Source organism: Pseudogemmobacter sonorensis (assembly GCF_042762395.1).
Classification (GTDB): domain Bacteria; phylum Pseudomonadota; class Alphaproteobacteria; order Rhodobacterales; family Rhodobacteraceae; genus Pseudogemmobacter; species Pseudogemmobacter sonorensis.
Genome location: NZ_JBEFZE010000025.1, coordinates 1 through 53,725 on the forward strand (window position 1 = coordinate 1; position 53,725 = coordinate 53,725).

Sequence of the window (53,725 nt, forward strand, 5' to 3'; positions counted from 1 at the left end):
GTGTTCATCCCGCCCTTCGTGCGCCCGATCAGCCTGCCGCGCCCCCCTTTTTTACCCGCAGGCTTGAAGCCGTGCGATGGGCTTTCAGGTAAGTCGCATCGATCATGATGGTCTTCTCGTCAGCCGCTTCGGCAGCCAGACCGTCCATCATCCGAGCGAAGACGCCCTTGTCGCTCCATCGTTTCCAACGGTTGTAAAGGGTCTTGGGCGGGCCATACTCCTTGGGCGCATCGCACCACCGCAACCCATTGCGATTGATGAAGATTATGCCGCTCAGAACGCGACGATCATCGACGCGCGGCATGCCATGGCTCCTCGGAAAAAAGGGCTGGAGCCGGGCCATCTGCGCGTCTGTAAGCCAGAATAGATTGCTCATCCACCAGTCTCCTTGCGGAGGCTGAATCACGCCGAAAGCGGAAGATCAATGGGTCCTGACCCTAGGAGACCCTTCTGATGAGCAATCTATTCTGGCTTACAGACGCGCAGATGGCCCGGCTCCAGCCCTTTTTTCCGAGGAGCCATGGCATGCCGCGCGTCGATGATCGTCGCGTTCTGAGCGGCATAATCTTCATCAATCGCAATGGGTTGCGGTGGTGCGATGCGCCCAAGGAGTATGGCCCGCCCAAGACCCTTTACAACCGTTGGAAACGATGGAGCGACAAGGGCGTCTTCGCTCGGATGATGGACGGTCTGGCTGCCGAAGCAGCTGTTCCGAAGACGGTGATGATCGATGTGAGCAGGCGAACGCCATGCGTTCGAGTGAGCCTGCGCAAGTACCTGAAAGCCCATCGCACGGCGACCAGCCTGCGGTCGAAAAAGGGGGGGCAGGCGACCAAAGGGGCCGTCTGATCGGCCGCACGAAAGGCGGCATGAACACCAAGCTGCACGCCGTCACCGACGCCGAGGGTCGCCCGATCCGCGTTTTCGGGGGAATTGGTCCCCCGGACCAATTCCTGATCCCTCAAACTCATGACCGCAGGTCAGGTCGGCGACTACACGGGAGCGGCTGCGCTCCTGAGCAGCCTGCCTTCGGCGGACTGGCTGCTTGCAGACCGGGGTTATGATGCCGACTGGTTCAGGGAAGCGTTGAAAGACAAAGGGATAAAGCCCTGCATTCCTGGGCGGAAGTCGCGTGGCAAGCCCATCAGGCACGACAAGCGCCGCTACAAACGCCGCAACAGGATCGAGATCATGTTCGGGCGCCTGAAGGATTGGCGAAGGGTTGCCACCCGCTACGACCGGTCACCGAAGGTCTTTCTGTCCGCTATCGCCCTCGCCGCTATCGTCATGTTCTGGCTATGACCCGAGAACGAGTCCTGACCCTAGCACCTCCTGAATCATGCTAAAGATCCACAATCAATAGGTCCTGACCCTAACTCAAACCGGATTAGGCAGAGGGGGAAACGTCAAAAGCCATCGAAGCGTCCAGTATAGCGGTGATGTATCTGGGAGAGATCGCCGAGTTGCAGGAAAGCGCCGCGCTGTTCGAAGCGCCGCTGCATCCCTGTATCCTCTACATGATGACCCAGGGCAAAGGCATTTGCGAAGACAATCCGACCGTTTTCCCCGAGATCGGCAGGCTCTTTTTAAAGCGGCTGCTTTCCTGATCTCTCCTGATCTCTCCTGCTTTCGTGCTGCAGCGATTGCTGGCAGCAGTTGATCTCTGTGAAGCCTGCTTCGGCAGCGGGCCTGACGCTTGCCGGTCTGCGGGTCTTTCAGGAAGGTCTGACGGTTCCAGATCAACTAGCCGATATAGAGTTCTTTGTTCCGCATCCCGGTGCCGCGCTTCGGATCGTCGTGGAAGGGGGAATGTATTCCATTTCGCCCTACCATGAGGACCGGGAACGCCCTCGCGGTTCAGCAGGCCGACGATCCTGGTCTGGGATTATCCATCGGGATGGGCGCCCCTTTCCTGCGCAAGCGGCGCCCAAGCCGGTAGGTCAGTAGTCGATGCGGTGCAGCCAGTTCCGCGCGAATACCTTGTCCTCGCCCTCGAAGGCCTCGTATTGCGAGGCCAGAACCATCTTGCCGTCTTCCCACCAGACCTCGGAGCTGGTTTCAAGCCGCACCTTCCAATTCAGGTTATCGCGGGCATAGTGCTGGACCGAGAAAAAACGGGCTCGCGCCGAGGCGCCGTCATGCGGCATCACCGAATAACTGTGGCCGCCGTTGCCGCCCATGACCTGACCATCCAGCTCCCATATCGCACGTTGCGAGGTCGAGATCAGTTCGACTTTGCCCCCGGCAAGATCCTGATGGATCGTTCTGCTGATCGCGCCGGGAACCAGAACGTTTGAGGGAACCGGGCAGGCGTGGATGGCCGGGCCGAACTCCGGTTGGTCATGGCTTGCTTCGGGGGGCATTCCGGGCAGCGAGAACCGCATCGAGCCGGGCTCCAGCGTGATTGCATTCAGCTTCGGTTCCGGCCAGACTAGCGGCCAGTAGCTGGTCGAGAGTGCCAGCCTGATCCGACGGCCAGGGCCGAACTCATGCGCCACGCCCTTCATCGGGATGGTGACTTGGTGCATCTCGCCCGCAGCGATGCCTGCGGGACGGGCCAGTCGGCGTATCGCATAGGTCACGCGGCCCGAGAGCCCGTCTTCCCAGACCTCGTTCAGGCGCAGGACGATCAGCGCATGGTCGCCCTCGAAGGCCAGCCGCATCGTCAGGGCCGGAATGCCGACCAGATGGAAGGGCGCGGTCAACGGCGTGGTCTCGAAACACAATGACAGCCCGTCATCAAGCCGCGCGTCGCCGGCAAATTCCGGGCCGTTGCCGCCGCCGTCCAGCGGGCACCATTCGCCCCCCTGGGTGCCAAGAAACAGCGGGCTGTCGATCACGATCCGGTCCTCGACCGGGCCGGGGGCGGCGGCAAGGCGGCGGTCATCGGCGTAGAGCACCTGTTCCGGCGCGGCGGGCGGCCAGGCGGGCAGGCCGATCCAACGGCCCTCGATCTCGGGCGCGCGGGTATCGGGTTTGGGATCCTTGCCCAGCCACAGGGTCAGCTGCGGCTCGTCCATGATGCCGGTGTCCTCGTCCATCAGCCAGTGACGCCACCAGCGCATCGCCTCTTGCAGGAAGCCGATCTGTGGCCCGGGCTGACCCCACGTCGGATACATATGGGTCCAAGGGCCGATCAGAGCCTTTTTCGGCACCGAGAGGTTTTCCATCAACCGCAGGATCGGATCGGTATAGCCATCTACCCAGCCACCCACGGCCCAGACCGCGCACTGGATGTCATCGTAATTCTCGCAGACCGAGCCGTGCTTCCAGAAGTCGTCATAGGTCGTGTGCTGCATCCAGGTGGCCAGCGGTGGCTCCTTGATCCCCTCCAGACGGTTCAGCCAAAGATCGCGCCAGCGCCCGCCCACATGTTTGGGGTCGGGCGGTCGACCAAGCTGCGCAAAGAGGCCGCTGCCCCATTGCATGCCGTCCGACAGCATCGCACCGCCCATGTAATGCACGTCGTCGGTATAGCGGTTGTCGGTCGAGCAGGCGGTGATGATGCATTTCAGCGCCGGGGGGCGGCGGGCGGCGATCTGCAGGCCCGCGAACCCGCCCCATGAAATGCCGATCAGCCCGACGTTGCCGTTACACCACTCCTGTCTGGCGAACCAGGCGATGACCTCGCAGGCGTCGTCCTGTTCCTGTTTCAGATATTCATCATGCAAAAGCCCGTCGGAATTGCCCGAGCCACGGATGTCGACCCGTGCCGCAGCAATACCCTGTTCGGCGAAATAGCCATGCATCATGCTGTCGGCCAGCGCGGTGCCGTCGCTTTGCCGATAGGGGATCCATTCCAGCACCAGCGGCACCTTTGCCGCCAAGGGTTTTTCGGGCAGCCAGAGGCGGGCGTGCAGGATCGTGCCATCGGTAAGCGGGATGGTGATCTGCTGAAACGGAGCTGGGGTCTCGCCGGTAACGCTGACGGAATAGTTCTGCATCATTCATCCTTTCAGAAAGTCTTGCGGCAGGGGGCGGTCAGGCCCGTGTCGTCGAAGCGGTTTGGGGATCGGCACCGGACAGATCCGGTCCGGGGTGGAGATGGCGATGCCAGGCGACCAGCAGGGCCGTGGCAGAACAGATTGTTCCCCCCAGCACGAAGACGGCGGACAGACCGATCCAGGCGGCCAGCCACCCCGCGATCAGCGAGCCGATCGGCACCGTCCCCAGCATCATCATCGAGTAGAGCGCCATGACCCGGCCGCGATATCCGGGGGGTGCGAAATGCTGCAGCAGGGTGTTCGAGGCCAGGTTCTGCGACAGGATCGCAAAGCCCATCGGAAGGGCGAGAAAGGCGGTCAGCCCGACGCTGGTCGAAAGCCCCATGCCGATCAAAACCAGCCCTAACAGGAAAGCGGACCACACCGGCCAGATCTGCATGCTCTTCAGCCGGTCGGCAAAGGTCAGCATCAGACCGGCAGTCATCGAACCGATGCCGGTGATGCTCATCAACAGACCGGCAAGGCTGGCATCGGCCTTCAGCATCTGGTCGGCCAGAACCGGCAGGAACGAGAAATAAGGCACAGAGGTCAGCGAACAGATCCCGACAAGGATCAGGATGCGCGCAACCTCGACATGGCTGCGGGCGAAGGCCAGACCGCTGCGCATGTCGTCGAGGAAGCGGCCACGGCTGCGCGGTTCGGGCGCGCGCAGCTTCATCGTGGCCACGACATAGATCGCCGGCAGCAGGGCCAGCGCCTTGATGATGAAGGCCCAGCCCTCGCCGGCCCAGGCGGCGACGACACCGCCGATGGCGGGACCGATCAGCCGGGCGGTGTTGAACAGCAGGGAATTCAGCGCCAGCGCATTGCGCAGATCCCCGGCCGGGACCAGTTCGGCCACCAGCGCCTGCCGCGTCGGGCTTTCAAAAGCGGCGATGATGCCGATGGCCGGGGTCAGGATCAGCATGGCGGCGACGGTGATGTTGTCGGTGATCGCCAGCACGGCAAGCGTGCAAATCAGCACGAAGTTGGTGCAAATCAGGCCAAGCAGCAGCTTGCGCCGGTCCACCCGGTCAACCAGCGTGCCGGTCAGCGGCCCCAGCAGGAAGGTCGGCCCCAGATCGCACAGGGCAAGCACGCCCAGCATGACGGGCGAGGCGCTCAGCCGCCACATCAGCCAGCCAAGCGCGATGCTGTGAACCCATGTCCCCACGACCAGAGGCACCTGTGCAAGGAAATAGCGTCGGTAGGCTGGTTCGTTCAACGCGCGGAACGCGCGGCGCCAGCGGTGCATGGCAGGGGCAGAGGTGGACAAGACGATCTCCTGCCGGCGCGCGGGTCAGGCTGGCCGGTTTGTGCATTCGGAAGTCACGGCCGGGCGCAAGCGGCGCGCCCGGCACGTCTGGTCGGTTCGGGCCGGACGACATGTGCGTCACGGCCAGACATGCGAGCCGTTCAGACTGCGCTGAAGTCGCGCAGCAGCGCCCATTGCGCATCGGCGCTGTAGGCGGCCTTGATGCCGGGCTTCGAGATCCAGGCGTTCACGCCATGCATCAGGAAGACGTAGGCCCCGGTTTCCTCCAACTGGTTCTGCAGATCGACATAGGTCGCAGCGCGGGCCGCCTCGTCGCTGTTCTCGGCAGCCGCTGCATTCGTGGCGTCCCATTCGGCCAAACAGGTGCGCTGGAAATTCCAGTCGCCGACCTGTGCGCAGGTGAACCATTCGGTGACCCAACTGGGGTCCGGTGCCGTGGTAAAGGTCGAGAAGAACAGCTGGATTTCCTTGTAGCTGCCGCCCTCATTGTCCTGCTGCTGCGCGGTCAGGGTGGCGCCGTCCATCGCCCGGATCTCCAGCGTGACGCCGACGGCCGCCAGCTGCGCCTGAATCACCTGCGCCGCGATCATCATGTCGGGATCGCCGTTGAACGTCAGGGTCAGGCTCAGCGCAGGCACCCCGGCCTCGGCCAGCAGCGCCTTTGCCGCCTCGGGGTCATAGCCGTAAAGGTTCGCCTCGCGCGCGCCCAGAAGCGGCGGCGGGATCAGGCCATGCGCTGGGGTGACGGCCTCGCCGAAGGTGCCTTCGACGACCTCCTGGGTGTTGATCGCATGTTGGATTGCGCGACGGATGCGCAGATCCTGCATCACCTCGTTCTCGATGTTCATCCCCAGCCAGGTGTAGGCCAGCGCCGGTTTCACGATCAGGCTGTCGGCCGCCGGATCGCGAACCGGGATCGAGTTCACGGCAATCTGCGTGACATCGATATCGCCCGCATCGAATGCTGTCTCAGCCGAGATCAGATCGGTCAGCGGCAACAGACGGATTTCGTCGAAATAGGGCTGCGGGCCGACCCATCCGGGATTGCGCACCAGCCGGATCAACTCGCGCGGGCGCCATTCTGCCAGTTGATAGGGGCCCGAGGAGGCCAGCGGATCGGTGTCGATCACCGGCTTGCTGCTTGCCGCCATCGCCGCCTTCGACAGGATCAGCCCCGAGGCATGTGGCAGGGTCGAGGTGAACAGCGGCGCAAAGGGACGTTTCAGGTGGATGATGCCGCTGTAGGTGCCCGTCACCTCGATCGAGTCGAGCGCGGCCCAGTCCGAGCCATAGACCGCCTCGACTGCCGGATCGAGGAAGCGCTCGTATGAGAATTTCACGTCCTCGGCCGTCATCTCGCCATGGCCGCCGGTGAACTGGATGCCGGGGCGCAGGGTGAATTTCACATTCAGCGGATCGCTGTCGTCGATGGATTCGGCGGCGTCCAGTTCCCAGCCCCATTCGTCGCCCGACTTGTAGCGGACAAGGCCCGAGAAGATCGCGAACATCACCGTCTCGTCATACCAGCCCCCGCGGGTGGCAGGATCGAGGCGGCGGATATCGCCGTCGTTGCGGATCTTCAGAACCTTGCCTTCCTGCGCGAAGGCCTCGCCCGACAAAAACCCCGCAGCGGGAACCGAAAGGCCGGCCGCGCCAAGGAATTGCATGAGCCTGCGGCGGCTCAGGGGAAGTCCGGTCATGTCAATGCTCCACTATTGGGGTGTTCGTTGTTGTATTTCGAGACGCCGCCAGCAGGTCTTCGGCGCGGTGGCAAGTCACAAGGCGGCCACGCGACAGGCTGCGCTGTTCGGGCGCGGCGACACGGCAGAGGTCGGTGGCAAGCGGACAGCGGGTGTGAAACTCGCAACCTTGCGGCCGACGGGTCAGGCTGGGAACCTCGCCCTTCAGCGGCGGCTGTGTCTGCCCGAACCGGTCGCGTGCGCCCAGAAGCGCCCGGGTATAGGGATGCGCGGGACGAGCGAAAAGCTCGGTCGTGGGGCCGGATTCGACGATCCGACCAAGATACATGATAGCGATACGGTCGGTGACATGCCGCGCCACCGCAAGGTTGTGTGTGATCATCAGGAAGCTGATGCCCAGCCTGGCCTGCAGGTCGTTCAACAGGTTCAGCAACTCACCCTGAACCGAGAGGTCGAGCCCCGCGGTCGGCTCGTCGGCGATGACAAGCGCGGGATTCATCGCCAAGGCTCGCGCCACCGTCGCCCGTCGCGCCTGACCACCCGAAACCTCGTGCGGATATCGGTCGGCAAAACCCTCGGTCAGGCCGACCTGCGCCAAAAGCTCCACTGCCTTTAATCGCCGGTCGCCTTGCAGGGCGCTGTGGATGACCAGCGGTTCTGTGACCGACTGACCAAGCCGCATCCGGGGGTTCAATGCCGCCACCGGATCCTGGAACATCAACCCGACGCCCCGGCGCATCCGTTCCCATATGCGCGCGCCCGACATTGAGGCCGCATCTTGGTCGATGCGGATGGTGCCGGATGAGATCGGGGTCAGCCCCACTGCCGCACGGCCCAACGTGGTCTTGCCTGATCCGCTTTCACCGATCAGGCCGAGGGTTTCGCCCCGTCCGACGCGCAGGCTGGTGCCGGGCAGCACCACCACCTCGCGCGGGCCACCGGCCAGACGGCTGAGGGCGGATCCAGCAGGATAGCGGACCTGAAGGTCGTTGATCTCCAGAAGCGCCGTCTGAGGCGGAGTTGCGGCTGTGACGGGGGTTTCAAGGGTCATGCCGTTGCCTCGATCAGGTGGCAGGCGGCCGCACGTCCGGGGGCGACCGGCAGGCGCGGGGGTTTTTCGGTCTGGCAGACGGCACGGGCGGCAGGACAGCGCGGCGCGAAGATGCAGCCCGGCGGCAGGGCACCGGGGGGTGGAACGACGCCGGGGATGGTCGGCAGGTTGCGGCTAGGTTCCTCGATCCCCGCAGGATCGCAGGCCAAGAGCGCGCGGGTATAGGGATGGCGCGGATCGGCGAAAACCTGATCGACCGGTCCGGCCTCGACCAGTTCGCCCGCATAGAGCACGGCCATCTTGTCGCACAGCCGACGGACAACGCCCATGTCATGGGTGATGAAGACCACCGCGCCCTCGATCTGTGCGCGCGCGGCGCGGATCAGTTCGATGATCTGGTCTTCGGTCGTCGCATCCAGTGCGGTCGTGGGTTCGTCCGCGATCAACAGGCGGGGGTTGACCAGCAGCGCAGCGGCGATCGCCACGCGCTGACGGATACCGCCCGACAGTTGGTGCGGAAACTGTTTCATGCGGATGTCGGGATCCGACAATCCGACGCGGGCCAGCATCTCGACCGCGCGCCGCCAGCGTGCGGTGGCGTTCAGGTCGGTGCGCCAGTGCTGGAACTCGACCAGTTGTCGGCCGATCCGCACCACCGGGTTCAGCGAGGTGAAAGGATCTTGCGCGATGGTCGCGATCTTTGCCCCCCGCAGACGGCGCTGCGCGCGCGCATCCATCGCCGCCATGTCCTGCCCATCGAACTGCACCTGTCCAACCGTCGTTGCCTGACGCGGCAGCAGGCCCGCCATGGCGGCGGCAAGGCTGGACTTGCCCGAACCGCTTTCACCGACCAGGCCGAGCGTCTCGCCCTGCCGGACATCAAGCGTCACATTACGGACGGCCAGCGGCGCGCGGGGGTCTGGACTGTAGCGGATACCGACATCCCTCAGCGACAGAACAGCGGTCATTTGCGCCTCCGGCTTGCGCGGGGATCCAGAGCGTCCCGCAGGATCTCGCCAAAGAAGGTAAAGGCGATGGTGGTCAGGATGATCGGCAGCCCGGCGGTCAGGGCGATATGCGGCGCCTGACGCAGATAGGCATAGCCCTCGGACAGCATGGTTCCCCAGCTTGATTCCGGTGGCTGGACACCCTGGCCCAGAAACGATAGCCCGGATTCGATACCGATCACTGCCGGGATATCCATAGCGATCAGCACCAGAAGCGGGCCGATCAGGTTGGGCAGCATATGGCTGACCGCGATACGCAGGCGCGAAGCCCCCATGGCTCTTGCCGCCACCACATAATCGGCACTGCGCAGCACGAAAGCCTGATTGCGCACCACGCGGAAATAACCCGGCGCCATCGAGATGGTGATGATGGCGACCAGAATCGCCATCGACGGCCCGTAGATCGACACCAGCGCCAGCGCGAACAGCACCAAAGGCAACGCCTTCAGCGAATCGTTGATCAGCACCAGAAGGCTGTCGAGCCATTTCGGCCCCAGGGCCGAAGCCAGCCCCAGCACCAGCCCGACCGAAAGCGCGCCGAAGGTGCCGGTGATTGCCACTTTCAGCGCCGTGCGCGTGCCGAAGATCAACCGGCTGAGCACGTCGCGGCCCAGTTGGTCGGTGCCAAGCCAATGGGCGCCACCGGGGCCCTGCATCCGAAAGCGCGGTGCGATGGCATTCGGCTCATAGGGGGCGATCCAGGGCGCGAAGATCGCAAGGACCACCAGAAACAGTATGAAGCCCAGCGACAGCGCCCCCACCGGGTTACGCAGGATCATCCGCAGATGGCCGATGACGGGGGACAGCGCGCGTTGCAGGGCCGCAGGCCGGGAGAGCGCCGTATCAGACATGTCAGCCCTCCTTTGCGACGCGGGGATCGAGCACGGCGATCGCGGCATCAGCAAGGAAGTTCGCCGTGACATAAAGCCCGGTCGTCACCACCACCGAACCAAAGAGGACGGGGAAGTTCCGGCTGATCACGGCGTCATAGGCCAAGGCACCAAGGCCCGGACGGGCGAAGACCACCTCGACCAGCACGGCGCCGGACAGAAGGTTGCCCATGCCGACACCGATCACCGACAGCACCGGCACCACCGCGATGGGAAGGGCGAAGCGCAGCGCGATCTTCATGTCCGAGACGCCGAAGGCGCGATAGGTTCGGACGTGGTTCTCGGCCAGAACCTCCAGCATCGAAACCCGCACCAGCCGCGCGATATAGCCGACCCAGGCGATGCCGACCGCCAGCGCCGGCAGCACCAGATGCCGCGCCTGGCCAAGGAAGTCTCCCGGCTCGCCCGCACCGATGGCGGGAAACCAGCCCAGGGTGACCGAGAACAGCATCAGCGCATAGATCGCCATCAGAAAGGCCGGCAGGGCAACGACACTGGTCGAGATCACGCCGACAGCCCGGTCGATCAGAGTGTTCGGCCGCAGCGCCGAGATCACGCCGAGCGGCAGGCCGATGACCGCAGCCCAGCCCAGCCCCACGACAGCCAGCATCACCGTGCGCGGCAGCGCCGCCAGGACCAGATCGGCAACCGGGCGCTGGCTGATCAGATCGACGCCCATGTCGCCGCTCAGCAGCAGACCCAGATAGTTCAGTGCCTGAACGATCAGCGGATCGTCCAGCCCCATGCGTTCGCGGAAGGCGACCTTCTGCGCTTCGGATGCACGCGGCCCAAGCGCGATGGTCGCAGGATCGCCAGGAACCGCGTAGACGAGGCAGAACAGGATCAGCAGGGCGATCGCCAGAACCAGAATGCCCAGCATAAAGCGTCTGAACAGGTAGCTTGCCACGGCGTGCGACCTCCTTTGATACTTCCTGTAATATATCACCAAGGATATTGGCAGTTTGGGAAGAGGCTTCTACACTCGGCCCAGGTAATTGACGGGTTTCGCACCGGAACTGCCTATAATTTGGTCTTATATGAGGGGGGTGTCGTGATTATTGGCGCCAGAGCAATTTCAGCAGCCTTCTGCCCCGACATGGCCGGGACAGGAATCGCCGAACCGAGCAAAACACCTTCTCTGACGACGCAGGCTTATGAAACCATCCGGCAGCGGATCCTGACCTGCGAGATGTCGCCCGGACTGGCCTTCACCGAATCCGACCTGTCGACCGACATGCAGATGAGCAAGACGCCGATCCGTGAGGCGCTGTTGCGGTTGCAGGTCGAGGGGCTGGTCGAAACCATCCCGCGGCGCGGCTATGTCGTAACGGCCCTGCACGTGGCCGACATCAATGATGTTTTCGACTTCCGCGTGATGATCGAGGGGACTTGCGCCGAAATCGCCGCGCAAAGGGCTACGCCCGAAGATCTGGTGCGGCTGGACGGGCTGGCCCAACGCTCATCCGCCGCCTATGATAAGATCGTTGATCCCGACCTGAAACTGCTGCAGGAACAGGCGCTGCTGAACAACGCCTTCCATGAGGCGGTTGCCATCGCAACCGGGAACTTCCGGCTGCACCGCAGCTCGGTTCAGATCATTCGGGAATACGAACGGTTCTTCTTTCTGGAGTGGCGGTCAGAGCTGCTTTACCCCCCGGATCACAAAGACCATTGCGAGATCAGCCGACTGATTGCGGCAGGCGACGCCGCTGCCGCAGGCGATGCGATGCGCGCGCATGTCGAGGGCGCGCGCTCGACGCTGCTGGCCACCATCGGGCGGGTTCCGATGCGTGCAACCCTGGGACAGGTTTCAGGCCCGGCGCGCTCTTCAGAGGAGCCGATGCGCGGCAATCGGATGGCGCGTCGGGGCGAATGACCGCATCGGCCTGCCCATCCGGGGATCGGACCGGCACCCAATTCGGAAGACAACGGAAAATGGCTGCCACCCGGATCGCGGGCACACGATCCGGCCGTGCCGCAGTCACGAAAGCTTGAAATCTTGATTGCGTCCGGTAATTTCTAGCCCGGGACGGGAGGGAATATCCGTGATGAGAAGCCGTCTAAATCCCCGTTCGACCTGTGCCGGGATTTTCGGGTCTGTCGCCGATCATGAAGGGACCAGAGATCTGCGAGGCCCATCATGTCCGTCCATACTCAATTTGACAATGCTCAACCTGTCACCGGATTGGAATATCTGATCGTCCTACGGTTTACGGGCCTTCACCCCAATGATCTCGGTCGGTTCGGGATGCACGACAAAAGGCAGGGCGGCGATCTTTCCCATGTTGATAGCGCTCTGTCCGATCTCAATGAAGAATTGCTGGCAGGTCCGAGATGGAAGGATGTGATTCAGGCCGAGGTCAGGGAGGCCAGCCAGAGCAATCTCACCGAACATCTTCGGGCCCTGACGGCAAAATCCCGCAAGAAGGAAGCAAGGGCCGTCGAGACAGCCGGTCTTGTCGATCCCTGGCAACGCAGCAAAGGTGGTCCTCTTCGCGAAGGTATCCTGACCGTCAGCAAGGAATGGTTCGGCGGAACGGGCCATAATGGCTGGGATCCGAAGAAAGTCGCACGTTTCAGGAAAGCGGCCATGGCTTTCCTGAAACGGCATTTCCCCGATGGTCAGCTTCGCTATGCCAGCGCCCATGCCGACGAGGAAGCATATCACATCCATTTCGTGGTGGCGGTCTGGCGCGAGCGAACCACCGCGAACCGGGGAAGGCAGATCCGTCTTCAGGCCTCGATGAACCCCTGGAGTGCCCCCACTGATTGTTCCGGTTTGAATGTTAGTGCATTGTCGGTCTCTGGTCCATTTGCACGAAGGCCTCTGGGGCTGGTGGCCTGTAATTCAGAGCGCTGTGCGGCCTGACGGTGTTGTAGTGCCGTCGCCACCTTTCGATCAGGATCTGTGCCTCGCGCAGGGTGTGGAAGACTTCGCCGTTGAGCATTTCGTCCCGGAACCGACGGAGAGTGTCCGATCATCTGTGTATCGGTGAAGTGGTCCATGCTTCCTGAGAGGAGCAAGGATGATGACGATTTCCAACGAGTTGCTGGACGAGTTGCTGATGCCGTGCTGGGTGAGGTCCGGGAATGGCAGCACCGGGCACTGGACCGGATGTATCCGATCGTCATTTTCGACGCGCTACGGGTGAAGATCCGCGATGCCGACAGCCGGATGGTCAAGAACAAGGCCGTTTACATCGCCCTCGGCGTCACCCGCGCGGGGGAACGGGAGGTTCTGGGCCTGCGGATCGCCGACAACGAGGGGCCAAGTCCTGGCTGTCCGTGATGAACGAACTGCGCAACCGGGGCGTTCAGGACATCCTGATCGCGGTTGTCGATGGGCTGAAAGGATTTCCCGAAGCGATCACTGCGGCCTTCCCCGAGGCCATGGTCCGGACCTGCATCGTCCATCTGATCCGGCATTCCATGAACTTCTGCAGCTGGAAGGACCGCAAGACGGTGGCCGCCGATCTGCGCCCGATCTACGAGGCCCCGACCGCCGAGGAGGCCGCCCGCCAGTTGGAGGCATTCGAGGGAAAGTGGGCCGGGAAATACCCATCCATCGCCCCGGCCTGGCGTCGGGCATGGGCTGAAGTTACCCCATTCTTTGCCTTCAGCGCGGCGATCCGGAAGATCATCTACACCACGAATGCCGTGGAATCGCTGAACCGGGTGCTGCGGAAAACACTGAAAACCAAGGGCTCTTTCCCGACTGACGAGGCCGCCACAAAGCTGATCTTCCTCGCCATCCGCAACTTCGAGAAGGGCGGCCGGGACGTCCGGGAATGGGTTGCAGCACGAAATCAGCTCGCCATAATGTTCGCCGGGCGCTTCGACGCCTGAACGTATCTGAAAAACGCATGGGTCCGCTCAGATATACGGAGTTCCTGACACTCCCGACGAAATCCAGTGACCAGCGTGCGTTAGCTCGCGCCCCGACAAGGATCGGCGTCCGTGTCCCAATCGCCTTGGCGGCGATCAACTGTTCATCCCCCGAGCAGGTTCGTCCGAAAGCCCACCGACATGCCCGCATCCGTCCCCCGCCATGCATCGATGGTCGACTCCCTGTGTTCGATCCAGCTGCCAATATCGACCTGACCCAAAGGCAGCGTCACGGCGAACCGGGTTCTCCGGTCATTCCGCGGCACGCCAAACAGCGCCGCCCCGCCGGTCCGGGTTTCCGCGAGTGAGAGCGAGACAAGCCGACCTGCGACCTCGCCGGTCCAGTCAACCGACAGACGGCGGCGCATCGTATTCTCGGCGGAAATTTCCTCGCCCCAGGCATAGCCCAGGTTCCACATGCCGACGCCGTCGGTCAGCAGCAGATGCGAGACCTGCACGACTTCTTTCTGATAGCCTTCGGTCGCAGTCGCGCCGATCGTCAGACCCATCTGATGGAAGCCTGTCCCGCTGTGGAACAGGTGGCGCAGGCTCTGGCTTGCAGTCAGCGCGGCCTCGGTTCCGATGCCGTCATATTGCGCTGCTGCAGTCAGGCAGCTGTCGACCCAAGTCCAGCTGGCAACAGGCTGCTCGGCACAAAGCTTCAGGTTGGCGGTGGCTTGGTGATAGCCATAGGTCGGCTCCGCCTCGGCAGCAAGGCTGTGCGAAACGCGCAACCGTGCCCCCGGCGCATAGGACCAGCTTTGCCAGCTGCTGTATTGCAGCCCGGCCAGCACTGCGGCTTTCGCCCGTGAATCCGGGGTCACCACGAAGGGCAGCCCGCCGAGGGTGATGCGGTCGGAAGGAATGCCGTCATTCACATTCGCATCATACCGGAGGGTCGGCGTCAGCACCCGCCCGGAGGTAAGCGGTTGCAATGCCGGACCATCCGACTGATGCAGAAAGCCCTGCCGTGCCAGCAAAAACTGCCCCAGGTCGGAAATCCTGCTTTCGCTGCGGCTCAGTGCAAAAAGCGCCAGATCGGGCTGGCCCTGCTGCAATGGCAACCGCAGGTCCTGAGCGGCCAGTGACCCGGCCCAGGCCAGTATCATAATGAGGACGCCGCAGATGCGACGCCCCGCTATTCCCATCTCAGTCACGATCAAGCGTGCCGACAAAGACCAGACCCAGATCACCCGCCGTACTGCTGGCGGTGCCGGTGCCCTCGATTGCACTGGCATTGGTCCCCAGGAAGTCGCCGCTGACCGAGCCGCTCACCGCGCCGGGGGCCGATGTGGTTCCGGTCAGATTGCCCGCAATATCGGCGGAAAAGGCATTTCCGACGATCTGCCCATTGCTCACCCGCAATGTCCCGTTCAACTCTTGGCCTGCCGCGGTGTTGAAATCATCGAATTCCCCGGTGATCTGCCCGGTCGCGAAATTCGCGGTCAGATCGACCTCGCCCAGCATTTCGGCCGAGGACAGCGTGGTCGGGGTGCTGCCAAAGGCCATGCCGACCACGCCGTCATATTCCGCCCGTCCGGTGGTAGGCATCGAGGCTGCAGCGGTCTGGGTCAGGCTTGCGGTTTCAGCCGTCAGCCTGTCGGCGCCGGCAGCATCACTGCTGTAATCCGCAGCTGGATTGTCACTGCCGCCACCTCCGCAGGCGGCCAGCAGGCAAAGCGCGGAAAGGGTCGGAAAAGTGCGGCGAACAAAGGTCATCTGGACAGTTCCTGTCTGTAGGGATGGTGTCAGTCGTCATTGCGCTCGGTCAGCACCTCGCCCGAGGCGGCTTCGACCACCGCTTCGATCCGGCGACCATCCGGGGCGATCGCCTCGATCTCATGGGTGCGGCCATCGTCTTCGGCGCTGCGCACGATATAGCCGCGCGCCTCGAAGGCCCGGACGGTTTCGGACAGCGGGCGAATCGGCGCGAGAGGCTTTTGTTGTGCCTGGACGCCCATCGGGGCGATAAGGGCCACGAGGGCGGCAATAAGGGGCATACGAAACATGGGTTTGAGTCCTTTCAAAGGGCTGTCGGGGCCTGATGCCCGTCCCTTCAATCCCATCTGCCCTGACGCCCCCCTGACGCTGGCTGTCAGCGAGCTGTCAGCGGGTCATGTCTAAAGCAGGCCATGCGTATCCTTCCGGTCATAGCCACCTGCGCGCTCTGTCTGTCTTCTGTTCAGGCCGAAACCGGCTCTGGCCAGGAGGCGGGCTTTCTGCCGCAGATCGGTTTCGACGACGGACTGGATGCAGGCACGGCACGCGCAGCCATGTTACGTGGCGAGATCCTGCCGCTTGATCAGATCCTCGCTATTGTCCGCAGCACCTTTCCGGGTGAGATCATCGAGGTCGAGCTAGAGCTTGAAGACGGTGTCCTGGTCTATGAATTCGACATTCTCGGTCCTGACGGTCGCCTGTTCGAAGTCGAGGTTGCTGCCGCCACCGGCACGGTGCTTAAGGTCGAGGAAGGGGACGGCGATGACTGAGGCGACAAGATGCGTTGCCTGATCGTCGAGGATGACGCGGCCATTGCCCGGGACATCGCCGCCGCCCTGACCGGGGCGGGCTTCCTGACCGAACATGCTGCGGATGGCGAGACCGCCTGGTTTCGGGGCGGCACCGAGGATTATGATCTGGTGGTGCTGGATCTGGGCCTGCCGCGGCTGGACGGGCTGAGCGTGCTGAAACGCTGGCGGTCCGAAGGCTGCGACATGCCGGTTCTGGTGCTGACGGCGCGGGGCAGCTGGCACGAAAGGGTCGAGGGGATCGATTCCGGCGCGGATGACTATCTGCCCAAGCCCTTTCGGATGGAGGAGCTGATTGCCCGGTCGCGGGCGCTTGTCCGCCGTTCAGGCGGGCGGCTGAACCCGCTGCAGGAAATTGGCCGACTGACGCTGGATACCAACCGCCAGACCGTATCGGTCGCGGGCCGCGCGATTGCGGTCACGGCGCTGGAGTTCCGGTTGCTCGGCTATCTGGTGATGCAGGCGGGCCGGGTCGTGCCGCCGACCGAATTGCTGGAGCATCTTTACGGTGACGACGCATCGCGCGATGTGAATGCGGTCGAGGCGGTGATCGCCCGGCTGCGCCGCAAGACCGGAGCCGGGATCATCGGCACCCGGCGCGGCTTTGGCTATTTTCTGGAAGGCGCGGAATGAGCCTGCGCCGCTCGATCCGTCTGCGGCTGGGGCTGGCTGCGGTTCTGACCATCACCCTTGCGCTGGCGACCGGCGGGGTGGTGCTTTCGGCCCTGTTCGACCGTCAGGTCAACCGCCTGGCCGAGATCGATCTGGCCGAGCGGTCTGTCATGCTGATTTCGGGCTTGCGCCCCATGGCGCCGAATGCCGAGCTGGATCAGGGGATCGGGGGCGATCCGCGCTATTTGCGGCCCTATTCCGGCTATTACTGGCAGATCGAGATCGGTGATCGCAGCTATCGGTCCCAGTCGCTGTGGGACGCGGTTCTGATTCCGGGCCATGCCCCCGCGCCGGACGGAGGCGCCGCCCGGATCACGACCGCAGCCGGACCCGACGGTCAGAGCCTTTTGATCCATGATCGTGTTATCCGCATCGGAGGCGCCGGGCTGACCGCACGGATCTCGGTCGCGCTGGACCGCCACAGCTTTATCGAGGCGCAGAACCTGTTCGAGCGCGATCTTGTGCCGTTCCTGGCCGTATTGGGCGGGCTGCTGATCCTGGCATCCTTTCTCCAGATCGCCATCGGCCTGCGCCCCTTTGGCCGCATTCGCCAGCAGGTCACCGCACTGGGGCAGGGCGATCTCGACCGGCTTGGTCGGGACATGCCGCAGGAGGTGGAGCCGTTGGCGCAAGCCATCAATACGCTGCTTGATGAGCGCGACGCCCGGATCGTCAGGGCGCGACACCGGGCGGCGGATCTGGCGCATACGCTCAAGACGCCGCTTCAGGCCTTGATGGGAGAAGCTGGCCGACTTGAGGCTACGGGTCAGACAGAACCGGCCCGGGCGATCACCCAGATCGCCCGGACCATCCGCCAGCGCATCGATCACGAGCTCGGCCGCGACCGGATCGCCGGCAAAGGGGTCAGCGATCCGGCGCGGATCGCCCGCGGTGTGGCGGATGTGCTTCGCAGAACCGAGCGCGGCGACACCATTGCAATAACAGTCGATGTCGAGCCCCGCTCCCTGCGCATCGATCCGCAGGATCTGGCCGAGGCGCTCGGTTCCCTCGCCGAGAATGCCCTGCGCCATGCCCGCAGCACGGTCAGTATCCGCTCGGAACCCGCAGGCGAGATGCTTTTACTGGTTGTCGAGGATGACGGCCCCGGCATTCCGGCTGCACAGATTGATCTGGTGACCCGACGCGGCGTCAGCCTGTCGCCGGATGTCGAAAGCGATGGTCTGGGCCTTGCCCTTGTGCAGGAGATCGTCACCCTCAACGAGGGCCGCCTGACATTCGACAGCCATGATCAAGGGCTTCGGGTCGAAATGGGCTTGCAGCTTGCAAGCAAAGCCTGAAGTGCAGGCATCCTTCCATTCCAAAGAAAGGATCGCAGCATCAAACCATGGGATCAAACACCTACCTCTCCTCGCACAGCATGTTGTTCTCGTTGCGAACCCGCTCATTTTTGCGTAAAAGATCAGCATCACGTTCAGGTAAATTTATCTTATCGGAAATCGCCTGAATCCATTTACCGAACGTCGAAAGCCCGATCCCAAGATCAGACGCAACCTGGCGCATCATCGGGCACGCCGCCGCAAGCTTCCATCGCGACAACGCAGCTAGGCTGCTGGCTGAAGACGACAGAATCTGATCCCGTCTCGGCTTCTTGCGAAAAAGAACACGCCCTGAGGCATCAGCCCCGCGAGCCTGAAACACATTCTTCGCCAGATCGAGCCTGACTGTGATAGTCTCCGATATGAGCGCTTTCCTATGTGGATCATCGCAGACCAACCCTGACACACAGATGCCGTCGGGGGCTGTCACATCATCAATGCCATTTTCGGCGCTCCTCAACATGCCCGCGCTGATCAACTGAGGCCGAGGCGCTCCTCGACCGTTTTATATCGCCAAGGACCTCCTTGCGCGCCGGTTCATCAAAATCGGCGCCACCAGGCATAGATGCGGAATTGCTTCTTGTGCTCGGGGAAGCGGGTGTGGAGCATGGTGCGAATGCGCCCCGCGACCGCCTTTTCGCAGCCCGCCCAGATCAGATCCGGCATCGGCGCGCCATTGTCGAGACGCTGCGCCAGCGCGCGCTCCAGCAGGTCGGCATCGCCGGGCGCGCGCTCGTCACGCGGCAGCCAGGTCACATCCGCCGCGCGGGCGAAGGGCTGGATATCGGCGCGGTCCTCCAGTTCGACGATCGCCTCGACCGCCATTTCCGGCCCGGTCTCCTCTACCATGCGCAGGATCGCGGGTAGCGCCGCCTCATCCCCTAGAAACAGCGCGCGCCGTGCCGCGGGCCGCCCGTCGCCGCCCGGCCCCATCAGCCCAACCAGATCGCCGGGGCGGGCATGGCGCGCGAAATCGGCGGCGGGGGAGGGGCCGCCGCCATGCAGCACGAAATCCACCGCGACGGTTCCCGCCGCCGGATCGACCGCGCGGATCGTATAGACGCGGCTGACCAGCGCATCCTCGCCCTGCGGCCAGTCGAGCCGCCCGTCCGGCCTTTGCACCGGCCATTGCGGCGCGCGGCCCGCCGGCGGCAGCAGGAGACGGAAGTGATAGCCCGCATCGCGGGTGAAATCCTCCGGCCTGTCGCAGGCGAAGACCACCCGGCGCATATGCGGTGTCAGATCGAAGGCGCGCAGCACCCGTGCCTGACGGAATTGCGGCGGCAGCCCGGCCCAGACATCCTGGCCTGTCCAGGTGATGGTGGTGTCTTCGCCCGCGAATTCAAACACATGCCCGGCGATGAATTCGCGCACCAGCGCGAGGATCTCAGGCGTGGGGGCGGCGACATCGACATGGATGGTCTCGGCCAGCAATTCGATCTCGACTTGGCAGAACGGGTTTTCCAGCCTTGCCCCGTCCTGACGGCGGGTCACGGTGGCATGTTCGGTCATGTGGTTGAGCAGCGCTTCCAGCACGGCGACCGCATCTCCGGTCAGCGTGATCACGGCGCGGCTGCGCGCGGGCATGGCGGCGCCCTCCCCGATGGTTTCGGCGGTGGCTTCCGCAGCAGCTTCGGCGGCGGTTTCGGTCATCTCCGGCCTCGTCTCGAAAGAAGGAAGATCAGGAAGGGTGCGCCGGTTAGCGCGGCCAGCAGGCCCGCCGGGATTTGCCAGGGGAAGATCACCACCCGGCCCAGCCAATCGGCCAGAACCATCAGCGCAGCGCCGAGCATCGCCGCCCCCGCCACCTGCGGAAGCGCGCGGGCGAGGCCAAGCTCGCGCGCCAGATGCGGCGCCATCAGCCCGACGAAGCTGAGCGGGCCGACGCCCAGGGTCGCCACCACGCTCAGCCCGCCCGCTAGGGTGAACAGCCACAGCCGCGCGCGCCAGACCGACACGCCCAGAGAAGACGCCGCCCCCGCACCCATCGGCAACAGCGACAGCCAGCGCCAGGACAGCGCAGCGAGTGGGATCAGCCCCGCCGCCACCACGGCCAGCACCGCCGCGCTGCCCGGGCTCGCATTATAGGTCGAGCCGCTCATCCAGCGCAAAAGCGCCAGCGCGCGCGGATCGCCGGTCGCGGCCAGCAGGCCCGAGAAGGCGTCAACCAGAGCCGAAAGCGCGATCCCCGCCAGCAGCACCCTTTCGGGCGCCAATGCGGCGCGGCGCGTCAGGATCAGGATGACCGCCAGAACGGCGAAGGCCCCCGCCCCGGCAAAGCCCAGTTGCACCCCGATCCCCGGAGCGGCCAGCACGAACAGGCTGAGCGCAAGGCCGAGGGTGGCGCCTGCGCTGATCCCCAGCACCTCGGGGCTGGCCATCTCATTGCCGGTCAGGCGCTGCAGCAGCACGCCCGAGACCGCCAGCATCGCCCCGGCGCTCAGGGCGGTGGCGGCACGCGGCAGGCGCAGGCCGATGAGGTCGGGGCCCAGCGTCCAGCTGCCGCCGGTCGCATCGCGCCCGACCAGCAGGGCAAGGCCCAGGATCAGCGCCATCCCCGTCAGCGCGAGGACCAGACCATACGCCCCCGCCCGCCCCGCCCCGCCCTGGGCCGGAAGCAACGCGCGGTGCCGGATCTTCAGGTGCGGCAGAAGGAACAGCAAAAGCGGCGAGCCGAGGACGGCGGTGATCGCCCCGGTCGGCAGGAGATCGGCGAAGATCCCCGCCGCCAGTTGCAGCGCCGCATCCGTCATCAGCAAAAGCCAGGCCCCGATCAGCGCCGAGGACAGCAACAGCACCGGCACCCGCCGCGCCCCCAGCAGGCGCGCAAGCACCGGCGCCATCAGGCCGATGAAGCCGATCACCCCCACCGCGCTGGTCACCAGCGCCGAAAGGGCCACCGCGATCGCCAGCGCGGCCGCGCGCAGGCGCGATAGGCCGAGGCCCAGCGAGGTGGCGGTCTCGTCGCCGAGATCGAGCAGCGTGAGCGGGCGCAGAAGGAACAGCACCGCCAGCGCCAGCACAGCGACCTTCCAGCCAAGCGCCAGCGGCAGATCCCAGCTCAGCGTCGAGAACGATCCCGCGCCCCAGATGAACAGGCTCGTCATGCTGCGGTCGTTCAGGAAGACGAGGATCGCCGCCAGCGCCCCGCACCAGAGGCTGACCACCAGGCCCGACAGCACCAGCGACAAAGGCGAGAATCCGCGCCGCGCGCCAAGCCCCATGATCAGCACCGCGACGAGGCCGCTGCCTGCCAGCGCGATCAGATCGCGGCCAAGGCCCAGCAGACCGGGGAAGAACAGCGTCGCGACCACCAGCGCCAGATGCGCCCCGGCGGAGATCCCCAGCGTGGAGGGCGAGGCTAGCGGATTGCGCAGCACCTGCTGAAACAACGCCCCGGCCAGAGCCAGCGCGAAACCGGCCAGCGCCGCCGTGACAAGGCGCGGCAGCGTCGCATGGAACAGCCGCATCTTCGCTGGATCATAGCCCAGCAGCGCGGGCGCCAGCAGGCCCGGCGCGATCACCAGCCATAAAAGCGCCGCCAGCGCCAGCGCGCCGAGGGTCAGGCCAAACAGGGGCAGCGGGCGGGTCATCCGGCCTCCATCGCGGCGGTGACGCTGCGCGCGAACCGCATCGCCTCATTGACCATGCCGAACAGCAGGACCGGCTCCATCCGCCGCACCCGGCCCGGCGCGGTCAGGGGCAGCGCGCGCCAGAGCGGGCTTTGCGACAGCTTTTCAAGCGCGCCGGCGGGCAGCGGATCGAAGATCAGCAGCATCGCATCCGGGTCGGCGACGCCCGACAGCTCTTCCACCGGCACGGTCTGGAAACCCCAGGCCCCGGTCGGCTGATCCCAGGCGTTGCGCAGCCCGATCCGGGTCAGCACATCGTTGAAAAGGCTGGGATCGCCGCTGATCCGCACATGGCGCGCATCCCAGAAATGCGCTAGCACCACCGGGCGGTCGGCATGGCGCGCAAGCCTTGCGCGGCAACCGGCGAACAGCGCCTCCATCGCGGCCAGAAGCTGCTCCGCCCCGGTCCTGCGGTCGATGCGTTCGGCCAGCGACAGCGTGGCGGAGATACAGGCGTCGAGGATCGGGCGGCCGTTCCAGATGAAGGTTTCCAGCCGCAGGACGGGGGCGTAACGCTCCAGCCGGGCGATCTGCGCATCCAGAAACGGCGTCACCAGGATCAGATCGGGGGCAAGTTGCGCCAGAACCTCAAGGTTCGGCTCGCTCGAAATCCCCAGTTCGCGCACATCGGGCGGCAGGGCGGGTTCGACCACCCATTCGTCCCAGCCCGAGCGTTCGGAAATCCCCACCGGCGGCAGGCCGAGCGCCATCAGCGTCGAGGCCAGCCCGTAATCGAGGCTGACGACCCGCAGGCCGGGCGCGGCCAGAGCCGGAAATCCCGCCAGCAGCGCGGCGGCGGGGGCGGCGGCCAGCACCTGGCGGCGCGACGGATGCGCGGGGGCGGGGCCGGGCATCACCGCACCGCCGCCAGCGGCAGGTCATGGCCCGGCCAGGGCAGAACATCCATCGCGACGCCGTAGATCCGCTGCAAGACCCCGGGCGTCAGGATCTCGCCCGGCGGCCCGCTGGCGATCACCTCGCCGCCTTTCAGCGCATGGATCAGATCGCAGAACCGCGCGGCCATGTTCACGTCATGCATCACGATCACCACGGCGAGGCCGCGGTGATGCGACAGGCAGCGGATCAGCGACAGTACCTCGATCTGATGCGCGATGTCGAGCGCGGCGGTCGGCTCGTCCAGCAACAGCGTCCGGCTGTCCTGGGCGATCAGCATGGCTAGCCAGGCCCGCTGCCGCTCGCCCCCCGAAAGGGTGGCGAGGCTGCGATCCGCGAAATCCGTCATGCCGGTCAGGGCCAGCGCCCCGGCCACCGCGGCGCGGTCCTTTTCGGTAAAGCGCCCCAGCGGCCCATGCCAGGGATAGCGCCCCGAGGCGACCACCTCGCCCACGGTCAGATCCGTCGCCGCGCCCGGATCCTGGGGCAGCCAGGCCACCGCGCGCGCGAAGGCGCGGGGCTCATATCCCGCCAGCGGGCGGCCGTCGCAAAAGGCCGCTCCGGTGGTGGGCAGCGCCTGGCGCGCCATGATCTTCATCAGCGTCGATTTGCCCGAACCGTTATGGCCCAGAAGCGCCGTCACCTTGCCCCGGGGAAAGCCGAGGGTGATGTCGCGCAGGATCACCTGACCGTCGCCCGCAGCGCCGCGCCGGGCAGGCACGGAAAAACCGATGCCCTCCAGCCGGAAGGCATCGGCATCCATCGTCACCAGGGTCACCATCTATGCTTCAGCGAGGCCCTGATCATGCGGCCGCTACCGTAGAAGGCGGTGTCCGGATTGCTCCAGGTCTCGACATGGCTGACATAGGTCTTGTCGAACAGGTTCGAGATATTGACCGAAAGCGCGGTGTTTTCGGCCAGTTTGTAATGAACCGCCGCGTCGAAAACGGCATGCGCGGGTAGCTTCACCGTGTTCTGGATATCGGCATAGCGGCTGCCGACATAGCGCGCCCCGATGCCGATTGTCAGATCGTTCATTGCGCCATTGCCCGCGAAAGTATGATCCAGCCACAGCGAGGCCGCGTGTTCGGGCACGAAGGCGGGGCTGTTGCCATTCTCGGTGCCGGTCTGGTGCCTGACGATTTCGGCATCCGTATAGCTGTAGGCCAGCGCGAGATTGGTGGCGGCGGTCAGTTCGGCCCGCGCCTCCAGCTCGACGCCGCGGCTGCGGATCTCGCCCAGCTGTGCCCAGGTCCAGGCCCCGGTCTGATAGGGCAGATTGGTCTGGCGCAGATCGTAGACGGCGGCGGTGAACAGCGCGTTCATCCCCTCGGGGCGATATTTCACGCCGATCTCGAACATCTCGCCTTCCTTCGGATCGGGCGCTTCGATCAGGGCCGAGCCGGTGCTGAAAGGCGCGATCGGCACGAAGGATTCGGAATAGGTGGCGTAAAGCGACAGATCCTCGGTCGCCTTCCAGGTCAGCCCCGCGCGCGAGGTCAGCGCATGGCTTTTCACCTGCTGCGAGAAGGGGAACGAGAAGGTCGGCGTGAAGAACTGGATCTGGGTGACATCGGCATCGACATCGTCGTAGCGCAGGCCCAGCGTCAGAATCCAGCGATCGTCTATGGTCAGCTCTTCCTGGACGTAAAGGCCGCTGGTCTTTTCGACCGCATCCACGATGAAATGGGTGCCCAGCGTGATGCAGGACAGCCCGCAATAGACCGGGTCGGAAATGCTGCCGATGCTGCCGACGGTGCCGCGATAGACATCATCATAGGTCTCGGCGCGGGTATAGTCGAAGCCGATCAGCGTGCGGCTGTTCACCCGGCCGAAGCTGGCGTCATATTGCAGATGGGTGTCGAAGGACCAGCGCTCCATCGTGCCGTCGATCTTTTCGGCATGGCGGCCGTTGAACGCATCCTCGGGGTGATTGGCGGCATAGGTGCTGGCGCGGTCCAGTTCCAGATCGCTGTAGCGCCCGTGCGAGCGCAGGATCAGCCCGCTGTCGAAGGCATGTTCAAGGGCGAAGCCGATATTCTTCTCGACGGTCTCGTTATGCTCGAATTCCGGCTCGCCCAGGAAGGTTTCAGGGTCGATCCCCGATCCGACCGGAATCCCGTAGCGGTTTGAGCCGTCGCGCTTTTGATAATCCGCCATCAGCGTGATTGAGGTGGCATCGCTCGGCCGCCAGGTAAGCGCCGGCGCGATATAAAGCCGATCGTCCCTCGCCCAGGCCGGGCCATCCTCGCTTTCCTGCCATTTCGCGGTCAGGCGGTAGGTCCAGTTTCCGGCCTCGTCCAGCGGGCCGCCGAAATCGGTGCCGAATTCCAGATGGTTGTCGCCCAGCGTCGAATAGACCTCGCCGAATTTGTAATCCAGCGGGCGCTTGGTGATTACATTAATCATACCGCCCGGCTCGTTCATGCCATAAAGCGTCGAGGTCGAGCCTTTCATCACCTCGACCCGCTCCATCCCGTAGGTCTCAATGCGGGTGCCGGTGAAATTATGGATCCTGGATTGCAGCCCGTCGCGATACATACTGGCGTTGGTGCCGTCAAAACCCCGGATCGCTACAAAGTCGTAACGGCGGTCGGCGCCGTAAAGATTGGTGTTGACGCCTGCCGTATAGGCCAGGGCCGTATCCAGCGTGTTGACGCCCCGGTTGTCCATTTCTTCGGCCCCTACGACCGAGACCGATGCCGGAATGTCGATCACCGCCGCATCGGTTTTCGACCCGGTGCCGGTGCGCTCGGCCACGATGCCGTCGACCGGGGCCCAAGTGCCACTGGCGCCGCCGATATAAATGGTGCCGAGGTTGATCACCCCATTCTCGACATCGCCGGGGTCGGCGGCGCTTTGATCGGGGGCGGAAACGGTGACGGTATTGCCGCTGACCTCATAGACGAGGCCGGTGCCCGCCAGCAGCCGCGCCAGCGCCGCATCGGGGGAAAGCGCGCCGCTGACCGCCGTCGACTGGCGCGCGCCCGCATCCGAGGAGGTCACGAAAACCTGCAGTCCGGTCTGGCGCGAAAAGGCCACCAGCGCCGAGGCGACCGGCTGCGCGGGAATGTCGAGGCTCGCCACACGGCTGTCTTCGGCCGGGCTCTGCGCGTCCGCAGGCAGCGCCGCCCCCACCGCCACCAGAGCCGTGCAGGCCAAAAGCATGGCCCGCAGCCCGGCAGCGGCGGTCACGCCTCCGCAAACCGTTTCCCCGGTCAGAATAATCCTAGTCCCGCGCATCAGATCCCCGCCCTCACGTCTCAGGTTTCAAGCCCTAGGCACGGCAGAAAACCGCGCCTCCTGTCAGTGAAGACGCCGCAGCGGGAGGGATGAATTACTTGTGAAGAAAATTGTTTCGCCAGAACGGGAACCGGACGGTCCCGGATCCGAACAGGGTGCGGTTGCGTGGATCAGCCCCGGCGCAGACCGATCAGCAGATCCGAGGCGCACCAGATCTCCAGCCCCAGGCTGCGCGCGATGGTTTCCAGCGCCTCGTCCGGGCGGTCGGCGCGAAACACCGCCGTCACCCGCATTTGGCCGAGATCCCCGCCGATCAGCCGGATATAGCCGTGGCGGTAGCGGCCAAGCTCGGCGATCACAGCGTCCAGGGGCGTGTCGATGAACACGAGTTGCCCATGACGCCAGGCCTGGACCAGGTCCAGATCGGCCTGCCGCACCGCCGAGACACCGCCGCGCCCGAAGCTGACCTCCTCGCCCTCGGTCACGCTGACGGTCGGCCCGCCGCCGGTGCTGACCTCGACCGTATGTTCGGTGACGGAGACGCGGGTCTCATCGGCGATCCTGACGTTGAAGGCGGTGCCGCGCACCACCACCTCGCCGCCGCCCGCCCGCACCAGGAAGGGGCGCGCGGCATCGGGGGCGACGGTGAAAAACGCCTCCCCCGCCAGCAGGCGGACCTCGCGGCGGCTGGCGGTGAAATCGACATCCAGCGCCGAGGCGGCGCCCAGCTCGACCTCGGATCCATCGGCCAGACGCACCCGCTCGCGCTGCCCCACCCCGGCCCGGTGATCGGCGAACAGCCCGACCGGCGTCAGGTGCCAGCCGAGGCCGATGGTCAGCGCGCCGATCGTCGCCGCCAGCAGCATCGCGAACCGGGCGCGGCGCGGTCGGGCGGCGGCGGCGCCGATCGGGACGCCTTCCAGTGGACCGCCCAGCCAGGCCGCATCCTCGCGCGTCGGCTCCAGATCGTTCCACAGGGCCTGCGCCCCTTCCCATGCGGCCTCATGGGTCGGGTCCGCCTTCAGCCAGCGGCGAAAGCGCAGTCTGTCCTCTCCGGTGATATCATCGTCACGCAACAGCACGAACCAGCCCAGGGCCTCGTCATCTGCAGTCTGGCGCAGCGGAGTGTCACCCACCCGAAACCCCGCGCGCGCGGTCGAAAATCAAGACGTTGGTCACGGGAACCTTCTCTGGCAACGGTCCGGCAGGCGGCAGTGCCCGTCGGTGGTAAGATCGTGTGCTATGATAGACGTCCGGCATTGCAAAAGGAATTAGTCCAGCTTGCGACCGGAGTCCCGACCGGATGCGGTCTTCTCTTTGCCTGCCGCGAACCGGCCCCGCAACAGGCCAAGGGCGCGCACCATATGGACCATGACGGTGTTGCGCGAAATGCCAAGTTTTTCCGCGATTTCCGCATAGCTGAGGTTTTCGAACTTGTGGAGGAACAGCACCTCGCGCGCGCGGGGCGGCAATCCGGCGATGGCATCGCTGATTTCGCGGCTGCTCTCGTCGCGGATCATGCCTTCCTCGACCTGCGGGCCGGGGTCGGCCACGGTCTCGTCGGGCCCGGCGCCCCGGACGATCACCCTCAGGGCGCGGATCTCGGCGCGGCGCATATCGGCCTCGGCCGATTCCGCCGCGCGGTAGAGATAGGCGCGGAGATCGTGGATCTCGGCCGCCTTTTCGCCCGCCTGGCTGCGCAACAGACGTATGAACGTCTCCTGCACCAGATCGGCGGCGACGTGCGCGGACGCACCGCGGCGCATGAACCTGCGCTCAAGCCGGTGGCGCTCATCCGCGTAAAGCGCGGCTATGGTGCCGGAGTCTGTCGCCATGCGGATTGCACATCACGGGAATAAGAAAAAACGCCCGTTGCGACAGAGACGGCAACCGGGCGGGTGATGGCTTTTGGCTGTCCCGCATCCTGTCATAAAGACGCTGTTTTGGTGATGCAAGTGCCGCAACCGCAATGCGGCACGCCCTGTTGCGACGAACCCCCGGCCCGGCATGGATGGTGTAACCGCCCCCCGACGGCATCGACATGCCAGAGCGGAATCGCAACAATCCACTTTGGGAGGCGGTCTTGTCGGAGATTGTTACGGTCGGCCTTGATCTGGCGAAGAGTGTTTTCAGGCTCATGGGGCTGATGCCGCCGGTCTTGCGGCTCTTCGCAAGAAGTTGCGAAGAGATCAGGTTTTGCACCTCTTCGGTTGATTTTCTTCTTGCGTTGGCGCGATGGAAGCCTGTGGCAGCGCGCATTTCTGGAGTCGCGAGGTCGGCCAATCTGGCCATCAGATGCGGCTGATCCCGCCTGCCTGTGTGAAGCCTGTCGTGAAACGACAGAAGAATGACGCCGCCGATCTCGGGGCAACCTGCGAGGCGGGAATGAGTCCCATGATGCGTTTCGTGCCGGTGAAGAGTGAAGAGATGTAGGGCGTTTCACCTCGCCACGGTACTTGAATCCGTGGCGCAACATTGCTCGGTCTTCCGCATTCTGCTGATCCGGCAGCGTAAACAGGCGATCAACGCGCCTCTCGTGGGCATCTGGGCGATTGTGCCTCTGGGTGCTGTCAACGCTGCGCAACGGATTGCGATCGTCGAAAATTCGGACAACGGTCTGTCCGTCGATATCATCGCCACGCTGGAGGTGTTGGTCGCGGCGCTCCAGCGCCTTTAGACGGAGATTGGGACACTGGACGCCGAGATCAGCAGGCGGGCCAAGGGCAGCGAGGTCGCTCTGCGCCGCGAGTGTCCGATCATCTGTGTATCGGTGAAGTGGTCCATGCTTCCTGAGAGGAGCAAGGATGATGAGGATTTCCAACGAGTTGCTGGACGAGTTGCTGAAGGGCTGCAAGCGGCCTGAGGATCTGCTGGGCGAGGCCGGGCTGATGAAAGAGCTGAAGATCTTGCTGATGGAACGGATGCTTGGGGCCGAACGGACGGCCCATCTGGGCTATGAGGCTGGAGCAGAGCCGCCAGCCGAGCAAAGCAACCGCCGGAACGGTGTTGCAGCGAGGCGGGTGAAGGGTTCGGACGGCGAGGTGCCGCTTTCGGTTCCGCGTGACCGGGGCGGCAGTTTCGAGCCGGAGCTGGTGAAGAAAGGCCAGACCCGGATCGACGGTGTGGATGACAAGATCATCGGGCTCCATGCCGCCGGGCTGTCCGTGCAGGCGGCCGCGCCCTTCTTCCGTGCCGTCAAGCAGCCGAAGCCATCCTTCGAGACCTTCGAAAACCCTCCGCCGCCGCAGCCGCAGGTCATCAGACCCGAGAACAGGAACTTCGGTCGGCGCCGGTCTCAGATCGGGACATCGGTGTTCTTCGTCTTCATCGCGCCCTGGCGGGCCTTCACCTGGTTCCAGAGGTCGTCACCGACGATGCGCAGATGCGGGACTGCCACCTCGGTCAGCCGGTTCTCGGGGTTCAGGCGCGAGTTCCGTTTGCCGGTATCCGGATCCTTGCTGTAATGCAGCCGGTTCCAGACCAGAATGCCACGGTAGAGCTCGTTGTTCAGAACCCCCGTGTCGCGCTCGCAGTTACCGAGAATGCTCGACGTGCCCCACGAGCCGCCGCGCGGGCCGGGGATGCGCTCATCGTTCAACGCTTCGGCGATCTTGCCCGCCGACATGCCCTGCGCGTAATCGGTGAAGACCCCCTTCGTCCCCACTGCCTTCTCGGCCAGCTCGGGGCGTTGAGCTGGCCGTGTCATTTTTTTCCAAGGGCTTCCTTGAGCAGTTCGGCCTGCATGCCGAAGGCTCGGCAAACATGCGCTTCAGCCGCCGGTTCTCGTCTCCAAGCGCCTTCATCTGGCTCATCATCGACACGTCCATGCCGCCATATTTAGAGCGCCACTTGTAGAAGCTCACCGTGCTGATCCCATGCTCTCGGCAAAGCTCAGGCACGGCCACACCGCTCTCGGCCTGGCGAAGCACAGCCATGATCTGCGGTTCCGTGAAACGGCTCTTTCTCATTCGAATCTCCTCAGCTCACGGCTCACGAGAAAATTCTACTTATACAGCCCTTTAACCATGGGGGGATTACCCTATGCCGCTGCCCAAATCCGGCAAAGAACCGAGTTCTTGGCACGCGTACAAAAAACCGACTGGCGTGTCAAAGCCTTGCGATCGTGTCGAAAACCGCGAGTGTGCGCGGTACGATGGTCGCCACTTCGAGATATTCCTCTTCGCTATGCGCCCCGCCTCCGACCGGTCCACAGGCGCAGATCGTCGGCACGCCAAGGCTGGAAGACAGCCCCGCATCCGAACAACTGGGCGTGAAGGCGGCAGCGATTTCTCTGCCGTCCTCCCGTTTCACGCCGCCCACCCGCGCGGCATCCAGATAGGTCTCGACGAAGGCGCGCGATCGATCCGTCTCTGTCATCGGCAGGAATTTCCCAAGCACTTCGAAAGTCGCGCTCACCCCCTCAACATGAGACATCATCGCGACGTCACGCAACGCATCCTCGGCCTTCTGTCCGGTTTCGTTGCTTCCAAAGCGCAGATCGATCTGGGCCTCGGCACATGGGGCGATCATGTTGACGGCTCGTCCGCCTGAAATCAGGCCGGTGCTCACCGAGATGCCCTGTTCCGGATCGTTCAGCGCCTGCCAATCGAGGATTTTCATCGCCAGCGCCAGAATGGCACTGCGCCCCTGATCAGGGTTCAGACCGGCATGGGCCGCGCGTCCGGTCAGGCAGACCCGGTAGAAGGCCCCGCCCCGTCGTGCCCGGACGATATCGCCATTGCTCCGCCCCGGTTCGGAATTAAAGACAAAAGCGGCCTGACTTGCGACATCTTCGATTACCTTATGCGAGGCGGGCGAGCCGATCTCCTCATCGACGGTAAACAGGGCGCGGATCGACAGCGGAACGCGATGCCGGGAAAGCGCCGCCATCAGAAAGGCATTCATCACCAGCCCGGCCTTCATGTCGGCGACACCCGGGCCATAGGCGCGTCCATCGCGGATCGTAAAGGGTCGCCGGGCCGCCTCTCCCGTTCCGAAGACTGTATCCATATGCCCCATCAGAAGCAGCGGGCGCTTGCTGCCGGTGTCGTGATGGCTGGCAATCAGGCAATCCGCGCCTCCTGCCCCAGTGGGCAGTTTTCGCGTGGCCACACCTGCCTCGGCCAGGAAGGCGTCGATTCGATCGCGGGCCCGCGAAACCGCCACGGGATCGGCCGAAGGGCTGTCGATCGCGACCAGTTCAGCCAGAAGCCCGATCATGGCGGTCTCCTGACCTGAAAGCCAGGCGCGGGCGGATTCCAGCGGGGCCGAGAGGGATGGAGAGTGTTGTGCGGACATTTCTGCTTCTTCAGGCTGAGGGATCAGATGTTGGCCGCAAGCCGGGTGAGCCTGATCCCCACCTCGTGCACGGCTCGCTCGATCTCGGTGCCATTCTCGTGAAAACTCGGTGTGATGCAGCCTACATTCAGCGACCCGAGGAACCGGCCTGCGCCATCGAGAATGGGCGCCGCGACGGATGTCACGCCAATCACGTGCTCTTCAGCGTTGATCGCAAATCGTCGTTCGCGGGCACGTTCCACAGCCGCGCGCAAGGCGGAAAGCTCTGTGATCGTATGCCGGGTCAACTGTGGCCGGGGATGGGTAGCGAAATACTCCTCGCGGAACTCTTCGGTGCTGAACGCGAGCGCACATCGCCCCATGGCAGAACAAAACAGCGGGAAACGCGCACCCAGCGGGATCTCGTAGCGAATGCCTGACCGCCCCTCGATCGTGGCAATCACCCGTATATCGGGCAGTGAGGTCAGCACGCCCAGCACGGTGGTCTGGTTGATCTGCTGGGACAGGGCCTCGAGTTCGGGCATGGCAATTTCGCGCAGAAGGGCAAATCGACCACTGACCCAGGATCCGGTTTCCCGATAGACGCGGCGCAAGGAATAGCGCCCCTCGTCGTCACGCTCGACATAGCCACGGTCGGACAGGGTGCGCAAAAGCATGTGGCAGCTGCTTTTGGGAAAGCTGAGCTCCGCCGATATCTCACCCAGACGGAGGCCACTTTCGGTCGCGCCAAGCAACTCCATCAGGTCCAGAACCCGCGCGGCAGATTTGACCGAGGCAGGCGGGCGGGCCGGAAGCTCTTCCGCGAAGGGGGGGGGGTGGTCTGCCATGTTTCGTCTCCCGCTGTCCGACGGTCAGTCTATCGACGATCAGGCAGCCAGCTCTAGCAGATTTGCATCGTCGATTTGCCGCGTCCCGTTTTCGATCTCACGGATCATGGTGACAAGCTTGCGCACCCGCGGCGTTTCGATCCCGTGGCTGGCACCGATCAAGGCAATCTGTTCAATCTGCTGGGCAACCTCGGTCTTGCGCTTGCGGACAGCCAGATCGCGCCAGATCCCCGAATGGGTCTTGGCCGAAGCACGGTTGAACTCCACCATCCGTGCGATCGACAGGTTCTGCCGTTCCAGGGTGCCATTCACGCCAAAGGCCTCGGGGTCGAACCCATCGAAACCGATAGGGGTTTCGCCTTCGGCATGGGCAACACGATTGGCTTCACCCAGAATTTCTCCCCAAAGGCCACGCAGTTCCGGGCGTGCAATGCAATCGCCAATGCCGAGATCGCCAAGCGCCTGCGCATAAAGCAACGTCAGATATGCCAACTTGCCCCAGAGATGGGCGAAAACCCGGTCGGTCTGGATCGCTTCGGGTTCGAAATCCAGCAGGGCCGAATGCAGTTCGGCCAAACGCAGCGTCATATGCCCGTCGATCTCGCCCACCACAACCGCCGCGCGGTTGCCGAATAGGATCTCGCCGGGCCCATGCCAGTCTGCACCGAAATTAATGAAGGCCCCCATGGTTCGCGCAGGCCCCACGACTTCGGCGATCCGGCGTTCGCACAAACCATTCTGGAACGAGGCGACATAACCGTCATCGGCCAGATGCGGCAGCAGCCCCGCCAGCGCCGCGTCTGTTGTCGGCGTCTTGACCGCAAGAAGGATGCGCCGGAACTTTCCCATCAGCTCTTCGGGCAGGAAGGCCGGGATACGGATCGTGAAATCGGCCAGCGGCCCAAAGACATGCAGGCCGCGGGTCCGGATCATCTCGACATGATCCCGCGCGGTATCGACAACTGCGACCTCATGGCCTGCACGCGCCAGATGGGCGGCGATGGTGCCTCCGATCGCGCCGACACCCCAGATGAGGAAAGGTTCCTTCGCCATGTCAGCGACCTCTTTCAACGATGTAACTGTCCAAGGCTGTCGTGGCCTCGGCCAGTGCCATCACGATGCGATTCAGCGCACGCCGTGCGGCGACAGCATGGTGGCGCTTCTCCTGTCCCTGCCGTGCAGCCTCTAGCAGCGCGCGCAGCGGATCGAGCACCGGCACAGCAGCCAAGGGCAAGGCGGGATCGGGCCGGAAGCGATCACCCGATGTGTAGTCGATCGGCACCAGAGCGCGTGACACGGCCATCAGCACTTGCAGCGCCGCAGTCGGGTTGGCTTCGCGACAGGCGTTGAACTGTGCAGCCAGTGCGGAAAACCGTTCGAACGACTGCCTGCATTCCGTGCTGTCAAATCCCGCCTCTGCAGCCAGGTCGAGCATCGGTAGCAGGGTTTCCCCAAAGCCTTTGCACCAGGCTGCATGATCGACCGGCGGCACGAGATCGGTCAGCAATCGCCATATCGTATGCAGATAAAGCCCGGTATCCCGTTCCAGGATTTCCGGATCCATCTTGTCGAGCGTATCGTCGGCTGTATGCCACCACCAGCCGTAGCCCGCGCCGCGCCGCTTGCCTTGGCCGCCCATGAAGCTGACCAGATTGGGCAGGCCAAGCGCGATATCTTGCTCGCCCACGGAAATGAACATCGAAGGGATGCCGATGCCCCAGAAGGACTGATCTCCGGCCCGCGACAGACGTTCACCTTGCAGAACCTGATCGGAAATGGCCGTGACCGCTTCGGATGCCAGCGCCTTCAGCTCATCACTGACGGCCATGTTCTCAAGGATCACATTGCCCTTGGCGCCGGTCGAATCGATGTTCACATGCACCGCGCAGCGTCGCGACAGTTCACCCCAGTGGTTGTCGGCATACCATTGCGAACCCGAATAGCGCCCATGCGAATGACCCGACCAGAAACACAGGCGTAGCCCGCGCCGGATCTGGTCGCGGTGACCGGCAATGATGCGAGCGACCTCCAGCATGGTCGCATTGGCGCCACCATTGTCCATAACACCTTCAAACCAGGTATCATGGTGTCCCGAGAACAGGATGAAGGGCGCCTCCGCATCGGTTCCCGGTGCGGGCAGATCCGCCTCTAAGATCGGCGTCTTGCACCAGCCGGTCGAGACCTTGGCCGTCATGCGCACCCTTGCATCGCCCGCCGCGATCAGGGCGCGCAGCCGGGCCCCGGCCTCGGCGTTCACCGTTACGGCAACCGTTTGCGGCAAAAGGTCCAGCTCTTCGGGTTCCGGGCTGCCCCAGACATTCGAGATGCACATCTCATGGCGGTGCTCATAAGGCATCACGTGAATCTGCCCGATGGCGCCCACGTCCCGTGCACGTTTTGCGCTCAGCGGTGCGCAGAGCCCGTCGATGATCGCGATCTTGCCGCGCAGGTCATGGCGGTCGAAATTCGCCTGATCCGGTGCGCCGACATCGACCATCGACCCGGCCAGCCCGCCGGGTGGAGAGTTCTGGCCAAAGGAATGCGTAATGCATTCAAAGCTTTCGGAACCGTCTTCGGTCTCCAGCGAGGCCGCCCCCGGCAGGCTGATGTAGGCATCATGCAGTATGAGCCTTGTGTGAAAGCCCGCCGCATCCAGTTGGGACTGAAGGTAGCGGAAGCTTTCAAGCTCTTCCGGCGTGCCCGACAGCTTTACCCTTTTGGCAAAGGTTTCGAGATCACGCATCATCCTCGCACGATCGATTTCGTGCATCAGGGTCGCCAGAGACATTTTGTCTTCTCTCTGATTATCACAAACGGGCGGGCGCGTCAGAGCGTCCCCGCTCGAACAAGGGACCGGCCGGCAAGAAAGCCGCCATCAACCGCAATGCATTCGGCATTGACGAAATCAGCTTCCGGCGACAGCAGGAAACCCACAACCCCCGAAATATCCGGCGCCCGCCCGGTACGACCGCGCGGAATCATCGTCAGGTAGGCATCCCGATATTCAGGCGTGACCTGGCCCTCGCGCACCTCGATTAGTCCGGGTGCAACTGCGTTCACGCGGATGCCAAGCGGCCCGAGCTCCTGCGCGCAGGATTTGGTGAACATCACGATGGCCGCTTTCGATGCCGAATAATGGGCCACGCCCGGCCGTGCGGAAAAGGCCGCTGCTGATGCGAAATTGACGATTGCCCCCCCGTGGACACCAGCGTCGCGGCGCTGGCGGCCAAAGGCCTGAGTGCACAAGAACGTGCCACGAAGATTGATTCCGATCACCCGGTCCCAATCCTCGACCCGCATGTCAAGCAGCACATGGTCGGGATAGATGCCGGCATTGTTGACCAGCGCTTCGGGCAGGCCCATGGCCTTTTGGATGGCGTCGAACACCACAGGCACCGCATGCGCATCCGACACGTCCAGCTGCCAGGCCTGTGTCGGCAGACCTTCGGATGCGAAGGCCGCCGCCGCCGCCTTCACGCCGTCGCCATCCGCATCGGTCATCGCGACCCGCCAGCCATGTTGCAAAAGCCAGCGGCTGATGTCGTGACCAAGGCTGCGCGCAGCGCCCGTCACGATTGCCAGCGGGAGATCCCCCGCCGACACATGAGCGCTTGCCGTCATTGTCATTGACCCGAAATTTCGCGGTTCCACCGCGCGGTCCAGTCCTCGCGCACCGAGGTGACGTAATCCCAGTCCACGACCTTAAGCTTTTCGAGAACGCCCTCGCCCACCGGCAGTTTTGCCGCCACTTCGGGGGCAAGCTTGACCGTCGCGTTCACCGGCGAAAGATAGGTATATTTCGCATTGTCGGCCTGCGCTTCGGCGCTGAGCGCAAAGTTGATATAGCGCTGCGCCGCTTCGAGGTTCTTTGAACCCTTCGCGATCCCGATGGTGGAATCGATCAGGTAGACGCTTTCTTTCGGGATGGTCCAGCCGAGGTTAGCGCCGCCGTCGATCGCCGCCTGCGCACGATCCGAAGTCCAGCTGGTGATCGCGGCATCGCCTTGCTGGAACAGTTGCGACATCTGTGCGTGCTGGGTGTAGAAGGTCATTACATTGGGCTTGAGCCCAGCAAGCTTTGCAAAGCCCGGATCGACATTCTGCAAGGTGCCGCCAGCCATGTCATTGGCGGTCAGCAGCATGAAGGTTCCGTGTGAGGTGGTGATATCGGGCAGAACGACCTCGCCTGCATAGGCCGGATCCCACATCGCCTCGAAGCTGTCGGGGGTTCCCTCGACCAGGTCCTTGTTCCAGACCAGAGCCTGGGTCACATACATGAACTTCGTATAAACATCACCTTCCGAACGGAACTGCGGGTAGAGCTGTTCCAGGTTCGGGATGGATTCCACGCTGAGCGGTTCATAAAGGCCCTCAGCCTTGGCCTGCGCCGCACCGATTTCATCCATCATGACGACATCGATCTGCGCATCGTCTTTCTGGGCGCGCATCATGGCCACAGTCTGCATCGTCAGGCCAGTGGCGATCTTGACCTTGATATCGGGGTTGGCGGCCTCGAAAGGTTCGATGACGCTTTTCTTCCAGCCTTCTTCGAACGAACCGCCATACACGATCACGGTCAGTTCGGTTTGTTCCGCCAGTGCCGCACCGGTCGAAAGCAAGACGGCCAGAAGGCCGGCAGTCAGATTGGATTTGATCTTCATTTCTACTTCCCTGTTGATTGACTTGTTGGAAGAAATCGCTTGTTACGCCAGAAGATGCAGGTCTTCGGCATGCCATCCGACACGAACCTCTGCGCCGGGCTGAAGCACTGGCATCGCGCCGCCCCGAACCTGATTATGCACAAGCAGCGCCGCACCCTCGGCCGTGTGCAGCACGTATTCGGTAACACCGCCCAGCTTGATGGCCCGATGCACCTTGGCTGTCAGCCGTTCCGGTGTGGCGAGTTCCATTCCCGGTATCGCGATGGCGATCTTTTCGGGACGCAACAACAGTGCCGGTCGCGCTGCGGCCGCAGGGGGCAGAGCAGACAGATCAAATGTCAGGCCGTTGTCGGCCCGGAACGATCCGCCCGTCAGACTGCCTTCGAAAATATTGGCCGAGCCGACGAAATCGGCGACAAACCGGGTTGAGGGACGCTCATAGATTTCGGCGGGGGCACCGACCTGCTCGATGCATCCCTTGTTCATCACCACGATACGGTCGGCGATGGTCATCGCCTCTTCCTGATCATGGGTCACGAAAAGTGCGGTGATCCCCGATTGCTGCTGCAGATCGCGGATTTCCTGCCGCATCTGGACGCGCAGCTTGGCATCAAGGTTGGAAAGCGGCTCGTCGAAAAGCAGCAGGCTCGGCCGCAGGGCCAGTACACGTGCCAGTGCGACTCTCTGTTGCTGCCCCCCTGACATCTGCTTCGGATAGCGGCCTGCAAGCTCGGTCAAACCGACAGATTGCAGAACCTGATCCGCACGGGAAGCCGCCTCGTCCTTGCCGATACTACGGCATTTCAACCCGAACATGACATTCTGGCGAACCGTCATATGCGGAAAAAGCGCATAGCTCTGGAAGACCATTCCCATGTCGCGCTTTTCGGGCGGCAGTGCGGTGATATCCTTGCCACGCAGCTGGATCGTACCTTCGCTGGGTTCCACAAACCCTGCCACCATGCGCAGCGTCGTGGTTTTGCCGCAGCCGGACGGCCCGAGAAAGGCAATCATCTCGCCGGTCTCGACCGTCAGGTCGAACCGTTCCAACGCGACATTGCCAGCATAGACCTTGCGCAGGCCCTTCAGTTCAAGTTCAGCCATTTTTGGTTTTTCCTCTGGTTCCGCGCGACCGGAGTGCCAGCAAGGGCAGCCCGAGAATGATCCAGGACAGGATCACAAGGGTTGCCACCGCAGAGATGGTGGGTTTCGAGTCATACTCGAGGAAGGTGTAGATCCGGATCGGCAGGGTTTGCATTTCCGGCCCCACAAGGAAGAGCGTCACCACCAATTCGTCGAACGAGAGGATGAAGGCAAAGAGCACGCCGGCGATGACACCCGGAGAGATCAGCGGCAGCGTGATCTGGAAGAATGTCCGCATCGGGGATGCCCCCAAATTGCGTGCAGCCTCCTGCAGCGAATGGTCGAATTCCGCCAGGCTGGCCAGCGTCAGCCGGATAACGAATGGCGTCGTCAACAGCGAATGCGCCACGACAAGGCCAAAGAACGTTCCAGCCAATCCCACCCGGGTAAAGAAGATCAGCAGCGCAAGGCCCAGCACCACCGTCGGGAACAGGATCGGCGACATAACCAAAGTCCCGATCAGCTTTCCCTTTTCGCCGAGACGTGAGAGCGTCAGGGCCGAGAGTGTCCCCAGCACACCAGCCGTCAGACTGCTGGCCAGGCCAAGCCAGAAACTGCGCTTCATCGCATCGGTGAACGCGGGTTCGTTCAGAACCGCAGCATACCACTGCAGCGAGAAGCCCCGCGGGGGAAAGGTCGGGAAGTTTGTCGCCGTGAAGGATGACCCCACCACAGCCACGATCGGCACCAGCAAGAAGGCCATAATCAAGGTGCTGGAGATCTTCAGAAGCATCAGGCGATCCTCCGGCTGAAACGGGCAGTCAGCGCCAGGAAACCAGCCAGCAGCGCCAGTAAGAGAAGCAGAAGGCAGATGGATATAGCCGCTCCGAAGGGCCAGTTCAGCAGCGCCACACCCTGCTGATAGATCAGCATTGCCATGACCGGATTGCGGGGGCCGCCTATCAGGGCCGGTGTCACGTAGGATGAGATAGCCAGCGCAAAGACCAGGATCGTCCCAGAGACGAGGCCGGGAATGCACAAGGGCAGCGTGATACGCACGAACGTCCGCAGCCGACTTGCTCCCAGATTGCGCGCAGCCTCGTAGATCTGCGGGTTGATATTCAGAAGTGCTGCATCAAGCGCCAGAACCATGAAGGGCAGATGAACCTGGATCATCACCAGATCGACGCCAATCATGTTGTACATCATCCGGAACGGGCGGGTGATCAGCCCGAGATCTCGCAGAATCCCGTTGAACAGGCCGTTGTTCGACAACAGCATCATCCAACCGAAGGTGCGCACCACGACGCTGGTCATCAGCGGAATGAGGATCAGGAAATACAGGATCGTCCGCGCCCGACCGGTCGTCCGCGACAGGGTGGTGGCCAGCGGCAGGCCCAGTATCACCGTGCCAAGCACCACCACCCCCGCCATCTCCAGCGAGCGCATCAGGATGCCCCGCAGGAATGGGTCGGTCAGAAAATTCGTATAGTTCGCAACCGTGAGTTCATCGGTGACGCCGACGCCTCCGGCGCTATAGACGCGAAAGCTCACGTCAACCAGCACAAGCAGGGCGCCCAGCAGAAAGAGCGCAAGCCAGACCAGATTTGGCCCGGCCAGAATGGCAGGAGAGTGCAGGATGCGGCGTTTCATGTCACCCATAGTGTTCACGTATGTGATCCCTAGATGGACCGGTAGACCCTACCTAGCCTTAGAAAATCGGATGGATAAAGTGTGAAGTAGCTATTTATTGGTAAAATTACCTAATTTTTGTGAGATCCCTAAGGACTGAACATTTTTTAAGCCAGATCGCGTTTACATATGTGAACTTCAGGGTTTGGGGAATCGGTCCTCGACTTCGTCCACGAGTGGCGCGCAGGGAGGCCGAGCCCATCATGCTGCGCGCGCCTCGCAAGAACGTGTCCTTGCCTGCCGACATCAGAAGACGTCGGGCGAGCGCCTGTGCAGGTCGCCCACCGAGGGCAAGACCGAGGTGGCGCACAAGCTCCTGCGGACGCGAGGTTCGCCGCATGTGCGGTTGGGTGAAGCCGGGCGGGAACCGCTCAGCGAATGTCCGCGCCGGACAGCCAGGGGCGGCTCGTCGCCCGGGCCCGGCATCAACGTCGCGAACTCTACGGGGTCTTCCGGCGCGGGCAGAACCAGCCGCCCTTTCCGCGCCAGCGTTCGCCGCGATGATACATGGTTTGCAGGCAAGCCGTGCCGCCGCGCCACCTCGTTCACCGATGCCCCAGGCTTCAGCGTTTCCGCCACGACCCGCGTCACCTCATCTGGCCACTTCCGGTTCCGACGGCCTCGGCCGCCAACCGGGAGAACCCCCTTTTCAACCGCAGGCTTGAGGCCGTGCGATGGACTTTCAGATAAGTCGCGTCGATCATGATCGTCCGCTCGTCGGCAGCCTCGGACGCCAGGCTGCGCATCATCCGGATGAACACACCCGTGCGGCTCCAGCGCTTCCACCGGTTGTAGAGTGTCTTTGGCGGGCCGTATTCGGGGGGCGCGTCACACCAGCGCAAGCCATTGCGATTGATAAAGATTATGCCGCTCAAGACGCGGCGATCATCGACGCGGGGACGGCCGTGGCTTTTGGGAAAGAACGGCTCAAGCCGAGCCATTTACGCCTCGGTCAGCCAGAATAGATTGCTCATCAGAAGGGTCTCTTGGCACATCCTGAATCATGCCAGAAACCCACAATCAATAGGTCCTGACCCTAGAACTCATGGCACTTTCACAACGGGCAACAACCATAAAAACTACCAGGGTTGTTCATCTCAAAGATTTGAACGTCACAGGATGGGCGGTCATATCAGCGCCCATCCGCTTAAGGAGCCAGTCAATAAATACCTTTGCCGAAGCGGAGAGCGGTCGTTTGCGCGAAGTGACCAGGTAAATCGATTTTCCCGTGCCAAATCGAATATTTCCGACCTGTTGGAGGTCGCCACTCAATATGTGATCGAGGACGAGATGTGACCAGCCGAGCGCGATCCCGTGGCCAAGTGAAGCTGCGCCGAGTGATCCAAGGGCGTCGCTGAAGACGACCGTTTCGTCGGTCACGGTAAAAGGAATGTTGTTGCTGGCCAGCCAGTCGCGCCAGCCATACCGGACCCTGTGCTTCTCCCTGAAGTGCAGAAGTCGCGCGCGTGGCAGGTCGTGCAGGTCGATGAAACCACCCCCCTTGGCAATATAGCTCGGATGGCTGACCGGAAAAATCACCTCGGGGACGAGTTGCCATGAATCTACGTCCGGCCAGTCCCCCCGCCCGAGGCGGGAGGACACCTCTATCCCGGCGGCATAAAGATCAAAGTCGTCCTGACTGCTTTCCTCCAGCGAAAGCGAGATGCCGGGATAGCTGTCATAGAATTCGGAAAGCCGGGGTAGCAGCCAAAGCTGCAGAAACGAGGCGGAGAACGAGGCGGTAACCGTGTCCCGAAGCGCGCCGTGGCGCATTGACATGATGGTGGCGTCAAGTGAATCGAAGGTCCTGATGACTTCCTGATACAGTCGGTTGCCTTCCGCAGTCAGCTCAAGTCGGCGGTATCGGCGATGAAAAAGGCGGAAACCGAGCGCCGCCTCGAACTGGCGGATCATATTGCTCACAGCGGGCTGCGAGACGTTCAGCTCTCCGGCGGCTGCCGTGAAGCTGCGCCGCCGCGCCGCCGCTTCGAAGGTGAACAGAACGTTCGCCGAGGGAATATGTGCGCGCAGCCGATGCATACACTTCAGGCTATGATCAGGCGTTGCGCTTGGCAACGTGTTTCATCCGCCACGAAGATCCCCGCCTGACCGATTCGCACCGGTTCCCTTGCCTTCCAGTCGTATAGCGGAGCAGATCCAGAATATGGGGCAGTCTGTACGTAATATTGGTAGTTCGTTGATATAGCTTGATTAAATCATAGGTTCTGATGAAATGGAATTATATTTCGCTGCAGATGCGAGCAGTCATGGCTACTTTTGCCCATTTTTTCCACATGGCTTGGCGCCGTTTTCTGTCGGGGCATTAATAAAATAATCTGAGATTATGATTGCACGCATTTTTTTGCGCCTGCACGTCGTTGCAAGGCTACGGCAATACTCTTGGGAAAGCCAACAAAGGGAATGATATGCAAACCTACGCTCGTGCCGTGGTGATCGGCGGCGGATGTGTCGGCGTCGGCATCCTGTATGGGTTGGCCAAGCGCGGATGGCACGACGCGGTCCTGCTGGAGAGGACGCAACTGACAGCCGGATCGACCTGGCATGCTGCAGGTCTGATTCCCAGCTACGCCCGTTCCCGCCCGATCGGAATGATGATCCAGAAGTCGATCGACATATACGAAGGACTTGAGGCTGAAACGGGCATGAGTGTCGGTTGGCACAAATGCGGCCAGCTGCGCATCGCCAAATCCAATGCCCGCCTCGACGAATATAAAAGCTATATGGATGTCTACGAAACGCAGGGTATTCGTGCGCAACTTCTCGACGACAGTCAGGTCAAGGAGCTCTGGCCACTCTTACGCAATGACGAGGAGATGATCGGGGCTCTTTACAATCCGGACGACGGTCATATCGCACCGGCAGATGTAACCATGGCGATGGCACGCGGGGCGCGAGACCTCGGCGCGAAGATCTACCTGGAAACCGAGGTGAGGGCGGTCGCGCGTACAAGATCGGGTGAGTGGAAGATCACCACCAACCGCGGCGAGATATTGTGTGAGCATGTAATCTCGGCGACCGGCAATTATGCGCGGCAGACTGGCGCGATGTTCGGGCTGGAAATCCCGGCGATTCCGATCATTCACCAGTATTGGATCACCGATGCGGTTCCGCAAATCAAGGCACGCAAGGCGGCAGGTTTGCCGGAGATGCCGATTTTGCGTGACGAAGGCTTCGAGGGCTATTTGCGCGAAGAGGGCGATGGCCTGATGTTCGGCCCGTACGAGCGTACGGAGAAGCTTCACCTTTTCGCAGAGAACGGGGTTCCGGAATGGTTCGGAGCCGATCTCATGGAGGAGGATTTCGACGCTGTATCCTGGAACTGGGAAATGGCCATGCAAAGCGTACCATCGCTCGGCGAGGTCGGGATCAAGGCGAATGTCCGCGGGCCATTTCAGATGACACCTGACGAGCTTCCGCTGATGGGCAAGGCGTGGGGGGTGCCAAACCTTTGGCTTGCGGAAGGCGTGCCGGGTGGGATCCTTTGGGGTGCTTCGATCGGATATTACCTTTCCCAGCAGATCGTCGAGGGCGGCAACGACATCGACACCTCGGCGCTCGATCCGCGCCGCTACGGCGACTATTCAAACAAGAATTGGCTCAAGCCAAAGATTCTCGAATCCTGGGGAACCCACGCCGAACAACATTATCCCGGCGAAGATCGCGCGGCCGGCAGGCCTCAAAAAACCGCACCCTCTTACGATTTCCTCGATCGGAAAGGGGCCGTCTGGGGGGTGATGAACGGCTGGGAACATCCGAACTGGTTCGCACCCGCTGGTGTGCCGCAGCAGAACCAATATAGCTGGCGCTGGACGGAGAAGGGCAAATATATCGGCGAGGAGGTTCGGGCCGTACGCCAGAGCGCGGGCCTCATCGAAATGACCTTCATGACCAAATATGAGGTTTCTGGCGTCGGCGCTGCCGGATGGCTCGATACCATTCTGGCCAACAAGCTGCCGAAGATTGGCCGTTCGAACCTTTCCCATCTGCTGACGCAGCGCGGCACGGTCGTCGGCGAGTTCATTGTCGCGCGGCTGGACGAGGATTTTTTCTTTCTCGTCGCCACACCCACTGCGGAACGCTATTACTTCGACGAGTTGTCACGCCTGCTTCCACAGGGCAGTTCCGTGACGCTGCGCAACGTGACGAATGAACGTGCGGGAATGGCCATTGTCGGCCCAAATGCCAGGAAAATCCTCGCGCCTCTGACTGAACATGGGCTCGAGAACACCGATTTCCCGTGGTTCGGCGTGCGCGAGGTGAACCTCGGCCTCGCATCGGATGTCCGGATGCTGCGCGTGAACTATGAGGGCGAACTCGGTTGGGAAATCTACTGCCCTATCCAGTATCAGCGCGGACTGATCGCGCAAATCTTCGACGCGGGCGAAGAGCACGGTCTACGCCCCGTTGGCACCCAGGCGCTCGAATCTCTGCGGCTTGAGAAGTCCTATCGTGCGATGTTTCGCGACATGAACACCGAACTGACCGCGTGGGAAAGTTCGCTCGACAGGTTTATCGCGCTGGAAAAGGGCGAGTTCATCGGGCGTGATGCGCTGATTGCGGCCCGCGACGCCGGAGTCCGGCAGCGCACCGTGACTGTAAAGATCCAGACCAGCGGCAAGAGCGTGATCGGCGGCGAAGGTCTGTATCGCGATGGCAGGCTGGTGGGTCGGATTACCTCGGGAGGCTATTCCTACACGTTCGGGCATGATCTGGCCGTCGCGCTTTTGCCGGTCGGGCTTGGCGACGTCGGAGCGCATTTCACGCTGACGATCCTCGGCGAGCCGCACGACGCCTTCGTGATCGACGAAAGCCCTTACGACCCCACGGCGCTCCGTGCCCGTGCTTAATCCCGTCGCATTCGCATAGCGGAGATAATGATGAAGATACTTGTGCCTGTGAAGCGTGTGATCGACTATAATGTGAAGGTTCGTGTAAAGGCGGACGGGAGCGGTGTCGATCTTGCGAACGTCAAGATGTCGATGAACCCCTTCGACGAGATCGCGGTCGAGGAGGCGATCCGCCTGAAGGAAAAGGGGGCAGCCTCCGAGATCGTCGTCGTCTCCGTCGGTGTGAAACAGGCGCAAGAGACGCTGCGCACCGCGCTGGCGATGGGGGCCGACCGGGCGATCCTGATCGTCGCGGCGGATGATGTGCATACCGACATCGAACCGCTGGCGGTGGCCAAACTGCTGAAGGCCGTGGTCGATGCCGAGGCGCCGGGCCTTGTCATCGCCGGCAAGCAGGCGATCGACAATGACATGAACGCGACGGGGCAGATGCTGGCCGCCCTTCTGGGCTGGAGCCAGGCGACCTTTGCCTCGGAGCTGGTGCTCGCGGGCGACAGCGCCATGGTGACCCGCGAGGTAGACGGCGGCTTGCAGACGATCAGCGTGAAACTGCCCGCGATCGTCACCGCCGATCTGCGGCTGAACGAGCCGCGCTATGCCTCGCTGCCCAACATCATGAAGGCGAAGAAGAAACCGCTCGAGGAAAAGACCGCCGCCGATTACGGCGTCGATGTGACGCCGCGGCTGACGGTGGTCAGGACCGCCGAGCCTGCGGGCCGCAAGGCTGGCGTGAAGGTCGGCTCGGTCGATGAGTTGATCGCGAAACTGAAAGACGAAGCGGGGGTGATCTGATGGCGGTTCTTCTTCTGGCCGAGGTGAACGGGGGCGAGCTGGCGCTGGACGCCACCGCCAAGGCGGTGACGGCGGCCAAAGCTTTAGGGCCGGTGACGGTTCTGGTCGCGGGCGCGGGCGTCGATGCCGCGGCCACGGCGGCGGCCGGGCTTGCGGGCGTCGAGAAGGTGCTCAAGGCCGATGACGCGGCCCATGCGAACGCGCTGGCCGAGCCGCTCGCGGATCTTCTGGTCTCGCTCGCGGGCGATTACGGCCATATCCTCGCGCCCTCGACGGCGACGGCCAAGAACGTGCTGCCGCGGGTGGCGGCGCTTCTCGACGTGATGGTGCTTTCGGATGTGACGGCGATCGTCGATGCCGATACGTTCGAGCGGCCGATCTATGCGGGGAACGCCATCCAGACCGTGACCTCGGCCGATCCGGTCAAGGTCGCGACGATCCGCACCGCGACCTTCGAGGCGGCGGCGGGGGGAGGTTCCGCGCCCGTCGAGGCGGCGTCGTCGGCCGGCGACAAGGGGCTGTCCTCTTGGGTCGAGGACAGGCTCGCGGCCTCGGACCGCCCGGAGCTGACCTCGGCGAAGATCGTCGTCTCGGGCGGCCGCGGCATCGGCTCGTCCGAGAACTTCGCCATCGTCGAGGCGCTGGCCGACAAGTTCGGCGCGGCCGTGGGCGCCTCGCGCGCGGCGGTCGATTCGGGCTATGCGCCGAACGACTGGCAGGTCGGGCAGACCGGCAAGGTCGTGGCGCCCGAGCTTTACATCGCGCTCGGCATTTCGGGTGCGATCCAGCACCTCGCCGGGATGAAGGACAGCAAGGTCATCGTCGCCATCAACAAGGACGAAGAGGCCCCGATCTTCCAGATCGCGGATTACGGCCTCGTCGGCGATCTGTTCGAGATCGTGCCGCAGTTGGCAGCGCGTATCTGACCACACGTACCGACCTCGACAGAAGGGCGCAAGGTCTCGGTAGGCGGTATGATCACAACCAGAAAGAGCCGACAGGAGAGAAGAGTGCAAAACTGTATTGAAGGATGGCCCGAATGAGCGCGGCTGAGGGTCTCGGCCCACGGCGTTTTATCAAGATCGAAGGCCTGACGAAATGCTATGGCAGCCATGTGGTTTTCGAGAATATCAATCTCGATGTCCACAAAGGAGAGGTCCTCGCGATCATAGGACCGAGCGGATCCGGCAAGAGCACGCTTCTAAGATGCATCAACTTTTTGGAGACCCCCGACGCAGGAAAGATCATCGTCGACGGGATCGGCGTGGATGCAGATGACAGAATTGACCAGGCGCAGTGCCGTCGCCTGCGTTCCAAGGTCGGAATGGTATTTCAGTCGTTCAACCTGTTCCCTCACCTTAGCGTGATCGACAACATCGTTCTGCCGCAAAGGCGCGTTCTCGGGCGCAGCAAGGTCGACGCTCGAGACCGCGGCATGCAGTTGCTCGACAGGGTCGGCCTCGCAGACAAAGCCGACAGCTATCCGGCGCGCTGTTCTGGAGGGCAACAGCAGCGGATCGCGATCGCGCGTGCTCTCGCACTCGATCCGGAAGTGATGCTGTTCGATGAGCCGACTTCAGCCCTCGACCCGGAGCTCGGTCTGGAGGTGCTCGCAGTGATGCGCGAGCTTGCCCGCTCGGGCATGACGATGCTGGTCGTGACCCACGAGATGAGTTTTGCCGAGAACGTGTCCGAGAACGTCCTGATCATGGCGGAGGGCAAGATACTGGAGCACGGTCCGGCGCGTGAGGTCATGCGCAACCCGCGCCACGAACGGACCCAGCGCTTCCTCAAGGCGGTTACGGACCGATGAGTTCAGAGACATTCTCTCTCCTGTTGCAGGGGCTCCCTGTCACCATCATGCTGACGCTGGGGGCCTTTGGCCTTGGCGCGGCTCTCGCGGTGCCGTTGACGGCGCTCCGCGTCGCCCCGCACTGGTTGCCGCGGACGGTTGCGGCGCTGCTGATTCAATTCGTGCGGGCCGTACCGCCACTGCTGTGGCTGTTCATCATCTTTTTTGGTGTCGGCATGTCGATCGTTCCGATCGACCCCTTTCCGGCCGCGCTGGTTGGTCTGACGCTGATCGCAACGGCGAATATCGCCGAAATCTATCGTGGCGCCCTGTCCTCGATTTCGCTCGGCCAGTTTGAAGCGATCAGGGCTCTGAGTATCCGGCCGACTTCAGCGTTTTTCGAGATCATCGCCCCGCAGGTGTTTCGAGTGGCCCTGCCGAGCGGCGCGACCTATCTGATCGGCCTGATGAAGGAAACGGCCATTGCTTCGACCATCGGGGTTACGGAGCTCGTTTTCCGCGGCAATCAGGTGACGCAACTGACCTTTCGCGGGCTTGAAGCCTTTGCGGTGGTTGCTGTGCTTTTCATCCTTCTCAGCCTGCCGATCGCCTGGGCATCGCGCTGGCTGGATAATGCGCTCAGATCGAAGGTGGCGCGCTGATGTTTCCGACCTCGCAGGAAATCGCCCAATGGCTGCCGGACCTGCTTGCCGGTCTGTCGGTGAGCCTTCAGGTTGCCGGGGCAAGCATCGCCCTTGGCCTCGTGCTTGGCCTGGTGCTTGCGCTTGGCGTCATGTCACCCAACCGCGCGACCAGGGCCGGCGCGCTCGTCGTTGTCGAGATCGGTCGTGGGGCGCCGGCGCTGGTGCTGCTGCAGTTCGTCTATTTCGGCATGCCGAACGCCGGGTTGACTCTGGGCAGTTTCGCGGCCGCGGTCGTCGCACTTGCCTGGAACACCGGCGCCTATACCAGCGAGATCATCCGCGCGGCGATCCAGTCGGTTCCCCAGGGTCAGCACGAGGCCGCCGTGGCGACCAACATGAGTCCGCTGCGCGAGATGACCGACATCATCCTGCCGCAGGCGATGCGTATCGCGCTGCCGCCGCTTCTGGGTTTCGCCATTCTGATTTTTCAGGGGACCTCGCTGTGTTTCACCATCGCGCTGCCCGAGTTGGTCAGCAGGGCATACAACATCGGGTCCAACACCTTCCGCTACATGCCTGCGATTGTGGCCGCCGGCACGCTCTACGTTCTGATCTGCGTCCCGGCCAGTTGGCTGGTCGCGTGGACCGAACGAAGGATTTCAAAACATGCCACGAGATAATCCAACATGAAAGGATGGCCATGACCTGCCTGAAAAACACCCTTGCCGGAACGCTCTTCTGTTTTGCAGTGTCGACCTTTTCCGCTGCGGCACAGACTTGTCCAAGTGATCTGGAAACTGTCGAGAACGGCTCGCTGACTGTCGCCGTCACAACGTTTGCGCCTTACAGCTTCATGGACGCCAACAACGAACTCAGCGGGATCGATGGCGATATCGTCAAGGCGATCGCCGAAAAGCTCTGCCTGACCGTCAAACCTCTCGTCGTGGATCCGGCCGCTGCGATTCAGTCGGTCATGGCGAAACGGGCCGACCTCACAATCGGCGACTGGTATCGCACCGCCGAGCGCGCGAAGGTGATGGCGTTCTCCGACCCGATCTATCTGGACAGCATGGGGATCTATTCGAGCACCGGCACGTCGAGCGTCGAGGATCTCGTCGGCCACACTGTCGGCACCGTGCAGGGCTATCTGTGGGTTCCCGCGCTTCAGACCCTTCTCGGAAGCGACCTCAAACTCTATCCGAGTTCGGTCAACCTTCAACAGGATCTGATGGCAGGGCGAATCGACTTCGCTGTCGATGGTGCCGCGACTGGCCAGCTTGCGATGTCGAAGGGGGAACTCGGCGATATAACAGTCGCTATTGCCGAACCGGATCCGCGCGTTCCGGCCTCCATCGAGCCGGCCCAAGTCGGTTTTCCCATGAGCAAGGAGGCCGTCAGGCTCGTCGCCGCGACGAACGAGGTGCTCGCCGAGATGAAAGGCGAAGGCATCATCGTCGAGATCCTGTCGCAATACGGTCTTGATCCGGCGATCGCCGACGTCGGCGAACCGCGGTTCGTCGAGTGAACCAATCTGCTTGCCCCGAGGGGCAAGCAGGCCTCTTATCCTGTCTTGCGAGAGTCGCAATGAGCAATTATTCCATTCGCCGCAACACGCAATCGTGGTACGGAGAGGATATCGGCATATTGATCCTTGATGCCGCGTATCCCTGTGTTCCCGGAAATGTCGGTAATGCCACCTCGTTCCCGTTTCCGGTCCGCTATGAAGAGGTGCAGGGTGCCTCGATCGACCGGCTCCTTAACCAGCGTGACCCGGCACTTGAAGCGGTTTTCGTCAAGGCTGCAATGGCGCTTGAGGCACGTGGCGTGCGTGCGATCAGTGGTGCGTGTGGCTTCATGGCGCTCTTCCAAAAGGAGGTCGCGGCGGCTGTCTCCATCCCCGTGGGGCTTTCGAGCCTGATCCAGATCCCGATGATTCATGCCCTGTGCGGCGGTGCCGTCGGCATCATTACGGCGAACGCAGGCCAGCTCACCGACCATCATTTCGCTGGTTGCAGCGTGCCTGAGCACATTCCCCGCGTAATATATGGAATGGAGGACTCGCCAGAATTCCGAACCGCGATCCTGGAAGAAAAGGGCACCCTCGACAGTGCTGCGATCGAGATAGAGGTTCTCGCCGTCGTGAAGCGTATGCAGGCCGAGACCGCTGATGTCCGGGCGATCTTGCTCGAATGCTCTGATCTTCCGCCCTATGCCGCGGCGATCCAGGCGGCGACCGGGTTGCCGGTATTCGATTTCAATACGCTGATCCGCTATCTGCGCGACGCCGCCAGACAGCAAAGCTACACCGGCTATCTTTGAGCGGCTGTCCGAGAGGGTGAGAAATGGCGCGGATCATTGACGGTAAGGCATTCGCGACAAGAGTTCGGGCGCTTGTCGCGGATCAGGTGGCGCAGATGAAAAAAGAAACCGGGATTGTCCCAGGCCTTGCCGTGATTCTGGTGGGCGAGAACCCTGCCTCGGCGGTTTATGTCCGAAACAAGGGCAGGCAGACGGTCGAAACGGGGATGAACAGCTTCGAATACATTCTCCCTGCAGATACCACTGCGGATGAGCTTCTGGCAGTGATCGCGCGACTGAACGGCGATCCCGCCGTTCATGGCATTCTCGTGCAGCTTCCGTTGCCCGGGCATCTGGATGCTGATCTTGTGATCAACACCATTGATCCGGCCAAGGATGTGGACGGGTTTCATGTCTCAAACGTCGGGCTTCTGGGGACCGGGCAAAAAGCGATGCTGCCCTGCACACCCTTGGGCTGTCTGATGCTGTTGCGCGACCATCTGGGCGATCTTTCAGGTCTGAACGCGGTGGTGGTCGGACGCTCCAACATCGTCGGAAAACCAATGGCCCAGCTTTTGTTGGGCGACGATTGCACGGTAACGATCGCGCATTCGCGTACGAGGAACCTGGCAGATATCTGCCGGGATGCTGATATCCTGGTGGCGGCCGTGGGGCGGCCGGGGATGATCCCGGGCGACTGGATAAAGCCGGGTGCCACTGTGATCGACGTCGGCATCAATCGGATCAAGAGCGACGGCAGGGCAAAACTGGTCGGCGACGTGGATTTTGCCGACGCAGTCCGGGTTGCCGGAGCCATAACCCCGGTGCCGGGCGGTGTCGGGCCCATGACCATCGCCTGTCTTCTGGCCAATACGCTGAGCGCCTGCTGCCGGGCGAACGGCCTGGCCGAGCCCGAGGGATCTTAGGGTCTGATTCCCGACGCCCAGGCAAATCCAACAAGTCGGCTTTTGCCGGATTATACAAAATGTTCTGATCGGAAAGACACATGACCAGCTTTTGCCTGACCGTTTCCTGCCCTACTCGGCGGGGCATCGTTGCGGCGATCTCTACCTATCTCGCGGGGCAGGGCTGCAATATCACTGACAGCTCGCAGTTTGACGACACCGCCACGGGACAGTTCTTCATGCGGGTAAGTTTCACATCGGAAGAGGGACTAGGGGTCGTGGAGCTGGAAGATGGCTTCGCCACGATTTCAAGGACATTCGACATGGCCGCGAGGTTCTACGACGAAGCCCAAAAGATGAAGGTCGTGATCATGGTTTCGCGTTTCGGGCATTGCCTGAACGATCTTCTCTACCGCTGGCGCATCGGTGCGTTGCCGATCGACATCGTTGCAGTGATCTCGAACCATATGGACTATCAGAAGGTCGTGGTGAACCACGACCTTCCCTTTCATTATATCAAAGTCACCAAGGACCAGAAAGCCGATGCCGAGGCGCGGCAGATGGCTGTGGTGCGCGAAACTGGCGCAGAGCTGATCGTCCTGGCGCGCTATATGCAGGTTTTGTCCGACAGGATGTGCCAGGAAATGTCGGGACGGATAATCAACATACACCATTCCTTCCTGCCGTCCTTCAAAGGCGCCAATCCCTACAGGCAGGCCCATGAACGGGGGGTGAAGTTGATCGGGGCGACCTCGCACTACGTCACCGCCGATCTGGACGAGGGACCGATCATTGAGCAGGATACGGTGCGCGTCACCCATGCGCAATCTGCCGACGACTACGTGAGTCTTGGCCGTGACGTAGAAAGTCAGGTACTGGCCCGCGCAATCCATGCCCATATCCATCGCCGGGTCTTCCTGAATGGCAACAAGACCGTCCTGTTCCCCGCAAGCCCCGGCAGCTATGCGTCCGAGCGCATGGGATAGGGCATGCAAGCCACAGAAAAGACAGCAGATACCGAAAGCCGATATGGTCTCGATGCCGTGTGCAACCTGTCTTTGGTTACCCGGTCTCGGGGCTCCATCCGAAACTTCCGAAACGGAATTTCCGGATCTGCTGGCGTACAATGTCCCAGCTTCCTCGGGAGCCGCCCGCAAAGCCGGAACATCGGAACGCAAATCCTGACGACGAGGCATGATGACGATGCGCGATTTCTATGACGTGATTATCGTGGGCGGCGCTGTAATGGGCTCCTGCACCGCGTATTGGCTGGCTGCCAATTCCGATTTCGATGGGAAGGTGCTTTTGATAGAGCGCGACCCGACTTACGCGACGTCCTCTACCGCGCTTTCTGCCGCGGGGATCCGGGTCCAGTTTTCGAACAAGGTGAATGTGCAGATTGGCCAGTTCGGAACCGAATTTATCCGTGACTTCCCCGATCTGATGGAGGTCGATGGCGACCGGCCGACCCTTGGCTATCATCCCGGCGGTTATCTTTTCCTCGCCAACACCGAGGCGCAGGTCAGAATTCTGCGTCAGAACCATGAGGTGCAGCGCACCGAGGGTGCAGATGTCGTGCTATGGGACGCCGATCGGTTGAAGTGGGCCTTTCCGCATTTGCGCGTCGATGACATCCTTTTGGCCTCGTATGGCAACAGCGGCGAGGGCTGGTTCGACAACACAGGGATCATGGCGGGTGCGCGCCGGAAAGCCCGCGCGCTTGGTGTTGATGTCGTATCGGATGAGGTTGTCGGGATCACGCGCGACGGCAACCGTGTGACGGGCGTCACGCTGAAATCCGGCGCAAGGGTTGGCGCGGGCACGATCGTCAACGCGGCCGGTCCGCGAGGCGGCAAGGTGGCGCATATGGCCGGGCTGGACCTGCCGGTGGAGCCGCGCAAGCGCACCCTTTTCGTCTACGATACGGCCGACACGCCCGAGGGCACGGCGCGGGTGAACGAAGGACGCTTGCCATTGATGGTCGATCCGACCGGCGTATGGTGCCGTCCAGAAGGCCGTTTCTTCGTGGCGGGCGGTGTTCCCAGGAATGACATACCCCCCGACTACGATGACTTCGAACCTGACCACCCGGAATGGGAAGACCAGATCTGGCCCGCGCTCGCAGAACGCTCGGGGCATTTCGAGGCATTGAAGATCGTCCGGTCCTGGGCGGGACATTATGATTACAACACTTTCGACCAGAACGGTATCGTCGGGCGCCACCCCGAGGTGACGAACTTCATTTTCCAGAACGGATTTTCGGGGCATGGGCTACAGCAAGGGCCTGCCGTTGGACGCGCTGTGATGGAACTCATCACCTATGGTGGTTATCGCACGCTGGACTTGTCGGATATGTGGTATGAGCGCATTGCGGAAAACAAGCGTTTCCTCGAACAGGCAATCGTGTGAACCGAAACGGCGCAGGCGACGGATCCCCATAGTCCACAGAAGCGGCGGCCTGTTGCGGCCGCGCGCGTCGTTCCGTTCGGGAGCGTCTGACCGCAGCCCCCTTGCTCTGCCTCTATGACGTGTTGACAACTCGGCTTCCAGTGCTCGTCGCCCTGTGATTCAAGATCATCTCTGGATGGGAGCTGATCTTGGCGCGCAATCTGATATCCGACGACGAGTGGGCCTTCTGCGGTAAGCGGTGTGCCGATCACACGTTTGCGGCTTATTTCCAGGGGAGCAGTTCTTGGATCTGGCTTTGTTTGTGGCCGTTGAGATGGGGCTGAGCGTGGTTGTCAGCCAGGCGTGCGGATCGATAGCG

At 62.8% G+C, this 53,725-nt stretch carries 45 protein-coding genes and 12 pseudogenes; 21 read left to right on the forward strand and 36 right to left on the reverse strand.

Annotation, left to right across the window (positions count from 1 at the left end; genetic code table 11):
* Positions 1-376: pseudogene (locus tag ABNX41_RS15650) on the reverse strand (IS5 family transposase); the annotation flags it as partial.
* 77 nt (positions 377-453) lie between these two features.
* On the opposite strand from ABNX41_RS15650, the pseudogene ABNX41_RS15655 reads away from it, so the two are divergent.
* Together ABNX41_RS15655 and ABNX41_RS15660 are read left to right on the forward strand one after the other, a co-directional pair.
* A pseudogene (locus ABNX41_RS15655) lies at positions 454-1,302 on the forward strand (IS5 family transposase).
* 137 nt (positions 1,303-1,439) lie between these two features.
* The gene (locus ABNX41_RS15660) at positions 1,440-1,607 is read left to right on the forward strand and encodes a hypothetical protein (protein WP_438670665.1); all 168 of its coding nucleotides are present in this window, start codon (positions 1,440-1,442) and stop codon (positions 1,605-1,607) included.
* Positions 1,608-1,940: 333 nt separating this feature from the next.
* Here ABNX41_RS15660 and ABNX41_RS15665 read toward each other — a convergent pair whose 3' ends face one another.
* The 7 genes from ABNX41_RS15665 to ABNX41_RS15695 form a co-directional block, all read right to left on the reverse strand.
* Positions 1,941-3,947 carry a CocE/NonD family hydrolase gene (locus ABNX41_RS15665; RefSeq protein ID WP_438670666.1) on the reverse strand — a complete coding sequence of 669 codons (2,007 nt, stop codon included), beginning with the start codon at positions 3,945-3,947 and terminating at the stop codon, positions 1,941-1,943.
* A 34-nt stretch (positions 3,948-3,981) separates the two neighbouring features.
* Positions 3,982-5,259: an MFS transporter gene (locus ABNX41_RS15670; protein WP_438670667.1), complete on the reverse strand. Its 1,278-nt coding sequence runs from the start codon at positions 5,257-5,259 to the stop codon at positions 3,982-3,984.
* Positions 5,260-5,399: 140 nt separating this feature from the next.
* Positions 5,400-6,959 (reverse strand): ABC transporter substrate-binding protein, encoded by a 1,560-nt coding sequence (locus tag ABNX41_RS15675; protein ID WP_438670668.1) that lies wholly within the window; start codon positions 6,957-6,959, stop codon positions 5,400-5,402.
* 1 nt (position 6,960) lies between these two features.
* Positions 6,961-8,010, reverse strand: a complete 1,050-nt coding sequence (locus tag ABNX41_RS15680; RefSeq protein ID WP_438670669.1) for an ABC transporter ATP-binding protein — start codon at positions 8,008-8,010, stop codon at positions 6,961-6,963.
* Positions 8,007-8,978: an ABC transporter ATP-binding protein gene (locus ABNX41_RS15685; RefSeq protein ID WP_438670670.1), complete on the reverse strand. Its 972-nt coding sequence runs from the start codon at positions 8,976-8,978 to the stop codon at positions 8,007-8,009. Before ABNX41_RS15685 ends, ABNX41_RS15680 begins: the two co-directional genes overlap by 4 nt.
* Positions 8,975-9,868, reverse strand: coding sequence for an ABC transporter permease (locus ABNX41_RS15690; protein WP_438670671.1), 894 nt, complete (start codon positions 9,866-9,868; stop codon positions 8,975-8,977). Before ABNX41_RS15690 ends, ABNX41_RS15685 begins: the two co-directional genes overlap by 4 nt.
* Before the next feature lies 1 nt (position 9,869).
* Positions 9,870-10,814, reverse strand: a complete 945-nt coding sequence (locus tag ABNX41_RS15695) for an ABC transporter permease (RefSeq protein WP_438670672.1) — start codon at positions 10,812-10,814, stop codon at positions 9,870-9,872.
* Between the two features lie 144 nt (positions 10,815-10,958).
* On the opposite strand from ABNX41_RS15695, the gene ABNX41_RS15700 reads away from it, so the two are divergent.
* A complete protein-coding gene (locus ABNX41_RS15700) occupies positions 10,959-11,783 on the forward strand; it encodes a GntR family transcriptional regulator (protein ID WP_438670673.1) in 825 nt (274 codons plus the stop codon).
* Between the two features lie 264 nt (positions 11,784-12,047).
* Positions 12,048-12,776, forward strand: a complete 729-nt coding sequence (locus ABNX41_RS15705) for a plasmid recombination protein (RefSeq protein WP_438670674.1) — start codon at positions 12,048-12,050, stop codon at positions 12,774-12,776.
* On the opposite strand, the pseudogene ABNX41_RS15710 reads toward ABNX41_RS15705, so the two are convergent.
* Positions 12,694-12,870, reverse strand: a pseudogene (locus tag ABNX41_RS15710) (integrase core domain-containing protein); the annotation flags it as partial. The gene ABNX41_RS15705 and the pseudogene ABNX41_RS15710 overlap by 83 nt on opposite strands.
* 95 nt (positions 12,871-12,965) lie before the next feature.
* Here ABNX41_RS15710 and ABNX41_RS15715 point away from each other — a divergent pair.
* Positions 12,966-13,753: pseudogene (locus ABNX41_RS15715) on the forward strand (IS256 family transposase); the annotation flags it as partial.
* 143 nt (positions 13,754-13,896) lie between these two features.
* Here ABNX41_RS15715 and ABNX41_RS15720 read toward each other — a convergent pair.
* From ABNX41_RS15720 to ABNX41_RS15730, 3 genes are read right to left on the reverse strand one after another with little or no spacing between them, the layout of a single operon-like run.
* A complete protein-coding gene (locus ABNX41_RS15720; protein WP_438670675.1) occupies positions 13,897-14,901 on the reverse strand; it encodes a hypothetical protein in 1,005 nt (334 codons plus the stop codon).
* Positions 14,902-14,941: 40 nt separating this feature from the next.
* Positions 14,942-15,511 (reverse strand): transferrin-binding protein-like solute binding protein, encoded by a 570-nt coding sequence (locus tag ABNX41_RS15725; RefSeq protein WP_438670676.1) that lies wholly within the window; start codon positions 15,509-15,511, stop codon positions 14,942-14,944.
* Positions 15,512-15,540: 29 nt separating this feature from the next.
* A complete protein-coding gene (locus ABNX41_RS15730; RefSeq protein ID WP_438670677.1) occupies positions 15,541-15,801 on the reverse strand; it encodes a PepSY domain-containing protein in 261 nt (86 codons plus the stop codon).
* A gap of 123 nt (positions 15,802-15,924) precedes the next feature.
* On the opposite strand from ABNX41_RS15730, the gene ABNX41_RS15735 reads away from it, so the two are divergent.
* From ABNX41_RS15735 to ABNX41_RS15745, 3 genes are read left to right on the forward strand one after another with little or no spacing between them, the layout of a single operon-like run.
* Positions 15,925-16,281 carry a PepSY domain-containing protein gene (locus tag ABNX41_RS15735; RefSeq protein WP_438670678.1) on the forward strand — a complete coding sequence of 119 codons (357 nt, stop codon included), beginning with the start codon at positions 15,925-15,927 and terminating at the stop codon, positions 16,279-16,281.
* 9 nt (positions 16,282-16,290) lie between these two features.
* Positions 16,291-16,953, forward strand: a complete 663-nt coding sequence (locus ABNX41_RS15740) for a response regulator transcription factor (RefSeq protein ID WP_438670679.1) — start codon at positions 16,291-16,293, stop codon at positions 16,951-16,953.
* Positions 16,950-18,290, forward strand: a complete 1,341-nt coding sequence (locus tag ABNX41_RS15745; protein ID WP_438670680.1) for a sensor histidine kinase — start codon at positions 16,950-16,952, stop codon at positions 18,288-18,290. Before ABNX41_RS15740 ends, ABNX41_RS15745 begins: the two co-directional genes overlap by 4 nt.
* Positions 18,291-18,354: 64 nt before the next feature.
* On the opposite strand, the pseudogene ABNX41_RS15750 reads toward ABNX41_RS15745, so the two are convergent.
* From ABNX41_RS15750 to ABNX41_RS15790, 9 genes and pseudogenes are all read right to left on the reverse strand, one after another.
* Positions 18,355-18,510 (reverse strand): annotated as a pseudogene (locus tag ABNX41_RS15750) (IS3-like element IS1133 family transposase); the annotation flags it as partial.
* 13 nt (positions 18,511-18,523) lie between these two features.
* A pseudogene (locus tag ABNX41_RS15755) lies at positions 18,524-18,693 on the reverse strand (IS110 family transposase); the annotation flags it as partial.
* A gap of 176 nt (positions 18,694-18,869) precedes the next feature.
* Positions 18,870-19,982, reverse strand: coding sequence for a DUF2218 domain-containing protein (locus tag ABNX41_RS15760; RefSeq protein ID WP_438670681.1), 1,113 nt, complete (start codon positions 19,980-19,982; stop codon positions 18,870-18,872).
* Complete coding sequence (fhuB, locus tag ABNX41_RS15765; protein WP_438670682.1) at positions 19,979-21,922, reverse strand: Fe(3+)-hydroxamate ABC transporter permease FhuB; 1,944 nt, start codon at positions 21,920-21,922, stop codon at positions 19,979-19,981. The genes ABNX41_RS15760 and fhuB overlap by 4 nt, the downstream gene beginning before the upstream one ends.
* On the reverse strand, positions 21,919-22,815 hold the full coding sequence (locus ABNX41_RS15770; RefSeq protein WP_438670683.1) for an iron-siderophore ABC transporter substrate-binding protein: 897 nt from the start codon (positions 22,813-22,815) through the stop codon (positions 21,919-21,921). Before ABNX41_RS15770 ends, fhuB begins: the two co-directional genes overlap by 4 nt.
* Positions 22,815-23,636, reverse strand: coding sequence for an ABC transporter ATP-binding protein (locus ABNX41_RS15775; protein WP_438670684.1), 822 nt, complete (start codon positions 23,634-23,636; stop codon positions 22,815-22,817). Before ABNX41_RS15775 ends, ABNX41_RS15770 begins: the two co-directional genes overlap by 1 nt.
* Positions 23,630-26,050, reverse strand: a complete 2,421-nt coding sequence (locus ABNX41_RS15780) for a TonB-dependent siderophore receptor (RefSeq protein ID WP_438670685.1) — start codon at positions 26,048-26,050, stop codon at positions 23,630-23,632. The genes ABNX41_RS15775 and ABNX41_RS15780 overlap by 7 nt, the downstream gene beginning before the upstream one ends.
* A gap of 218 nt (positions 26,051-26,268) precedes the next feature.
* A complete protein-coding gene (locus tag ABNX41_RS15785; protein ID WP_438670686.1) occupies positions 26,269-27,234 on the reverse strand; it encodes a FecR family protein in 966 nt (321 codons plus the stop codon).
* A gap of 135 nt (positions 27,235-27,369) precedes the next feature.
* Positions 27,370-27,933 (reverse strand): RNA polymerase sigma factor, encoded by a 564-nt coding sequence (locus ABNX41_RS15790; protein ID WP_438670687.1) that lies wholly within the window; start codon positions 27,931-27,933, stop codon positions 27,370-27,372.
* Between the two features lie 248 nt (positions 27,934-28,181).
* Here ABNX41_RS15790 and ABNX41_RS15795 point away from each other — a divergent pair.
* Both ABNX41_RS15795 and ABNX41_RS15800 read left to right on the forward strand, forming a co-directional pair.
* Positions 28,182-28,841: pseudogene (locus tag ABNX41_RS15795) on the forward strand (transposase); the annotation flags it as partial.
* Between the two features lie 64 nt (positions 28,842-28,905).
* A pseudogene (locus ABNX41_RS15800) lies at positions 28,906-29,268 on the forward strand (transposase); the annotation flags it as partial.
* A 125-nt stretch (positions 29,269-29,393) separates the two neighbouring features.
* On the opposite strand, the gene ABNX41_RS15805 reads toward ABNX41_RS15800, so the two are convergent.
* The 15 genes and pseudogenes from ABNX41_RS15805 to ABNX41_RS15875 form a co-directional block, all read right to left on the reverse strand.
* Positions 29,394-29,723 carry a recombinase family protein gene (locus ABNX41_RS15805; protein WP_438670708.1) on the reverse strand — a complete coding sequence of 110 codons (330 nt, stop codon included), beginning with the start codon at positions 29,721-29,723 and terminating at the stop codon, positions 29,394-29,396.
* A 21-nt stretch (positions 29,724-29,744) separates the two neighbouring features.
* Positions 29,745-30,066: pseudogene (locus tag ABNX41_RS15810) on the reverse strand (transposase); the annotation flags it as partial.
* A 139-nt stretch (positions 30,067-30,205) separates the two neighbouring features.
* Positions 30,206-31,318: a M20 family metallopeptidase gene (locus tag ABNX41_RS15815; RefSeq protein WP_438670688.1), complete on the reverse strand. Its 1,113-nt coding sequence runs from the start codon at positions 31,316-31,318 to the stop codon at positions 30,206-30,208.
* Between the two features lie 101 nt (positions 31,319-31,419).
* Positions 31,420-32,223 (reverse strand): IclR family transcriptional regulator, encoded by an 804-nt coding sequence (locus ABNX41_RS15820; RefSeq protein ID WP_438670689.1) that lies wholly within the window; start codon positions 32,221-32,223, stop codon positions 31,420-31,422.
* A gap of 39 nt (positions 32,224-32,262) precedes the next feature.
* On the reverse strand, positions 32,263-33,276 hold the full coding sequence (locus ABNX41_RS15825) for a ketopantoate reductase family protein (protein ID WP_438670690.1): 1,014 nt from the start codon (positions 33,274-33,276) through the stop codon (positions 32,263-32,265).
* Between the two features lies 1 nt (position 33,277).
* Complete coding sequence (locus tag ABNX41_RS15830) at positions 33,278-35,011, reverse strand: M28 family peptidase (RefSeq protein ID WP_438670691.1); 1,734 nt, start codon at positions 35,009-35,011, stop codon at positions 33,278-33,280.
* Positions 35,012-35,049: 38 nt separating this feature from the next.
* Positions 35,050-35,844: an SDR family NAD(P)-dependent oxidoreductase gene (locus ABNX41_RS15835; protein WP_438670692.1), complete on the reverse strand. Its 795-nt coding sequence runs from the start codon at positions 35,842-35,844 to the stop codon at positions 35,050-35,052.
* Positions 35,845-35,846: 2 nt separating this feature from the next.
* Complete coding sequence (locus ABNX41_RS15840; RefSeq protein ID WP_438670693.1) at positions 35,847-36,884, reverse strand: ABC transporter substrate-binding protein; 1,038 nt, start codon at positions 36,882-36,884, stop codon at positions 35,847-35,849.
* Between the two features lie 42 nt (positions 36,885-36,926).
* Positions 36,927-37,988, reverse strand: coding sequence for an ABC transporter ATP-binding protein (locus ABNX41_RS15845; RefSeq protein WP_438670694.1), 1,062 nt, complete (start codon positions 37,986-37,988; stop codon positions 36,927-36,929).
* Positions 37,981-38,760, reverse strand: coding sequence for an ABC transporter permease (locus tag ABNX41_RS15850; protein WP_438670695.1), 780 nt, complete (start codon positions 38,758-38,760; stop codon positions 37,981-37,983). Before ABNX41_RS15850 ends, ABNX41_RS15845 begins: the two co-directional genes overlap by 8 nt.
* Complete coding sequence (locus ABNX41_RS15855) at positions 38,760-39,620, reverse strand: ABC transporter permease (protein WP_438670696.1); 861 nt, start codon at positions 39,618-39,620, stop codon at positions 38,760-38,762. The genes ABNX41_RS15850 and ABNX41_RS15855 overlap by 1 nt, the downstream gene beginning before the upstream one ends.
* A gap of 226 nt (positions 39,621-39,846) precedes the next feature.
* Positions 39,847-40,071 (reverse strand): annotated as a pseudogene (locus tag ABNX41_RS15860) (ISL3 family transposase); the annotation flags it as partial.
* An 89-nt stretch (positions 40,072-40,160) separates the two neighbouring features.
* Positions 40,161-40,250 (reverse strand): annotated as a pseudogene (locus ABNX41_RS15865) (transposase); the annotation flags it as partial.
* Positions 40,251-40,300: 50 nt separating this feature from the next.
* Positions 40,301-40,600: pseudogene (locus ABNX41_RS15870) on the reverse strand (transposase); the annotation flags it as partial.
* Between the two features lie 151 nt (positions 40,601-40,751).
* A complete protein-coding gene (locus tag ABNX41_RS15875) occupies positions 40,752-41,699 on the reverse strand; it encodes a LysR substrate-binding domain-containing protein (protein ID WP_438670697.1) in 948 nt (315 codons plus the stop codon).
* Positions 41,700-42,085: 386 nt separating this feature from the next.
* On the opposite strand from ABNX41_RS15875, the gene ABNX41_RS15880 reads away from it, so the two are divergent.
* The 11 genes from ABNX41_RS15880 (at position 42,086) to ABNX41_RS15930 (ending at position 53,367) form a co-directional block, all read left to right on the forward strand.
* A complete protein-coding gene (locus ABNX41_RS15880) occupies positions 42,086-44,527 on the forward strand; it encodes a GcvT family protein (RefSeq protein ID WP_438670698.1) in 2,442 nt (813 codons plus the stop codon).
* 30 nt (positions 44,528-44,557) lie between these two features.
* Positions 44,558-45,319, forward strand: a complete 762-nt coding sequence (locus ABNX41_RS15885) for an electron transfer flavoprotein subunit beta/FixA family protein (RefSeq protein ID WP_438670709.1) — start codon at positions 44,558-44,560, stop codon at positions 45,317-45,319.
* Positions 45,319-46,245 (forward strand): electron transfer flavoprotein subunit alpha/FixB family protein, encoded by a 927-nt coding sequence (locus ABNX41_RS15890; RefSeq protein ID WP_438670699.1) that lies wholly within the window; start codon positions 45,319-45,321, stop codon positions 46,243-46,245. Before ABNX41_RS15885 ends, ABNX41_RS15890 begins: the two co-directional genes overlap by 1 nt.
* Before the next feature lie 113 nt (positions 46,246-46,358).
* Entirely contained in the window at positions 46,359-47,132 is a 774-nt protein-coding gene (locus tag ABNX41_RS15895; RefSeq protein ID WP_438670700.1) for an amino acid ABC transporter ATP-binding protein, read from the forward strand.
* Complete coding sequence (locus ABNX41_RS15900) at positions 47,129-47,773, forward strand: amino acid ABC transporter permease (protein ID WP_438670701.1); 645 nt, start codon at positions 47,129-47,131, stop codon at positions 47,771-47,773. The genes ABNX41_RS15895 and ABNX41_RS15900 overlap by 4 nt, the downstream gene beginning before the upstream one ends.
* Positions 47,773-48,435 carry an amino acid ABC transporter permease gene (locus ABNX41_RS15905; RefSeq protein WP_438670702.1) on the forward strand — a complete coding sequence of 221 codons (663 nt, stop codon included), beginning with the start codon at positions 47,773-47,775 and terminating at the stop codon, positions 48,433-48,435. Before ABNX41_RS15900 ends, ABNX41_RS15905 begins: the two co-directional genes overlap by 1 nt.
* Positions 48,436-48,455: 20 nt before the next feature.
* Positions 48,456-49,280 (forward strand): substrate-binding periplasmic protein, encoded by an 825-nt coding sequence (locus ABNX41_RS15910; protein ID WP_438670703.1) that lies wholly within the window; start codon positions 48,456-48,458, stop codon positions 49,278-49,280.
* Positions 49,281-49,339: 59 nt separating this feature from the next.
* Positions 49,340-50,074, forward strand: coding sequence for an aspartate/glutamate racemase family protein (locus ABNX41_RS15915; protein WP_438670704.1), 735 nt, complete (start codon positions 49,340-49,342; stop codon positions 50,072-50,074).
* A gap of 23 nt (positions 50,075-50,097) precedes the next feature.
* On the forward strand, positions 50,098-50,979 hold the full coding sequence (gene folD, locus ABNX41_RS15920; protein ID WP_438670705.1) for a bifunctional methylenetetrahydrofolate dehydrogenase/methenyltetrahydrofolate cyclohydrolase FolD: 882 nt from the start codon (positions 50,098-50,100) through the stop codon (positions 50,977-50,979).
* 80 nt (positions 50,980-51,059) lie between these two features.
* Positions 51,060-51,944, forward strand: a complete 885-nt coding sequence (gene purU / locus ABNX41_RS15925) for a formyltetrahydrofolate deformylase (protein ID WP_438670706.1) — start codon at positions 51,060-51,062, stop codon at positions 51,942-51,944.
* Positions 51,945-52,161: 217 nt separating this feature from the next.
* Complete coding sequence (locus ABNX41_RS15930; protein ID WP_438670707.1) at positions 52,162-53,367, forward strand: NAD(P)/FAD-dependent oxidoreductase; 1,206 nt, start codon at positions 52,162-52,164, stop codon at positions 53,365-53,367.
* Positions 53,368-53,725 lie beyond the last annotated feature (358 nt).

Coding starts and splice junctions, on each gene's coding strand:
- ABNX41_RS15895 (WP_438670700.1), top strand. CDS start 46,359: ATGAGCGCGGCTGAGGGTCTCGGCCCACGGCGTTTTATCAAGATCGAA.
- ABNX41_RS15735 (WP_438670678.1), top strand. CDS start 15,925: ATGCGTATCCTTCCGGTCATAGCCACCTGCGCGCTCTGTCTGTCTTCT.
- ABNX41_RS15915 (WP_438670704.1), top strand. CDS start 49,340: ATGAGCAATTATTCCATTCGCCGCAACACGCAATCGTGGTACGGAGAG.
- ABNX41_RS15875 (WP_438670697.1), bottom strand. CDS start 41,699: ATGCATCGGCTGCGCGCACATATTCCCTCGGCGAACGTTCTGTTCACC.
- ABNX41_RS15675 (WP_438670668.1), bottom strand. CDS start 6,959: ATGACCGGACTTCCCCTGAGCCGCCGCAGGCTCATGCAATTCCTTGGC.
- folD (WP_438670705.1), top strand. CDS start 50,098: ATGGCGCGGATCATTGACGGTAAGGCATTCGCGACAAGAGTTCGGGCG.
- ABNX41_RS15880 (WP_438670698.1), top strand. CDS start 42,086: ATGCAAACCTACGCTCGTGCCGTGGTGATCGGCGGCGGATGTGTCGGC.
- ABNX41_RS15840 (WP_438670693.1), bottom strand. CDS start 36,884: ATGAAGATCAAATCCAATCTGACTGCCGGCCTTCTGGCCGTCTTGCTT.
- purU (WP_438670706.1), top strand. CDS start 51,060: ATGACCAGCTTTTGCCTGACCGTTTCCTGCCCTACTCGGCGGGGCATC.
- ABNX41_RS15820 (WP_438670689.1), bottom strand. CDS start 32,223: ATGGCAGACCACCCCCCCCCCTTCGCGGAAGAGCTTCCGGCCCGCCCG.
- ABNX41_RS15855 (WP_438670696.1), bottom strand. CDS start 39,620: ATGAAACGCCGCATCCTGCACTCTCCTGCCATTCTGGCCGGGCCAAAT.
- ABNX41_RS15790 (WP_438670687.1), bottom strand. CDS start 27,933: ATGGCGACAGACTCCGGCACCATAGCCGCGCTTTACGCGGATGAGCGC.
- ABNX41_RS15685 (WP_438670670.1), bottom strand. CDS start 8,978: ATGACCGCTGTTCTGTCGCTGAGGGATGTCGGTATCCGCTACAGTCCA.
- ABNX41_RS15720 (WP_438670675.1), bottom strand. CDS start 14,901: ATGATACTGGCCTGGGCCGGGTCACTGGCCGCTCAGGACCTGCGGTTG.
- ABNX41_RS15725 (WP_438670676.1), bottom strand. CDS start 15,511: ATGACCTTTGTTCGCCGCACTTTTCCGACCCTTTCCGCGCTTTGCCTG.
- ABNX41_RS15930 (WP_438670707.1), top strand. CDS start 52,162: ATGCGCGATTTCTATGACGTGATTATCGTGGGCGGCGCTGTAATGGGC.
- ABNX41_RS15900 (WP_438670701.1), top strand. CDS start 47,129: ATGAGTTCAGAGACATTCTCTCTCCTGTTGCAGGGGCTCCCTGTCACC.
- fhuB (WP_438670682.1), bottom strand. CDS start 21,922: ATGACCCGCCCGCTGCCCCTGTTTGGCCTGACCCTCGGCGCGCTGGCG.
- ABNX41_RS15905 (WP_438670702.1), top strand. CDS start 47,773: ATGTTTCCGACCTCGCAGGAAATCGCCCAATGGCTGCCGGACCTGCTT.
- ABNX41_RS15850 (WP_438670695.1), bottom strand. CDS start 38,760: ATGCTTCTGAAGATCTCCAGCACCTTGATTATGGCCTTCTTGCTGGTG.
- ABNX41_RS15690 (WP_438670671.1), bottom strand. CDS start 9,868: ATGTCTGATACGGCGCTCTCCCGGCCTGCGGCCCTGCAACGCGCGCTG.
- ABNX41_RS15845 (WP_438670694.1), bottom strand. CDS start 37,988: ATGGCTGAACTTGAACTGAAGGGCCTGCGCAAGGTCTATGCTGGCAAT.
- ABNX41_RS15760 (WP_438670681.1), bottom strand. CDS start 19,982: ATGACCGAAACCGCCGCCGAAGCTGCTGCGGAAGCCACCGCCGAAACC.
- ABNX41_RS15825 (WP_438670690.1), bottom strand. CDS start 33,276: ATGGCGAAGGAACCTTTCCTCATCTGGGGTGTCGGCGCGATCGGAGGC.
- ABNX41_RS15910 (WP_438670703.1), top strand. CDS start 48,456: ATGACCTGCCTGAAAAACACCCTTGCCGGAACGCTCTTCTGTTTTGCA.
- ABNX41_RS15835 (WP_438670692.1), bottom strand. CDS start 35,844: ATGACGGCAAGCGCTCATGTGTCGGCGGGGGATCTCCCGCTGGCAATC.
- ABNX41_RS15680 (WP_438670669.1), bottom strand. CDS start 8,010: ATGACCCTTGAAACCCCCGTCACAGCCGCAACTCCGCCTCAGACGGCG.
- ABNX41_RS15705 (WP_438670674.1), top strand. CDS start 12,048: ATGTCCGTCCATACTCAATTTGACAATGCTCAACCTGTCACCGGATTG.
- ABNX41_RS15745 (WP_438670680.1), top strand. CDS start 16,950: ATGAGCCTGCGCCGCTCGATCCGTCTGCGGCTGGGGCTGGCTGCGGTT.
- ABNX41_RS15665 (WP_438670666.1), bottom strand. CDS start 3,947: ATGATGCAGAACTATTCCGTCAGCGTTACCGGCGAGACCCCAGCTCCG.
- ABNX41_RS15660 (WP_438670665.1), top strand. CDS start 1,440: ATGTATCTGGGAGAGATCGCCGAGTTGCAGGAAAGCGCCGCGCTGTTC.
- ABNX41_RS15730 (WP_438670677.1), bottom strand. CDS start 15,801: ATGTTTCGTATGCCCCTTATTGCCGCCCTCGTGGCCCTTATCGCCCCG.
- ABNX41_RS15815 (WP_438670688.1), bottom strand. CDS start 31,318: ATGATCGGGCTTCTGGCTGAACTGGTCGCGATCGACAGCCCTTCGGCC.
- ABNX41_RS15740 (WP_438670679.1), top strand. CDS start 16,291: ATGCGTTGCCTGATCGTCGAGGATGACGCGGCCATTGCCCGGGACATC.
- ABNX41_RS15775 (WP_438670684.1), bottom strand. CDS start 23,636: ATGGTGACCCTGGTGACGATGGATGCCGATGCCTTCCGGCTGGAGGGC.
- ABNX41_RS15885 (WP_438670709.1), top strand. CDS start 44,558: ATGAAGATACTTGTGCCTGTGAAGCGTGTGATCGACTATAATGTGAAG.
- ABNX41_RS15770 (WP_438670683.1), bottom strand. CDS start 22,815: ATGCCCGGCCCCGCCCCCGCGCATCCGTCGCGCCGCCAGGTGCTGGCC.
- ABNX41_RS15890 (WP_438670699.1), top strand. CDS start 45,319: ATGGCGGTTCTTCTTCTGGCCGAGGTGAACGGGGGCGAGCTGGCGCTG.
- ABNX41_RS15805 (WP_438670708.1), bottom strand. CDS start 29,723: ATGTCGGCGGGCAAGATCGCCGAAGCGTTGAACGATGAGCGCATCCCC.
- ABNX41_RS15830 (WP_438670691.1), bottom strand. CDS start 35,011: ATGTCTCTGGCGACCCTGATGCACGAAATCGATCGTGCGAGGATGATG.